General features: G+C 45.4%; 51 protein-coding genes, 1 pseudogene and 1 riboswitch (1 of these 53 running past the window's edge). Of the genes and pseudogenes, 15 read left to right on the forward strand and 37 right to left on the reverse strand.

All coding sequences use genetic code 11. The features are described from left to right. The first annotated feature begins 338 nt into the window (after window positions 1-338). A complete protein-coding gene (locus BBG47_RS11145) occupies window positions 339-788 on the forward strand; it encodes a MarR family winged helix-turn-helix transcriptional regulator (RefSeq protein WP_065291771.1) in 450 nt (149 codons plus the stop codon). Window positions 789-849: 61 nt separating this feature from the next. Next, entirely contained in the window at window positions 850-2,058 is a 1,209-nt protein-coding gene (locus BBG47_RS11150; protein ID WP_065291772.1) for an MFS transporter, read from the forward strand. A gap of 164 nt (window positions 2,059-2,222) precedes the next feature. Here the strand turns inward: BBG47_RS11150 and BBG47_RS11155 are convergent, their stop codons facing one another. Beyond that, the gene (locus tag BBG47_RS11155; protein ID WP_254659803.1) at window positions 2,223-3,404 is read right to left on the reverse strand and encodes a PQQ-like beta-propeller repeat protein; all 1,182 of its coding nucleotides are present in this window, start codon (window positions 3,402-3,404) and stop codon (window positions 2,223-2,225) included. A gap of 80 nt (window positions 3,405-3,484) precedes the next feature. After that, window positions 3,485-4,396: a helix-turn-helix transcriptional regulator gene (locus BBG47_RS11160; RefSeq protein WP_065291773.1), complete on the reverse strand. Its 912-nt coding sequence runs from the start codon at window positions 4,394-4,396 to the stop codon at window positions 3,485-3,487. A 133-nt stretch (window positions 4,397-4,529) separates the two neighbouring features. Here BBG47_RS11160 and BBG47_RS11165 point away from each other — a divergent pair, with 133 nt between their 5' ends. Beyond that, window positions 4,530-5,732 (forward strand): MFS transporter, encoded by a 1,203-nt coding sequence (locus tag BBG47_RS11165; protein WP_065291774.1) that lies wholly within the window; start codon window positions 4,530-4,532, stop codon window positions 5,730-5,732. A gap of 41 nt (window positions 5,733-5,773) precedes the next feature. Further along, the gene (locus tag BBG47_RS11170) at window positions 5,774-6,169 is read left to right on the forward strand and encodes a carboxymuconolactone decarboxylase family protein (RefSeq protein ID WP_065291775.1); all 396 of its coding nucleotides are present in this window, start codon (window positions 5,774-5,776) and stop codon (window positions 6,167-6,169) included. A gap of 80 nt (window positions 6,170-6,249) precedes the next feature. Here BBG47_RS11170 and BBG47_RS11175 read toward each other — a convergent pair whose 3' ends face one another. Together BBG47_RS11175 and BBG47_RS29885 are read right to left on the reverse strand one after the other, a co-directional pair. Then, complete coding sequence (locus tag BBG47_RS11175; protein ID WP_065291776.1) at window positions 6,250-7,701, reverse strand: 4-hydroxyphenylacetate 3-hydroxylase family protein; 1,452 nt, start codon at window positions 7,699-7,701, stop codon at window positions 6,250-6,252. 39 nt (window positions 7,702-7,740) lie between these two features. Continuing rightward, window positions 7,741-7,941 carry a hypothetical protein gene (locus BBG47_RS29885; protein ID WP_065291777.1) on the reverse strand — a complete coding sequence of 67 codons (201 nt, stop codon included), beginning with the start codon at window positions 7,939-7,941 and terminating at the stop codon, window positions 7,741-7,743. A gap of 210 nt (window positions 7,942-8,151) precedes the next feature. Between BBG47_RS29885 and BBG47_RS11185 the strand changes: the two genes are divergently transcribed. Next, on the forward strand, window positions 8,152-8,808 hold the full coding sequence (locus BBG47_RS11185; RefSeq protein ID WP_065291778.1) for a class I SAM-dependent methyltransferase: 657 nt from the start codon (window positions 8,152-8,154) through the stop codon (window positions 8,806-8,808). A gap of 203 nt (window positions 8,809-9,011) precedes the next feature. Continuing rightward, window positions 9,012-10,256: a glycoside hydrolase family 19 protein gene (locus tag BBG47_RS11190; protein WP_083189231.1), complete on the forward strand. Its 1,245-nt coding sequence runs from the start codon at window positions 9,012-9,014 to the stop codon at window positions 10,254-10,256. Window positions 10,257-10,389: 133 nt separating this feature from the next. On the opposite strand, the gene BBG47_RS11195 is transcribed toward BBG47_RS11190, so the two are convergent. From BBG47_RS11195 to BBG47_RS11205, 3 genes are all read right to left on the reverse strand, one after another. After that, window positions 10,390-11,946, reverse strand: a complete 1,557-nt coding sequence (locus BBG47_RS11195) for an ABC-F family ATP-binding cassette domain-containing protein (protein ID WP_028532775.1) — start codon at window positions 11,944-11,946, stop codon at window positions 10,390-10,392. Window positions 11,947-12,118: 172 nt separating this feature from the next. Next, window positions 12,119-14,608, reverse strand: a complete 2,490-nt coding sequence (locus tag BBG47_RS11200; protein ID WP_065291779.1) for a Hint domain-containing protein — start codon at window positions 14,606-14,608, stop codon at window positions 12,119-12,121. Between the two features lie 43 nt (window positions 14,609-14,651). After that, the gene (locus BBG47_RS11205; RefSeq protein WP_065291780.1) at window positions 14,652-18,467 is read right to left on the reverse strand and encodes a hypothetical protein; all 3,816 of its coding nucleotides are present in this window, start codon (window positions 18,465-18,467) and stop codon (window positions 14,652-14,654) included. A 267-nt stretch (window positions 18,468-18,734) separates the two neighbouring features. Here BBG47_RS11205 and BBG47_RS11215 point away from each other — a divergent pair, with 267 nt between their 5' ends. From BBG47_RS11215 to BBG47_RS11225, 3 genes are all read left to right on the forward strand, one after another. Then, window positions 18,735-19,316, forward strand: coding sequence for a TetR/AcrR family transcriptional regulator (locus tag BBG47_RS11215; RefSeq protein ID WP_065291826.1), 582 nt, complete (start codon window positions 18,735-18,737; stop codon window positions 19,314-19,316). Between the two features lie 66 nt (window positions 19,317-19,382). Further along, window positions 19,383-19,730 carry a DMT family transporter gene (locus tag BBG47_RS11220; protein ID WP_065291782.1) on the forward strand — a complete coding sequence of 116 codons (348 nt, stop codon included), beginning with the start codon at window positions 19,383-19,385 and terminating at the stop codon, window positions 19,728-19,730. A 2-nt stretch (window positions 19,731-19,732) separates the two neighbouring features. Further along, the gene (locus BBG47_RS11225; RefSeq protein WP_065291783.1) at window positions 19,733-20,047 is read left to right on the forward strand and encodes a DMT family transporter; all 315 of its coding nucleotides are present in this window, start codon (window positions 19,733-19,735) and stop codon (window positions 20,045-20,047) included. Between the two features lie 82 nt (window positions 20,048-20,129). Here the strand turns inward: BBG47_RS11225 and BBG47_RS11230 are convergent, their stop codons facing one another. The 7 genes from BBG47_RS11230 to BBG47_RS11260 all read right to left on the reverse strand — a co-directional run bounded on the left by BBG47_RS11230 (window position 20,130) and on the right by BBG47_RS11260 (window position 27,255). Then, on the reverse strand, window positions 20,130-21,584 hold the full coding sequence (locus tag BBG47_RS11230; RefSeq protein ID WP_065291784.1) for an Msr family ABC-F type ribosomal protection protein: 1,455 nt from the start codon (window positions 21,582-21,584) through the stop codon (window positions 20,130-20,132). Between the two features lie 206 nt (window positions 21,585-21,790). Beyond that, window positions 21,791-22,720: an aminoglycoside phosphotransferase family protein gene (locus BBG47_RS11235; RefSeq protein ID WP_065291785.1), complete on the reverse strand. Its 930-nt coding sequence runs from the start codon at window positions 22,718-22,720 to the stop codon at window positions 21,791-21,793. A 108-nt stretch (window positions 22,721-22,828) separates the two neighbouring features. Continuing rightward, entirely contained in the window at window positions 22,829-23,644 is an 816-nt protein-coding gene (gene yidC / locus BBG47_RS11240) for a membrane protein insertase YidC (RefSeq protein WP_065291786.1), read from the reverse strand. Then, window positions 23,599-23,949 (reverse strand): hypothetical protein, encoded by a 351-nt coding sequence (locus tag BBG47_RS11245; RefSeq protein WP_065291787.1) that lies wholly within the window; start codon window positions 23,947-23,949, stop codon window positions 23,599-23,601. The genes yidC and BBG47_RS11245 overlap by 46 nt, the downstream gene beginning before the upstream one ends. Before the next feature lie 290 nt (window positions 23,950-24,239). Next, a complete protein-coding gene (locus tag BBG47_RS11250; protein ID WP_065291788.1) occupies window positions 24,240-25,010 on the reverse strand; it encodes an ANT(4')-I family aminoglycoside nucleotidyltransferase in 771 nt (256 codons plus the stop codon). A gap of 205 nt (window positions 25,011-25,215) precedes the next feature. Further along, the gene (locus BBG47_RS11255) at window positions 25,216-26,190 is read right to left on the reverse strand and encodes a phosphotransferase enzyme family protein (RefSeq protein ID WP_065291789.1); all 975 of its coding nucleotides are present in this window, start codon (window positions 26,188-26,190) and stop codon (window positions 25,216-25,218) included. Window positions 26,191-26,517: 327 nt separating this feature from the next. Further along, on the reverse strand, window positions 26,518-27,255 hold the full coding sequence (locus BBG47_RS11260; RefSeq protein WP_065291790.1) for an RNA polymerase sigma factor: 738 nt from the start codon (window positions 27,253-27,255) through the stop codon (window positions 26,518-26,520). Between the two features lie 240 nt (window positions 27,256-27,495). Between BBG47_RS11260 and clpP the strand changes: the two genes are divergently transcribed. Together clpP and BBG47_RS11270 are read left to right on the forward strand one after the other, a co-directional pair. Further along, window positions 27,496-28,074 (forward strand): ATP-dependent Clp endopeptidase proteolytic subunit ClpP, encoded by a 579-nt coding sequence (gene clpP, locus BBG47_RS11265; protein ID WP_065291791.1) that lies wholly within the window; start codon window positions 27,496-27,498, stop codon window positions 28,072-28,074. Window positions 28,075-28,631: 557 nt separating this feature from the next. Further along, window positions 28,632-28,949: a magnetosome magnetite crystal formation protein family gene (locus tag BBG47_RS11270; protein WP_065291792.1), complete on the forward strand. Its 318-nt coding sequence runs from the start codon at window positions 28,632-28,634 to the stop codon at window positions 28,947-28,949. A 141-nt stretch (window positions 28,950-29,090) separates the two neighbouring features. On the opposite strand, the gene BBG47_RS11275 is transcribed toward BBG47_RS11270, so the two are convergent. Further along, window positions 29,091-29,708, reverse strand: coding sequence for a hypothetical protein (locus BBG47_RS11275; protein ID WP_251489356.1), 618 nt, complete (start codon window positions 29,706-29,708; stop codon window positions 29,091-29,093). 230 nt (window positions 29,709-29,938) lie between these two features. On the opposite strand from BBG47_RS11275, the gene BBG47_RS11280 reads away from it, so the two are divergent. The 3 genes from BBG47_RS11280 (at window position 29,939) to BBG47_RS11290 (ending at window position 33,322) form a co-directional block, all read left to right on the forward strand. After that, window positions 29,939-30,337, forward strand: a complete 399-nt coding sequence (locus BBG47_RS11280; RefSeq protein WP_065291793.1) for a hypothetical protein — start codon at window positions 29,939-29,941, stop codon at window positions 30,335-30,337. A 220-nt stretch (window positions 30,338-30,557) separates the two neighbouring features. After that, a riboswitch (purine riboswitch) is annotated at window positions 30,558-30,659 on the forward strand. Window positions 30,660-30,821: 162 nt separating this feature from the next. After that, window positions 30,822-32,573: an adenine deaminase gene (ade, locus tag BBG47_RS11285; RefSeq protein ID WP_065291794.1), complete on the forward strand. Its 1,752-nt coding sequence runs from the start codon at window positions 30,822-30,824 to the stop codon at window positions 32,571-32,573. 89 nt (window positions 32,574-32,662) lie between these two features. Further along, window positions 32,663-33,322 (forward strand): nucleoside/nucleotide kinase family protein, encoded by a 660-nt coding sequence (locus tag BBG47_RS11290; RefSeq protein WP_065291795.1) that lies wholly within the window; start codon window positions 32,663-32,665, stop codon window positions 33,320-33,322. Between the two features lie 47 nt (window positions 33,323-33,369). Here BBG47_RS11290 and BBG47_RS11295 read toward each other — a convergent pair whose 3' ends face one another. The 19 genes and pseudogenes from BBG47_RS11295 to BBG47_RS11380 all read right to left on the reverse strand — a co-directional run bounded on the left by BBG47_RS11295 (window position 33,370) and on the right by BBG47_RS11380 (window position 51,346). Then, window positions 33,370-34,158, reverse strand: coding sequence for a class I SAM-dependent methyltransferase (locus tag BBG47_RS11295; RefSeq protein ID WP_083189232.1), 789 nt, complete (start codon window positions 34,156-34,158; stop codon window positions 33,370-33,372). 3 nt (window positions 34,159-34,161) lie between these two features. After that, window positions 34,162-35,205: an AraC family transcriptional regulator gene (locus BBG47_RS11300; RefSeq protein ID WP_254659804.1), complete on the reverse strand. Its 1,044-nt coding sequence runs from the start codon at window positions 35,203-35,205 to the stop codon at window positions 34,162-34,164. 65 nt (window positions 35,206-35,270) lie between these two features. Beyond that, window positions 35,271-36,494, reverse strand: a complete 1,224-nt coding sequence (locus BBG47_RS11305; protein WP_065291796.1) for a cytochrome P450 family protein — start codon at window positions 36,492-36,494, stop codon at window positions 35,271-35,273. Window positions 36,495-36,537: 43 nt separating this feature from the next. Then, on the reverse strand, window positions 36,538-37,170 hold the full coding sequence (locus tag BBG47_RS11310; protein WP_065291797.1) for a TetR/AcrR family transcriptional regulator: 633 nt from the start codon (window positions 37,168-37,170) through the stop codon (window positions 36,538-36,540). Between the two features lie 479 nt (window positions 37,171-37,649). Next, the gene (locus BBG47_RS11315; protein ID WP_065291798.1) at window positions 37,650-38,177 is read right to left on the reverse strand and encodes a GNAT family N-acetyltransferase; all 528 of its coding nucleotides are present in this window, start codon (window positions 38,175-38,177) and stop codon (window positions 37,650-37,652) included. 20 nt (window positions 38,178-38,197) lie between these two features. After that, complete coding sequence (locus BBG47_RS11320) at window positions 38,198-39,364, reverse strand: bis-aminopropyl spermidine synthase family protein (RefSeq protein ID WP_065291799.1); 1,167 nt, start codon at window positions 39,362-39,364, stop codon at window positions 38,198-38,200. A gap of 409 nt (window positions 39,365-39,773) precedes the next feature. Next, the gene (locus tag BBG47_RS11325; protein ID WP_065291800.1) at window positions 39,774-41,255 is read right to left on the reverse strand and encodes a protein adenylyltransferase SelO; all 1,482 of its coding nucleotides are present in this window, start codon (window positions 41,253-41,255) and stop codon (window positions 39,774-39,776) included. A 175-nt stretch (window positions 41,256-41,430) separates the two neighbouring features. Continuing rightward, window positions 41,431-41,961, reverse strand: coding sequence for a hypothetical protein (locus tag BBG47_RS11330; RefSeq protein ID WP_065291801.1), 531 nt, complete (start codon window positions 41,959-41,961; stop codon window positions 41,431-41,433). 68 nt (window positions 41,962-42,029) lie between these two features. Beyond that, window positions 42,030-42,455: a hypothetical protein gene (locus BBG47_RS11335; protein ID WP_065291802.1), complete on the reverse strand. Its 426-nt coding sequence runs from the start codon at window positions 42,453-42,455 to the stop codon at window positions 42,030-42,032. A 53-nt stretch (window positions 42,456-42,508) separates the two neighbouring features. Continuing rightward, the gene (locus BBG47_RS11340; RefSeq protein ID WP_065291803.1) at window positions 42,509-43,006 is read right to left on the reverse strand and encodes a hypothetical protein; all 498 of its coding nucleotides are present in this window, start codon (window positions 43,004-43,006) and stop codon (window positions 42,509-42,511) included. 185 nt (window positions 43,007-43,191) lie between these two features. Beyond that, the gene (locus BBG47_RS11345; RefSeq protein WP_065291804.1) at window positions 43,192-46,383 is read right to left on the reverse strand and encodes a bifunctional cytochrome P450/NADPH--P450 reductase; all 3,192 of its coding nucleotides are present in this window, start codon (window positions 46,381-46,383) and stop codon (window positions 43,192-43,194) included. Window positions 46,384-46,536: 153 nt separating this feature from the next. Beyond that, window positions 46,537-47,103 (reverse strand): TetR/AcrR family transcriptional regulator, encoded by a 567-nt coding sequence (locus tag BBG47_RS11350; protein WP_065291805.1) that lies wholly within the window; start codon window positions 47,101-47,103, stop codon window positions 46,537-46,539. Between the two features lie 73 nt (window positions 47,104-47,176). Then, on the reverse strand, window positions 47,177-47,788 hold the full coding sequence (locus tag BBG47_RS11355) for a class I SAM-dependent methyltransferase (RefSeq protein ID WP_065291806.1): 612 nt from the start codon (window positions 47,786-47,788) through the stop codon (window positions 47,177-47,179). A gap of 49 nt (window positions 47,789-47,837) precedes the next feature. After that, window positions 47,838-48,755 (reverse strand): NAD(P)/FAD-dependent oxidoreductase, encoded by a 918-nt coding sequence (locus BBG47_RS11360; protein ID WP_065291807.1) that lies wholly within the window; start codon window positions 48,753-48,755, stop codon window positions 47,838-47,840. 202 nt (window positions 48,756-48,957) lie between these two features. Next, window positions 48,958-49,374, reverse strand: coding sequence for an SRPBCC family protein (locus BBG47_RS11365; RefSeq protein WP_021255962.1), 417 nt, complete (start codon window positions 49,372-49,374; stop codon window positions 48,958-48,960). Then, complete coding sequence (locus tag BBG47_RS11370; protein ID WP_065291808.1) at window positions 49,371-49,700, reverse strand: ArsR/SmtB family transcription factor; 330 nt, start codon at window positions 49,698-49,700, stop codon at window positions 49,371-49,373. Before BBG47_RS11370 ends, BBG47_RS11365 begins: the two co-directional genes overlap by 4 nt. A gap of 84 nt (window positions 49,701-49,784) precedes the next feature. Then, window positions 49,785-49,926, reverse strand: a pseudogene (locus BBG47_RS30685) (DoxX family protein); the annotation flags it as partial. Between the two features lie 241 nt (window positions 49,927-50,167). Next, window positions 50,168-50,761 (reverse strand): YdeI/OmpD-associated family protein, encoded by a 594-nt coding sequence (locus BBG47_RS11375; RefSeq protein WP_065291809.1) that lies wholly within the window; start codon window positions 50,759-50,761, stop codon window positions 50,168-50,170. A 177-nt stretch (window positions 50,762-50,938) separates the two neighbouring features. After that, window positions 50,939-51,346 carry an Rrf2 family transcriptional regulator gene (locus tag BBG47_RS11380; protein ID WP_065291810.1) on the reverse strand — a complete coding sequence of 136 codons (408 nt, stop codon included), beginning with the start codon at window positions 51,344-51,346 and terminating at the stop codon, window positions 50,939-50,941. 249 nt (window positions 51,347-51,595) lie between these two features. Between BBG47_RS11380 and BBG47_RS11385 the strand changes: the two genes are divergently transcribed. Continuing rightward, window positions 51,596-53,140, forward strand: a complete 1,545-nt coding sequence (locus tag BBG47_RS11385; protein WP_065291811.1) for an FAD-dependent oxidoreductase — start codon at window positions 51,596-51,598, stop codon at window positions 53,138-53,140. A 96-nt stretch (window positions 53,141-53,236) separates the two neighbouring features. Here the strand turns inward: BBG47_RS11385 and BBG47_RS11390 are convergent, their stop codons facing one another. The 3 genes from BBG47_RS11390 to BBG47_RS11400 all read right to left on the reverse strand — a co-directional run. Beyond that, window positions 53,237-55,279 (reverse strand): M56 family metallopeptidase, encoded by a 2,043-nt coding sequence (locus tag BBG47_RS11390; RefSeq protein WP_065291812.1) that lies wholly within the window; start codon window positions 55,277-55,279, stop codon window positions 53,237-53,239. Further along, entirely contained in the window at window positions 55,272-55,658 is a 387-nt protein-coding gene (locus BBG47_RS11395) for a BlaI/MecI/CopY family transcriptional regulator (protein WP_065291813.1), read from the reverse strand. The genes BBG47_RS11390 and BBG47_RS11395 overlap by 8 nt, the downstream gene beginning before the upstream one ends. Before the next feature lie 246 nt (window positions 55,659-55,904). Beyond that, window positions 55,905-57,671, reverse strand: the 3' portion of a protein-coding gene (locus BBG47_RS11400; RefSeq protein ID WP_065291814.1) for an ABC transporter ATP-binding protein. It continues 108 nt past the right edge of the window; the window shows 1,767 of its 1,875 coding nt (coding positions 109-1,875); the start codon falls outside the window, past its right edge; it ends in the stop codon at window positions 55,905-55,907.

Consider the following 57,671-nt stretch of genomic DNA (forward strand, 5'->3'; position numbering starts at 1 on the left):
CTCTATACAAACAACCGCCGTTGTTTATAGGTAAGACTTTGCATAGAGCGATGTCCCGAGCTTGTTTATCAACATGTTTCAGCCTCCTCATCTGTAGTAACGGATTCAGTATAGCATGAATCTATTTCCATAAAAACCCTCAATCTTATGCTGGTATCACCAGCTTACTCCATGAATCGACGTTTAACCTCATCAATTTCCCCATTAATGAATTGACAATAACGTGCTCCATCTATATAGTTAAGTAAACTTAACTAAACTAAAATGAACTTATTCAACGAAACTGAATTTGATTCTAGTTGAGGAAAGTGAATACTACCGCTATGGAGGGAATTGATATGATTGCGGAATACCGAAGAGTTATGAACGAGCTCAATGATGCTTTTCAAGATTATTTCACGGTTTATAACAAGGCAGCTAAACAAATAGATGAGTATCACTTAACGGTTCAACAAGAAAATACGCTGCTGTTTATTATGCGTAATGAGCGGACGACTGCTCATGAGATTGCATCAGCCTTTTCGATTTCCAAAAGCGCGGTTAGTCAGGTGCTGTCTAAATTGGAGGCTGGACACTTTATTATCCGTAAGAGCAATCCAGAAAATCTGCGCGAATCCTTTATTCTTCTTGGAGAGGAAGGAACAAAATATGCGGATCTCATCAACAAAGCTGATGAGTCTATTGTACAGAAGCTCTCATCTCATATTGGGCTTGAGGAATTGGAACAAATGCTTCATACGATGAGGAAGATCAACCGAGTTATAACGGGGTCTGATGAAGAACAATAACGGCTATCGAAACCTGATCACACTACGGGAAAGATAGAAAATTGAATAAGTGAGGAATAACATGAGTACAGTCACAAAAGAAAAAATGTCATTAGCACTCGTATTGTTTAATTTATTTATTGCTTACGTCGGTATTGGTCTTGCCGTCCCTGTCATGCCGTCCATTGCGAAGGAGATGCACTTAAGCGGACAAATGGTCGGCTATATGATTTCGGCTTTTGCTTTTGCACAGCTGCTCGCCTCCCCGTTTACAGGGGTTTGGGTGGAGACACTGGGAAGAAAGAAAATGATCGTATTTGGTTTATGTCTGTTTTCGTTTTCAGAGATCTTGTTCGGCATTGGAACGCAGGCTTGGGTTCTATTTGCATCGCGAATATTAGGCGGTATTAGTGATGCATTCATTATGCCAGCCGTTATTACGTACATTGCGGATCGAACGTCAATTGAGAATAGAGCCAAGGTATTGGGTTATCAAGCTGCTGCTATTAGTGCAGGTTTCATTATCGGGCCGGGACTAGGCGGTTTCATTGCCGAATTGGGCATACGTGCCCCCTTCTTCTTCGCTGCAGCCTTTGCATTCATCGCGGCGATCTTCTCCATCTTCCTGCTGCGAGAATCGCTATCTCAGGAGCAAATGGAGAATAACCGTGCACAACATATTCGCGTCAACTTCTTTGCTGAAATGAAAAAATCAGTGCAGTCCGTCTATTTTGTACCGTTTCTCATCGTGTTTGTGCTCGCGTTTGGATTGGCAGCATACGAAATGATGTTCAGCCTGTTCGTTGATGCGAAGTTTGGATTTACGGCCAAGGATATTGCATTCATTATTACGATCTGCTCAATTCTAGGAGTTGTTGCGCAAATTCTGTTCTTTGAGAAGATGGTGGCGAAATTTGGGGAGAAGAATATCATTCACGCTTCCCTCGTTGTAGCGGCATTATTCATTATGGCCACGGTATTCGTAAGCAGTTATTTAGCCATTATGGTTGTGACGAGCATTGTCTTCTTCGCTTGTGATATTCTTCGTCCAGCCGTCACTTCCTTACTCTCGAAAATGGCTGGAGAAAATCAAGGCTTCGTCGCAGGAATGAACTCCACCTACACAAGCTTAGGCATTATTGCTGGGCCGGCCATAGGCGGCTTCTTATTCGACCTGAACATTAATGCGCCATACATGTTCGCATCAGTAATCCTGCTTGCTGCACTTGTGATGTCAACCTTATGGAATCGCAAATCGCAACTGAAGCTTAATGGACAAAGCAATGATTAATTGGGACAGTCTCATAGGTCAATATTAAATTTGGAGCCTCCACATTGATAGGAGCATGCACGGAAAAAGACACTTCCATCCCACACATTCAGTGGTTTTGGAAGCGTCTTTGCACATCTTGTGGGACTGACTCATTTGATCCTATCCTTTTGAGACAACCCCATTCATTGTATACCTTTTTGCAATTTATATTGGGCTAGCTGATGTCCTTGGTTTAAGGAGTACAGATATCCATTGCCTGCATAATGATATTTTTGTCTGTCTTCGTCATTCGGATACTCATATATCGTTTGCAGGGTCTTGGCATTCAGCACCTTTTTCGCATTCTCTGTATGTATCTCGATTTGCTGATCTGGTGTTTCGAAAATGATGGCTATCGGGAGATCCACTTTCACTTCGGCTTTCGTGACAAGTCCTTTGGCATTGAACAAGCTCATTACCCCATCCGCGTACACAACATAGTTCTGTCCGATGGATTGAACCCGTGCATTTCCTGGAATGCTGCGTCCCCATAATGTTTTCCCTTTAGCGTTCATCGCGATTAACTTATTTCCGCTCTCAGGAATATTAACGCGCAGTAGAATATCACTGTTGTTAATGACCCAGGTTGCTTCATCTACATAGGTAGTTGCCCCACTCGGAAGATTATAGATAAATAGCTTGTTTAATTTCGAACCATACACCGCTAACTTGGAATTCCCGATCTCTCCTATTTGGGATACAACATATTGACCGCCAATTACGGAATACATTTGTCCCAGTGATAGTTCAGCAAGTTTTTTGCCGTTTGCACTATAGGCATATGCACGAGGTTTGCTTTTCGCTGAAGGTGTAACCTTTCTATCCGGGTCGATTAATAGAATCGTACCATCGTTCATCACATGCACGTCTTCGGCACTGGGAACAGGGATCGTCCAATTGCTTTTGCCGGAAGCATTCACGGAGAATAATTTCGTTCCTTGACCATCTTTTACAAGGGCATATACCGAGCCTAACTTACTATAAGCAATCTTCGTATTCCATGGATAAGGTGTTCCTTTCTGATAGAATGTGAAGGACCATTTCGGCTTACCGCTGCTCTCATCTACGGCGGTGACAACACCTGCTTCCCATACTTTCGTTTGAGAGGCGATATAAGTATTCGAAGCCAAATACACGGTCTTCGTGCTCGGAATATGAAATGGCGCCTCAATAAATTGATTTATCTCAGACAAGTCTTTTTGCCAACTCGGCTTCGGCAGCGGTTTGCTTGTACGACTAGCTGAGACACTAGTTACAGCACTCAAGCACAACACAACTGCCAATATAGCACTGCTCCATTTTTTGATCCTTTTGTTCGACAACATGATGTTTCACCACTCCTGTAATGTATGTAAATGCATGAATATATGAACATGTAATATTTTAACACGGACGCTTCAAATTTTCAGGAAAAATTAAGTCTGTCAGGTAAATGTTCAACTGCTATGGGTGTCAAGCTGTTTGTATCCTGATATTCCTCAAGCAGTTTGGCGAGTCTCACCACTGTGTTGTTGTCAGGAAGCGGCCGGTACAATGTCACCTTAAGATCCGGAGCATCATATACCTGGAATGTAATATGTTCCATCAACATTAGCCCTGCCTTTGGGTGGAGCAATGATTTGGTGCCAATTGGGGTTCCCATGATGTCATGGCGAGGCCACCATTGTTGGAACTCCTTACTATGTTCGATTAACTCTTGGACAAGCTCTTTGTACCAATCCTCCCCTACGTAACATGTGCTGGTAGATCGGAATGAAGCAAGCAGCCGCTTCGCATGACCCTCCCAATCGACCAGCAGCTCTCGGTAAGAAGCTGATCGAAAACAACGCCATACCGCATTGCGCTCTTTCCCATTCATGGCGGAAAAATCACCAAATACCGCACAAGCAGCGCGGTTCCAAGCCAACACATCCCATTTATGATCGGTTACGTATGCAGGACAATCCGCCCAATGCTCTAGAAAATGCTGCACAACGGCCTGAACATCCGCATGAATCATTTCCGGCTTGCTCGCTGCAGGAGGCTGCTGTAGAGCGAGTAGAAATAGATGATTCTTCTCTTCCGCGCTTAATCGCATAACCCGAGCTAAGCTCTCTAATACGTCTTGGGAGACATTAATTTCTCTTCCCTGCTCCAGCCATGTATACCACGATAGGCCGATGCCAGCTAATTGTGCTAACTCTTCCCTGCGAAGCCCCTTCACTTTGCGTCTCGTTCCGATCGGCAGACCATAATCGGCAGGCTGCAGGCGATTGCGCCGTGACTTCAGAAAGTCCCCTAATTCTTGGTGTCGCCCCTGTTCGCTCTTCTTATCCAAGCTATCTCAACTCCTATACCTATTACTCTCAATACTATGATTAACAGGAACCTATTTGGATCAGGAAAATACCCTTATTCTATCACTGCGGATAGAAGTAACTCAACTAAGAAGAACGGAGGTGATTGAAACAATGAATCGTACTTTACCAGATGTGTATCATCCACAGCTAACAAGAGGATTATTGTTCTTAATGGCATTAACATGCGGCTTTACGGTCGCCAATGTGTATGTGAGCCAAACCTTGCTTGCCAGTATGGCGCAGACGTTGGGAGGGACGATTACTCAAATTGGTTGGGTTGCAACCTTGGCGCAAGTAGGCTATGCACTGGGCAATCTGTTCTTAGTTCCGCTTGCTGATATGGTAGAGAGACGGCGTCTTATGCTTGTCCTTCTCGGGATCGTGAGTCTCTCCTTAGCGGCAGCTGCGGTATCCCCGAATATGAACTGGTTAATAAGCATTCATTTCATTATCGGAATGACCACTGTTATCCCACAAGTTGTCGTTCCGATGGCGGCTTCTCTGGTCGAAGCGGAACAGCGAGGGAGAGTGCTCGGAAATGTAGCAATCGGTTTAGTGTGCGGAATATTGGGTGCCAGGTTCATTAGCGGATGGATAGACGCTATTTATGGCTGGAGAGTCATGTACTGGATATCATTTGGCTGCATGATCGGCCTGATGATACTCGTTCGCAGCTTGTTCCCACGCAGTTATGGCCGAGCAGAGATGACATATCGAGCGTTAATCGCCTCTCTTCTTCCGTTGATTCGGAAGGAGCAAGTACTGCGCAAGACATGTATAAGTCAAGCATTCGTATTTGGAGCATTTAGTGTGTTTTGGACAACGTTAGCCTTGCTGCTTGACTCGCCTGCCTACTCCTTAGGTTCTGGTGCAGTAGGCATGGTCGGGCTGGTTGGGATTGGAGGCGCGTTCGCAACTCCCCTCGTCGGGAGAGTGATCGATCGCATGGGAGCTGTGTTTGCTGGAAGAGTATGTACGGCTGCTGCTCTGTTCTCTTACTTGCTGCTTCTGTTTTGGGGAGAAAGTCTGCTGGTACTCGTGTTCGCTGCTTTCTTGCTTACGGTTTGTACGCAAGCAAATCAAGTGGCTTGTCAGGCGCGTCTTTTCGAACAGTCTTCCGAAGCTCGCAATCGTCTGAATGGACTATATATGGTTGCAACGTTTTTGGGAGGGGCTCTAGGCTCTTACTTGGGTTTGCTTGCATGGAGCCATTGGCAATGGGGAGGAGTCTGTGTCACAGGACTCTCTATGCTCCTCATCTCTTCCATCGGTCTGATTGACAGAGGGAACTCATTTGGAACATCTAACGGTTGAGCAAATGGAAAGTTAATTTTTTACAAAGGGGAAATTTCATCATGTCACGCTGTGAAGACCACTATCAAAAAGGCTTGGACATCTTGGCACGTATCGACAAAGATCATGTTGAGGCCATTGTAAACAGTTTCAAGGATTCGCCTGCTCCGGACTTAGGACGACTTGCTGTAGAATTTAATTATGGACAGATTTTTTCGCGACCAGGGCTCGATTTGAAATCACGACTGCTTGCTTCGGTGGCAGGTTTGACTGCATTAGGCAACACTACGCAGCTCAAATTTTATATCAATGGAGCGCTCAACGTTGGATGGACAGAGGAAGAGATTGTTGAAGTAATTATGCAGATGATCATTTATGCCGGATTTCCACATGCCCTGAACACAATCTTCAAGGTAGCAGCGGAAGTCTTTGCAGAACGAAGAGCAGCTGCTAGGTAGGAATTCAATACGAAGTCTATATTTCCCTGGGTTCTTGGTCGGTGTGTCAAGGTACTCAGGGATCATTCACATTCAAGGAATTATGTCAAAAAGCGGTTGACCCGATCTGCATACTTCGCCCGACTATCTTGGTATTCGGCATACATCCGGTTATTTACAACTGTGCTGTTGCCGAAGAAGAAGCGCTCATAGACAGACTGCCTCCCGCCGAATGAGCTGACGCACAGCTCCCATGCCAATCGCGCCAACTGCACGCTCTTCTTGGCATCCAGATCGATACCCTTCATGTAACGATCTAGCTGATCGCGAATATCGGTGTTGAAGTCCCTCTCTTGTGGAATCATAATTAAATTGCTGGCGCCGATCAATTGGATGATTTCAATAATACGAGGATACATCTTCTGATAATATACATTGGCGGCAATAAGCGGCTTGCGATTAGGAAGCATACTGTCCCATCTATCTACAGCTGCCCCCTTTTCGGCAGCAAGTTGGAAAGCCTTGAGCGTCTCCACGGCTACAATAACTTCTGCAACCTTTTCAATAATATGTTCATGGTTATTAATCCCTGTGGCTTCAACCAGCATTTCGATCGTACCGAGCATGAACTCCGTTTTTGCAATATTTTTGCAAATAATTTGAGTGCCGGCATAAACGTGGAAATTACTTTCCGTCATGAGCCGAGACGCCATCCTCTCGTCCCCGCATACAAATACCCGATCCCATGGGACAGTAACATCATCGAACACGACAAGCGTATCCATCTCTTCAAATCGGGAACTAAGCGGGTAATCATAGGAAGAATCGCCAGCTGAGAAGCTTTCTCTACATATAAAACGGATGCCCTCTAGGTTACTAGGAACCGCAAATACGAATGAATAAGGATTGTCTTCCGCTTCAGTCCAAGAGAAAGGAGTTGGATATACGAGTATTTCATCGGAGGTTGCTCCCTGTGTGTCTAATAAAAACGCCCCGCGAACTACAATCCCATCCTTATTTTTGTCCATGATTCGGGCGGCTTCCGGTTCTTTGAAGGTTCGGAGAAAAGTAGCTATTCTAGCTGTCTTGGGCTGAATGAATACATGAGAGAGCGTGATATCGTTCTCGCGGCAATACTCGTAATACCCCTTCAAGTTGGATGCATACGCGGGATATTCTTCTTCAAGTACCCCGGCAGCTGATGCATACGCCATAATGGCAGTATTCATATAATCAGGCGCACGACCAAGAAATCCATGATGGACATTCGCCCATGTCTCCATCATAGTTCTTCGCTGTACGAGATCCTTCATCGTCTTCGGCTGCATATAGGACAGACCTACTGGATCGCCTGTTAAGGGCGAAGAATACACGAGGCGTGCCTTCACTTTCCCGGCAACCTGCATGTCATACATGTTCGCTTGTGTAGCCATAAGTCCCTTGAAGGCTTCGTGTTCGGAAATTTCCCCTCTTATCTTTCCCCCTGCGATTCTAACATCGGGGAGATTGCTGTTAATCCGTTCTATATATTCCTTGCCGCTCTTCACTGGCATTGAATCAGCCTCCATCGCCGCTGCGTTGTTATGGATACATTATTCCATACAGGCCAAATTGGAAATGGGCGAACACCCGAAGCGCAAGCCATACTGGTAAGTATTCAATAACAATCTCAATTCATATACCACTCCTTCGTCTGTCTTGGATCGGTATATATACATGTTGCCGTTGTCACCGATCATGAAGCGCGGCTTCTCTTCAGATGCGATCTGCACGACGAATTCAAATTTCTCCATGGAATCAGGACACTGGATATAAGCGGGATAATCGCGTCGTACCGGGTCATGTAAATGAACTTTTCACTGGAAGGAAATATAATCGATCTGACATAATTGCCTTAATATGTTAATATAGTACGGAGAATAAGAATTACATATGATGAATCCCACATTACACATCTTACATACTTCTGCATTCGAACTTAGGAGTAAAGGGGCTGTGCATTCATGACACATAAAGGGTATATTCCGGCTATGAAGTTCCATTGGTTGACCCCTGTATATGATCCGTTGTTAAAATGGGGGATGAAAGAGAACAAGTTCAAGACCCATTTGGTTCAACAAGGGAATTTGAAGCCAGGTCAACGTATTCTCGATTTGGCTTGTGGAACGGGCACATTGACGTTAATGTTGAAGCAAGCACAGGGGGAAGCTGAAATTGTAGGGCTTGATGCTGATCCAGAAATATTGGCGATTGCGAAGAATAAGGCAGTACAGAATAAGGTGGATATTGATTTTCAGCAAGGAATGTCCACGGATCTCCCTTTTCCAGATGCCCATTTGGATCACGTTTTTTCAAGTCTCTTTTTCCACCATCTGACCCTCGATATGAAGCGCCGCACGGTAGAAGAGCTGCATCGTGCCTTGCGTCCTGGCGGGACGATTAACATCATTGATTTTGATAAACCGCAAAACAGTTGGATGCGTCTTGCCTTTTACCCGATTCAATGGCTGGATGGCTTCACAACGACCCGGGATCATGTCCACGGTATTCTTCCTGAATTGCACCAGGAATGTGGATTTGAGAATGTGGAGCAAACCGGTCAGTTTGCGACCATATTCGGCACGTTGCGCTCTTATCGTGCACAGAAGCCGTCAGTATAATGGCCTCCTTATTTCCACAACATGTATGGAAATTGTTCTAATCTGCTCTATTGAAAAGAACCATTCATTCTATTATCTGTACAGTAGGAACTCATCTTGCAAAGAGCTTAGAACTGATGGAGGTGAGATTATCTCAAGTGAGGAGTGATATTACTTGATTGTCTGTTTCTATTTCTTCTTACTTTAATATAAGGAGGCTTTCTATGAAAAAGATGATCGATAAGAGAGTATTCATGCTAGCAATTGTGATAGTAACCGTTCTTGTATCTCCTCTTACTGCTTTTGCTGCTCTAACTGCCCCATCGTTAGCGGTTACTGCGTCGAATGCAGCATGTAGCTTGAGTTGGAATGCGATTAGCGGAGCATCAGGTTATGATATATATCGCAACGGCAATTGGTATAAATGGACAAATACGTTGTCCTACGCTGATACGGGATTGACCAACGGATCAACCTATACGTATACCGTTGCCGCGCAAAATGACAAGACTAGTCCTGTAGAGACATCCCCGCATAGCGCCAGCAAAGCTTGCACGCCAACCGCCTCAGGCGGCAGCACATTGCCAGCCCCTACTTTATCGGTAAGTGCATCGAATGGAACCTGTAGCTTAAGCTGGAATGCTATCAATGGAGCAACAGGTTATGATATCTATCGCAACGGCGATTGGTATAAATGGATCAGCGCTTTGTCCTTTTCCGATACGGGATTGACGAACGGAACAAACTATACGTATACCGTTGCCGCACAGAATGACAAGACTACTCCTGTTACTACTTCGCCGCAAAGCTCCAGTAAAACTTGCAAACCTGTTTCTGGCGGTACTGGTGGCGGCTTTGTCGTTACCGAGGCTCAATTCAATCAAATGTTCCCTAACCGCAATCCATTCTATACTTATTCCGGTTTAGTATCCGCTCTGTCCTCCTACCCTGCCTTTGCCAATACAGGAAGCGACACGATCAAAAAACAAGAGGCAGCAGCTTTTCTAGGAAATGTAGCCCAAGAAACGGGACATTTAAAATACATCGTTGAGTTGGATACGGCAAATTATCCGTTTTATTGCAATAACAATAATGTTCAGTATCCATGTGCTCCTGGAAAGCAGTACTATGGAAGAGGCCCGCTCCAAATAAGCTGGAACTACAACTATGGTGCTGCTGGCGCTGCATTGGGACTTCCGCTTCTGACCAATCCAGACTTGGTCGCGCAGGATTCTTCAGTAGCATGGAAAACGGCCTTGTGGTTCTGGAACACACAGAACGGAGCAGGAACGATGACTCCGCATAATGCAATTGTCAACGGAGCAGGCTACGGGGAGACCATTCGTTCCATTAACGGGACACAGGAATGTAACGGCTCAAATCCAGCGGCGGTTGAAAATCGAGTCAACTTCTTTACGATCTTCGCCAATTTGCTTGGCATTTCTACAGGAAGCAATCTCAGATGTTAGTTTTGCATTGCTTTGCATAACAAACTTTTCTTCGAGCAGGTACGGAATGGCCATATTAAATGAACTTAGTCAGTTTGTGTTCATGTACAAAAAAACGACTCCGTGGCAACGGAGTCGTTTTTTACATATCCAATTAAAATACTTTTGTCGTCCAAGATTCACAGTTCCATGTCTCTGTCACGATATCGCGATAGAATTCAGGTTCGTGAGAAATAAGCAGGACGCTGCCTTTGTACGCTTTAAGGGCACGCTTCAGTTCTTCCTTCGCATCAACATCCAAGTGGTTCGTCGGCTCATCGAGTACGAGCAAGTTTGTCTCCACGTTAATGAGCTTGCACAAGCGAACTTTCGCCTTTTCCCCACCACTTAGCACTGCAATTTTACTTTCGATATGCTTCGTTGTCAGTCCGCATTTCGCCAGTGCTGCACGAACTTCGAATTGTGTAAAGGAAGGGAACTCTTTCCAGATCTCTTCAATACATGTATTGTAATTCGCGTCTTTGACTTCCTGTTCGAAGTACCCGATGTCCAGGTTGTCACCCTTCTCTACAGAGCCCGAGATTGCAGGGATTTCGCCCAAGATGCTGCGAAGCAATGTCGTCTTACCGATACCGTTCGCGCCGACGAAGGCGATCTTCTGGCCGCGCTCCATACGGAGGTTCAATGGACGGGACAATGGCTCATTGTAACCAATAACCAAGTCTTTTGTCTCGAATACAAGCTTGCTGGAAGCCCGGGAATCCTTGAAGTTGAACTGAGGCTTCGGCTTCTCCTTCGCTAGTTCGATCACTTCCATCTTGTCAAGCTTCTTCTGACGGGACATCGCCATGTTGCGTGTCGCGACGCTCGCTTTGTTGCGTGCAACGAAGTCTTTCAGGTCAGCAATTTCCTGCTGTTGGCGCTTATAGGCAGATTCCAGCTGCTGCTTCTTCATTTCATAGACTTCCTGGAACTTGTCGTAGTCGCCCACGTAGCGGTTAAGCTCCTGGTTCTCCATATGGTAGATCAGGTTAATAACGCTATTCAAGAACGGAATATCGTGCGAGATAAGGATGAACGCATTCTCGTACGCTTGCAGATAACGCTTCAGCCATTCGATATGCTGTTCATCCAAATAGTTCGTAGGCTCGTCCAAGAGCAGGATGTCTGGCTTCTCAAGCAATAGCTTTGCGAGCAGCACCTTCGTACGCTGACCGCCACTCAAGTCGTGTACGTCTTTGTCCAGGCCAATATCAACCAAGCCAAGCCCTCGAGCAGTCTCCTCGACCTTCGCATCGATCAAGTAGAAGTCTTGATTCGTAAGCGTATCTTGAATCGTACCGACTTCCTCTAGAAGCTTCTCCAGTTCCTCTGGCGTTACATCACCCATTTTGCCATACATGTCGTTCATTTCTTGTTCCATATCAAATAAATATTGGAACGCGCTTCTCAATACATCACGAATTGTCAAGCCTTTGCTAAGTACGGCATGCTGATCGAGGTAGCCAACGCGCACGCGCTTGGACCATTCAACTTTGCCTTCATCCGGCTGTAGTTTGCCAGTAATAATATTCATAAAAGTGGACTTGCCTTCTCCATTGGCGCCAATTAGTCCAATGTGCTCGCCCTTGAGCAGGCGGAAGGATACGTCCTTGAAGATCGCACGGTCTCCAAAGCCGTGGCTGAGTCGTTCTACGTTTAATATGCTCATTCATGACACCTTTTCTTATAGTCTTTGTACTCGATATATTATAAACGTTATCGAGCTTAAAAGTAAGCGTAAAATCGAACTTGGAATGAATAAAGCAGCATCAGGGTGTCATAAATGAGTTGACTCTTTTATATCATTAGCTCGAACTTATGGAAAACGAATTGCTCCTCACTTATTTCACGTTACCTTCATCAAGTTCAGACAGCAGCTTCGGCAGTGTTTGACTTAATACGCTTCCCATCTGCGCGCCAAACTGGAACGCAAACTGAGCTTCTCGCTCCTTCGACCAAGTTTGCTTGGCAACTGTCTGAAGACGAACGTCCTCTGGGGTAATCAAGCGCAAATCAAAATAAAGAAAACCGCAGTCCACCCCATTGACATTGAGGAGTAACGCATTTCGATGTGCATAATCGTTCGAGAGAGGCCACTCAATAAGATTGCAAGCCGAGAATATCATCTGTTTTGTATCTGCATCTACAATGGTGAATTGAACTTGCATTTGCATTTGTTCCGTCTCAATCGGAAACTCAGCAAAATATAATTCATCGTAAAACGTTCGACAGAAAAGGCTTGGCTTATCTTGCACTGCAGCGTCTCGTTCTTTCGTCCAACTAACGGTGGAATAAAGATGTTTATTCACCTGAACAGCTGCCGTTATCTCGAACGTAAGATTACGATGAATCATGGCCTCCTCTGCGTCTAAGCATAGACTGTGAACACTGAGGGCAAGGATTCGATTCGTTGGAAGGAAATGCAGGCTGCGAGACGAACCCGGCTTTCCCGTTCTCTCTCCTACTTCTGCATCGGCCACATACTCGGAACCAGTGGCGCCTATCGAGAACCGTCTCCATCCCATAGATACAGCCCCTTGTAGCTGTTCCGCATGCTTAGAGAGCAGCAGTGTAGCCCATCTCCCGTTGCTGCGATGATAATGCGCGTCTTCTGGATGTGCGCCGCGATAGTAAGATAGATGATTCGCCATAAGTTCTGGTAATGGATGCGATTGGAATAGGCTAATGATTTCCCGTGTGTTGACTGCAACATGTACATCTTGTATAACGGCTAATGCCTGTACAATTGAGTCATTTATGCACTGAGAAAGAAGATGCTGAGCAACAAAACTGTTTATTGACTCTACGTTAATACCAGTATCTCCGATGTTTTCATACATGGTGTGCAGCATCATCAGCATGGTCGCCGTCAGGAGAGGAGCATGCATAAACGCTGGAAATTCGGACATCGCAAGAAACTGAATAGAATCATCGCCGATGTAATACTCCGAGGTTCCAAGTTCATTTGGCTCAAGAATCAAATCGTATACAAGCTGCTCTCCATTGACGTTTGCCTGCGGCTCATGCTCCAGCACCTGTCGGATTGTGGATTTCGTGGGTTCTGCTTTGTATTCAGTGGTTTGATAGGCATGCAGAACGGTATCTTCATTCAACGGCATGATTCCGAGCGCGCTCATTGTTGGCATATTGAACCCTAGATGTCTTGGCTCGATAGCAGCGAGCTGCGGCTCATGCTCCTCGCCAGCTCTAACGAACGGGTGAAGTGCCGTGAACTTGGCTGTACAATCATTCAGTGAATATAAGTAACGACCAGCCAAGTCTTCGTTAACCAACAGCATCACGCTTCGAGGTCCATTCGGTGTAAGAACTTGATCGCCTGCTTGTATGTGCTCTATTGCCCGCAGTGTTCTATCCGCCATTCTGACCATCGACCCTGCAGCGAAACAACTGCTCGGTTCATTCTTATATATGTTGCCGGGATCATCAAAGAAAGATTGTGCATAAAACTCAGGAACTTTGACATACACATCCCCTGACTCCAGATACGCATATTTAACAATACGCGAATCCGCTTCTTTAAATTGCTCATAGCTAATCGAACGAGCCGGCATCCACGTTTGGTAACTACGCCAAGCTTCCTTACGCACTGAAGAAGGGAGAGTCCCATTTGTACCACGAACGATCTCGTCAATAAGGTTATCCAAGTCTCGAACACCCAAGCACACGAGCTTAATCCAGGTATGATAGAAAAACCATTCAGGGTCAGGGAAATTCCCTGAAATCAACATTTGTGTGACCATCTCCAGCCATTGCGAAGACTGAAGCATTCCTTCATATTTGAGCAGCGCTTGTTCAGGGCCCCCTAATTCTGTAACGAGACTGGCGTATTCAGGCATCTCATGCATAAATACTTGAGCATACCAGATCCACAATCGGTTATTGATTAAGGAATTTGCATTTTGAATTTGCCGATCGATGGCTTCCTTCCGCATTTCTTTTTTTATTGAAGCGGATATCTTATATATATCCTGGCACAGCAGTGCAACGGCAAAGTCGGACCACTGTGCCTGCTCCAGATGATCATATGGGCCATTATACAAGATCGATTCATAAGGATCGGGGGTATAACTTGGGAAGAACAAAGCCCGGTACGAACCGGTTTCATACAGCATCTTGCTAAACAATCGTTCCTTCAGTTCTCCTGGCAACGCCCCTTTCAAATGTGCAACAATCGCCCGGAACAAAGCATCCGCAACCGGATTCCTGGTCATGGTAGGCTGCAGCACGACAAACTTGCTAAGCGCTGTAAGGGAATCAATCTCGTCTGCAAAATCGCGCTCCATCCGTTTTTCAAAATCTTGCAAACTCATATCGATACCGATGAAACGGCACCTCCTTTCCCGAATCCATCCGTTATAGCTCAGCTATGTCGTCGTCGGGAGTGTTCGCGACGAAAATATGAAATTCATTTGATTCTAAGGTCTCAAGTGAACCGGAGTCGAGTGCAATCTGATAAGGACCGAATTCACCTTGCTCAGGTGCGATGCCTTGCTTCTGAACAAGTACGCCTTGATCAGCATCAAAAGTCATAAAGGACGGAACGTCTCCGCCTCGCAAAGCCCACTTTCTCGATTCGCTTCCCGGGAAAGCGAGATTGGCATAGAACTGCATATCCCGATCTTCGGTATATAGCTTCACGTCATTCATTGACAGACTAGAAGCCTTCGTTGACTCCAAACGCAGCCATAGCGGCTGCTGCGGATTGTCGTACAGGATGAAGGAGGTTCCGTTATAACCGAGATAAGATCTTGTTCCGCTTTTTTCTGTATACAGTTGGAATAACCCTTTGACAAGCTGCAGTTCTTTATTATCATCTTTATCCTTATCTTCATCTTTATCTTTGCCGGGATTCGTAGTTTCGGCATTGCCGATTAACTCAGCATGCCACAACTGCTGCACTGCTTCTTCGCCGATCATGCGTTTATTCTGGAACGAAAGACTGCGAGATTCAGAGGCCGTAAGGTAATGAACTTCAATCGATTGATCCTTTTGGATAGCTGCTGAATAAATGACAGCTCTCCCCTCCCCGTCAGTGGTTATGCCGAAGCATGTTGTCTGATCTCGTGTTAATGCTCCTGCACCTGCTTGACCGCCTGTTTGTGCAATGAGATACACGCCATTTGAATCTGAAATGGTGACTCCTTCCTTGAGCAGCTTTCCACTCTTATCATAGATGGGTAACATATAGTCAATATCCGTTTCCTTCGGCATGTCTAAATGAGCCTGCCGCGCTTCGTTCTCGACAAATTCATCCACTGGTGAGATTTGCGCTTTAATTGCAAGGTAAATCATGATTCCAACCCCCGCCAATGCCACCAGGATGGCAAATCCGGCAAAGACGCCTGCGATCACTCCCAGAACGCTTGACGCCGTACCGACTGTCAACACGGAAGCGAGTTCAAACCCTAGACCGATCAGCTCCAGAATCGATGAGGAAATCGCCAAAGCGACTACTGCCGACTCCAAAGGCGTGCGCGCCTTCGCAAGCGATATCGCGGACAGTACGATATTGATCGCAGCCATTATCGCAGATATGGCAATCATCGCAATACGTGTCAAGTTTTGCAGGCAGCGAATCGCAAATTTTGCCGCGCTGCCTTTCCAGCCCGAGAGGTTCGCCCATTGAGCTAGTTGAATCCGTCCTCCGGACAGCCTCTGCAGGACATGATTAGCGGCGTCCGCGAACATTCTTTCCATTTGCTCTACGGTATGGCTTTGCAGCCCGACAGCCCACTTCAACGCGCCGCGGAATGAGCCAGTGCCGCGGTACACTGTATAGAAATCCATGCCCGCCTTCAAGATGCTAAGGGCGAAGTTCGCCAGCATGCCCACCCCTACCATGATCATGCCTGTTTTCGTTGCGGGGTCCATGTTGTCCCAATCGAGCACCATCATAAAAATCATGGCGCTTATCGTAATACCGCCTATGCCAAGCCACAGCACCTTGGAAGCAACCGTCTTGGCGACCAGCCCGTACTTCTCGATTTGAGCTCTAAGCGCCGGATTTTGAATGATTTTTTCGGTAATCCGCTCCAGCAGCGGGTTTAACTTCGCCGTCAATTTTGCAACAACTTGAGCAATCGATTGGGCCCGTCCGACCTGCTCGAACCAGACATAAATAATCGACATAATTTCTGTCCACAGATTTTTCTGCCCTTTGGCTGCATCTTCTTCGGCTTTCTTAATCGCTTCTGCTACCAGCTTTGTGAGCGCATCCGTAGAGTCGTTATGTTGTTTCGCAAACTCCTTGGCGATTTCTTCGGTAATATCACGCAGCGTCTTCTGATCCTCGCGCAGGCTCGCGTTTTGAGCAAGAATGTTATACAGTTGGAAGATTCTCATCGTGTCTGCGAACTTCTTCGCGAAGTACTGGCTGTCATCGAGAACAGACAAAACGGTAGAGACGCGTTGAATATTGCGAACGGTTGCTTTTGCTCCATCTGGGGAGGCGAACAACTGCATTTTCAACATATTTAAGAAGTCGTCCCCAGTAAAATGCGTGAATACCCGATGCGCCCAGAACTTCCCTTCTAATGCCTTCTGCTGCATCTCGTCAAGTTCCTCCAGAAGTAGATCATACTGTTTCCGAACATCATCAGTTTCGGCTTGATCTCTAAGCGCTGTATATTCTTTTTTCTTCGCGTCGGTGTAGAATTTGATTTTTTTGGCCTTGTCCTCTAGATTCAAACGCTCATCGTCGAAATAATCCTTAATTGCCGGGAACTTTTCGACAAAATGATATTTATAGAGCATAGGCGCATGCTGTTGGTAAATTGCACTGCCGGACAACTTCTCTTCAAACTGTTTTCGTGCTCTGCGCGCATTTACCTTTGGCGTCTGACCTTTCAGAATGATTGATAACAAGGGAGTGGTCAAGCTTCGGTAGAACGCTTTAGGATCGAGTGACCGTTGTCCCCCAGCGTCATCGGGATCAACTACTATTGTCTCCGCTATTGCACGGATATTTTCGTCAATATCAATAGGAGAAGCGGAGATGAACTTTCTTCTCTGCTCAGATGGCATATAGTATTGGATGATTTCGATTAAGCTCGCTTCGGCATAATGTTGAACCGCGTCTCTGACTACCTTTTCAGTCTTCTCGCCGATTTGAATGAACTCATAAGGGTCTAAGTTATACAGGTAATATGGCTGCAGATCCTGACCGGCGGCAGTAGAGGTGATTTCTGCTTCCTTAGGCGGTGATACAGCCGCAGAGCTTTGTTTTAGAGCCATCCCTGCATGCATCAAATGCAGTACTTCATACGGATGAGCGCTGACTCCTTTCAAACCGTAAATTATCGTATCATTACGTTCTGTTTTAACCTCGATTACGCCACTCACAGCCGTTACATCCGGCATCATTTTCAGATGAATTTCTATTGGGAACAAGGTAGAAAACTTCGATTCTCTTGGAATCGTCAATTCTTTGTCATCGTTCTCGGAGGAAAAAGGAGAGCTAGAAATATACTTGTAGTGATATTGATAGTTCTCATCGATTTGAGCAGAGAAGGATCCAACCTGCGGCGTCCACTCTTCGTTGGTTTGGATGTCTTGAAACCGCAATCTCGGACGATAACCGCGCGTGCCGTATTCATCAACATACTCTTCAACCCAGAAGCTCCATCTTAATGCTTCATTTGACCATAATGATTCAGTATTCCAAAGCTCATTCTCCACCCATTTCAATTGTCCGTCTGCGCGGTATGCGACTTGATCGTTATGAATAAGTCGGCAATTGTATTCAGCTGGTCTCACATTAGCCGCTGCGGAATAGTGAATCTGATTGAACATAACGGAACCTACGGCTCTGCTCTGGTACTGATTAAAGGCCAGTTCGCCTGCTACGTAATCATTGCCGCTGCCTTGATTCCAGCGCAGCGTTACGCCGTCGACGCACCAGCGCCAGTTGCCGGGGGTGATCTCTTGTTCGTTAATAAACAGACGATCTTGACTGCGATCTTGCGGATCTGGTTTCATCAGCACGATTCGATGCCCATCATGGCTGCTCCAGGCATCGTCGTTCAGCGATTCCTCTGTGTGTGCAAGACTAAGATCATACACGGCAAGTAGAGAAGAGCTAGAAGTGGGTGATAGAGAGGTTGTCAGAGTTGGCGTCATGTCCTCATCGTTCTTAGGAGCTGCAAAACTTAGTGCTGTAATGAATTGCATGATCATTCTCCTTCGATTCAGTGTACTCACAGGCTGGTCGTACGAAATCGAAGGGATCCTTCTCGTCGAGATGGATAATCATGCAGCTTGGATTCATCGATTCCTTACGGAACCTGAAGTCGTTTCCTGGATATTACATATAGATATCCAAAGACATTATACAAGCTACATTTCATGTTGAATATCCCCCAATTGACAGTTCATTGATCACAAAGTAAAATGAATGATAGTCAGTCATTTGTGATCGAGTTAGAGGAGGTCATACTCATCGAAGACAAAAAGGAACGTATTGTTCGTGCGGCTATAGAAGTATTGTGCAGCAAAGGCATCGAGAAGACGAAGGTATCTGATATCGTGAAGGGAGCCGGGATTGCACAGGGCACATTTTATCTTTACTTCCCTTCTAAGCTGGCTGTCATGCCTTCTATTGCAGAAGTCATGGTGCAGAAGATTATAGAAGCACTCCAGAGCTCAGTAGATCAGAACGCCCCATTTCAGGATCAGATCAAGTCCTTTATTGCAACGGTGTTCCAGCTTCACCATGATAGCCGAGAGCAGTTAGCGCTTTTGTATGCAGGATTAGCTTCCAGTGAGCATTTAAAGGAATGGGAATCCATTTATAAACCTTACTATGATTGGGTTTCTGAACTATTGGAAAAAGCTCAAGCCAATGGCTCAATTCGGAAATCGCTGAACACCGTTAGAACGGCGCGAATTGTGATTGGAGCTATTGAATCCGCAGCTGAGCAAGTGTATCTGTTCGATCAAGCGGATGAATCAGAAGTACAAGCGCAAGCGGAAGAAGTATACGCCTTCGTCAGTCACGCACTAGGGATTCAGGTCCTGTAGTTCAAGGGCCTATCTTTTTGTCTATAAAATGACTGAATGTCATTCACATTAGGAGAGATGTAAAACATGAATCGTTCTTGGATGTATGTCATACTCACTTGTCTGTTCGAGCTGCTGTGGGTATTTGGCTTTAATATGGCCTCATCGTGGTGGCATTGGGCCATTATTCTCGGAATCATTGCTGTTGATTTTCATTTCTTGGCTAAGGCTTGTGAGAAGCTTCCTACCGGTACTGTATATGCGATCTTCGCAGGTGCAGGGACAGTCGGTACGGCACTGATGGATGTATTGTTTTTCGGCGGGAGTCTTAGCATAGGCAAAATTGGTTTTATGATCGTGCTTGTTGCAGGCGTTATCGGACTTAAATTGGCAGATCAAGCTGCCACGGATCATAAACAGAAAGGAGTTGTGTAACGATGGGATGGCTGTTTGTTTTCCTAGCGGCAATGTGTGAAATGGTCGGTGTAGTCGGACTTAAAAAGTATTCCCAGCATAAAACGCTGCAAAATGGAGTGATCTTCTTAGGTGGATTCGGTGCTTCCTTCGCCCTACTCTATACTTCATTCCTATATCTTCAGGTTAGTGTCAGCTATGCAGTATGGGTCGGCATTGGTACTGCAGGAGCCGTTCTTATTAATATGATTTTCTTCGGTGAAAGCAAAAGCCCAGCGCGGATCGTGAGCCTCATCGCAATTATCATTGGGGTTACGGGTTTGAAAGCATTGTCTTGATGAGATTCTGTGGACATAACTGAATAGATAACAATAAGCCGCCACATCGAACTTGGCGGCTTATTTAAATGATTAACTACCTTTACATTAAATGCAATTTGCGATCCGAGAGATGGAAGTGTACATCTGCGGCATGCTCCACGAACTTCTTGTCATGAGACACGAAGATGATCGTTCCCTCATATGCGGCAATGAACCGCTCCAATGCCTCTATAGCATGAATATCTAAAAAGTTGGTCGGCTCGTCCAACAATAGTATGTTATATTCCCCTAGGAATAGCTGGCACAGCTGGAGACGAATCGCTTCCCCACTGCTTAAGGATCGGACACTCTTCTGAATGTCAGTCCCGACGAACTGCATAGCATGCAGCACACCTCGCAAAAAACCTTCCTCATAGTCGGAGCGATTTTTGATGAATTGCAGCACGGACTCATTGCTTGTATATTGATAACTCATTTGACGGAACCAGCCTATTTTCGCTTTTGGGGAAATGGTTAAGCCTGCCCCCGCATTTGCTATATGTGCTAACAGCGAGCTTTTTCCGCTTCCATTTGCACCCGTAATCGCTATTTTCTTCCCCAGAGGAAGCTGGAAATTTACATCTTTAAGTAATACATTGTCACCCAATTGGAGCGTGAGTCTGTCTGCCATAATAGGAAACTTATTGTGCAATTCTACTGTTTTCGCTTGGCGGAACACAATCTGTCTCTCTTCCTGCACGGCCTCTACTTCTTGAAGCTTTTCCATACGATGTTCAATAGCGCGAGCGGCACGATGGACTGCTTTTTGGCTGGTGCCTTTCGATTTGGTTTCGAACATGCGGTTTGCCAATGCCTTCGACTCTTTCTTAGACATACTGCCTGCTTGCGCAATCTTTTCGGCTTTCTTCATTTTCTCTTGTGCAGCTTTTTCTAGGCGGGTTTTCTCCTTGATAAACTGCTCATGTGCTTGCATCTGCTGTTCGCGCTCCAGACGCTTCGCCTCGACGTAATCGCTGTAGTTCCCTGAATACACATGCACCTTGCCTTCATGCACTTCCCAAATCGTCGTGACGAGCTCATCCAGTACGGCACGATCATGACTGATCAGGACAAGCGCTCCGTAGTAATAGCGAAGCTCATCGAGCAGGAACACAATGCCCGCTTGATCTAAATGGGTTGTTGGCTCATCGATGAGCAGTGCTTCATAATAATGAGTCAGCATGTGCGCAAGCTTCAGCCTTGTCTGCTCCCCGCCGCTTAAACCCTCAGTACGATTCGGAACCGCCAATCTGCCTAGTAACGCTGGATCTGCTTCAGCATCTGCAGGCGCCTCCATTTGCTCAAACAAGCCATATTCGACATGCCGTTTCACGTTCCCGCTCGTGGGTTGAACAATACCTGCAAGCAACCTCAGAAGCGTGCTCTTCCCTGCCCCGTTCTTGCCAACGATGCCAATCCGGTCAAACTGATGTACAGCTAACCGGTCAATCTTGAATATCTCTTTATCTAAATACGTCACTTCGACGTTTTCGAGTTCAAAACAAATATGTTCCATCTATTTGCTACCTCCGAAATTTCATCATTTCGTATCGATAGCCATAGGAATGGTTTCGATACGAGCTACTATCTGGTTAAGAAGAAGCCCGTATTAATAGAACAATAAAAACTGCACGTATCTTCCCTCCTCCCTATCGTAATAGCATAGGAGCCAATCTGACTCCATTCAAACTTATAGTATTTAGTTAGCTGCGTCAACCAGCCTTACCAAGTACCTTGCTCGTTCATGATTGCCTCGGCAAAGGCTACCTTTTGGACAAGGGCAGTATATTCCTCAGGTGTCGAACCGTCTTCTACACACCAACACATTCCCATCGCCGTTTCTACATATAGGCATTTCCTTATGACATCATTCGGAATCGCAAGCTTCTTCGTGAGAACACCTATGATTTCTTCTATTTTCTCATATAAGTTCTCCGTAATGCTTTCATCGAACTCATTTAATATAAATCGAGGAATATCAAATACAGGATCGCCGATTACACCCTTCGGGTCGATGATCACGTATTCCCCATTGCTGCCGAGCAGCATATTATCATGATGAAGATCACCGTGCAGCAGCAGATTTTGCGAATACGTTGAAGCTATGGACAAGCAAATATCTCTTGCACGCTGCATGTGTCTAGTTAATTCAGGGCAATCGTGACGCTGTCTCATGTAATCTGTTATCCGTTCGACCCAACCGATATAGGTTGGGAATTGTTCTGCCTCAACAGCCGCGATATGTAAATTCGAATATAAGGAACAGAATACATCCAATCGTTGCTGTAGAGAACTCTCGTCCCGCAAGGTAGTACCCGGCTGCAAACGTTCTAATAGGATAACGCCATTTTCTATATCCGCCTCATATACCTTGCAGAATCGCTGCCCCTGATATTGACGCAATGTCGAAACTTCCGTCCAAATCGTTTCCGATGGTTGTCCTATTTTAAGTATCGCATGGCCAAATTGTTCGGAGTAGCAAGTGAACACTACGTTTGCTGAGAAGGAAGGAATCAGCTGCAATGAGGACAACGACCACTTCTCGGCATAATCATCGAGATGGCGCAGCATCTGTTCAAAAAATGTATTTCCAAATCGCTTCACGATAGTTTCGATTTGCTCCTGCGTAAATATGCTAGATTGGCACTCCATACCCATTCCCTCCAATGTCTAAATACCTCTTTATCCATTTTCAAGTAGATAAAAAGCTGCCCCACTAATTCATTCAGGACAGCTTTGATTGCTTTGTTGTTACGCTTTTTAATTGTTGCTAACGGTTGCGGCTGGTTCTATCTTCGTCCGATACATCTTCTTCGCAAGCAGTGTTTGCAGAATAACGAACACGCCGCCTACACACCAATACATCGGTATGACTGCGGGAGTGGTCAGGGAAAACACGGTCATCATGATTGGAGACAAGTATCCCATAAATGCAAACTGCTTGCTCTGCATCGGATCCATACCGATTTGCGTAGCCTTATATTGAAAGAAGTAGATGATCCCAACGAGCAGTGGAAGCACAATGTCCGGTTTTCCGAGCTGGAACCATAGGAACGAGTGTGCAGCTACTTCCGGTGTGAACTTAATGGCATAATACAATCCGGACAAGATAGGCAGCTGGATAAGCAGCGGCAAGCAGCCCATTGCCAGCGGATTCACCTGATGCTTCTGATACAATTGCATCATCTCTTGCTGCATCTTTGCTTTTGATTCCGCATCCTTCTTATCCTTATATGCGTCTTGAAGAAGCTTCAACTCAGGCTGCAAAACGTCCATCTTCTGTTTCATCTTCTGCTGATTGCGATACTGTCTCATCATGAGCGGCATCAGCGCTAACCGTACGAGCAGCGTGAGCATAATCAATGCCAGTCCGTAGCTTCCACCGAAAAATGCCGCAAAATGTTGAATCAGATACACAAACGGATATACAATGTAATGGTTAAAAAAGCCTGGCGTATTTGCATCAACGGTGGCATTAGGCCCGCTTACCCCGCATCCGCTTAATAGCACTAGGAGCACCAATGCCCCGATTAGAATGAACTTTCGCTTGTAGGTGAATACATTGAACTGCTCCATAATAATCCTCCTTGATTGGGTAACGTTCTAATTCCAATCAAGGAATGGCAGTCTCCTGAATCTCCATCCGGCGCTTCTTTTCGCTTCACGCTTCTGGTTAGCCAGTGATGTATCTCTGTCCGACCGACGATCCGTTCCTGATGAGGAACAATCGCGACTCGGCCTCTGTATGCAGGCACTAAGTAGTGATCGACTGCGACATACAGATGTGCTACGTAAGCATACGTCAGTGAGCATATTAGACCGATCGAAATCAAATACGGAATCAAATCAGTAGACATCAGATCCTGGAGTTCCAACAGCAATGCATTCACCTCCCATTTTTGCAGATAACAATAGTATCACATATCTCAAATGGTGAGACAAGTTTCATTTCTAGGAAAAATCAAACAGTTGGATTCAAACCCGAAAAACAAGTATGGATCTCGAAAATAGGAAGAATCATTTTCTATCTATTGAAAGAACCATCGGCTCATTGGCCGCCACCAGTTGAAAAATAAAAAAGCCCTGCTTAGAGCAGAGCTTGTGTACATGAAGTCCATATTGTGATTTGATGATCAGGTCATCAATCGCCATTTAACGCAGCCGGGATTTCTTAGAATGGAATACGTTCCGAATGAATCTTGTAGTCATGTTCGGCAGCCCATGAGACGAGTCCATTCCAGAACTGTTCGCACGCATCAATAATTCGATCCGGTTCAGACAACTGACCGGACATGACCATATTGGCGACCATGTCATACCCAGCCGGGCGCTCTGGAAACTGCAACGATTCAGGAAGAACTCTTGCTCCTGTCGAGTACAGCTTCCGATTGTGAAGTCCGATCAACATGGCGCCGTATTTGGCAAATTGCATAGCTAAATAGGGCAGATACATTTGCGTGCCGGTTCGACTCGCATTCCGGAGCTTTCCAATGAACTCATACATTTCTCCCACGAGCACTTCGTTAATTGCATTTGAGAAATCAACACTTGAGGGTGATTGTGCCGCTTCCTTCAGCTTAGAAAAAAATCCATCCGGATCATACAGACTTAGCGGTGAGAAGAATGGCCCGTGTGTTAATGGCCAGTCCCCTTCCACAGCGGCTGCGTCGTTCAGAACCACACTAGCGCTTCGTACATTCACTTCAGCCTTCCAAGGCCCCGATGACCATTCGTAACTGAAGTCTACCTCTTCGTCTGCGTCTTTCAGCACACAGAACATCTCAATGTCCGAATAAGGGCCGTCCGTGCCTCGGGATACGGAGCCATACACCCCGATTGCAATAATTTGCTCACCATAAACCTTCTGCAAGCGGTCGGCAAGTTCACAACAGGTTGCCATTCTTTCTTGTCTTGAAATTTCAACAGGTCCATTCATGTTCATTCGCGTATCTCTCCCTTGGTCTGTGTATTTGGAATGAGTGGATACAGTTTCATGAATGGCGGGCCACGGGCTTAACGAGGAACTTTCTTCGCGTGCATAGGAACCCCTCCTTTTAATCCTCCCGATTGTCCACGGAATATATGTTCTTCCCCTATCTTATCAATCATCTTGGAAAAATATAAGGACTCGACGTGACATAATTACCCTATACCTGATAAAATATTCGCTCTCCTGCTAGGAATGGCACACAATGATCAGCACAAAGCTTCGGCATTTTCTCCCGCATCCAATTACGTACGGACTCGTTCCCCATTTGAAACGCGTAATATCCGATAATCGAAATCAGCATCATGCCTTCGATTAGAACAAGCTCGTCCACAGCAATGTTCGCAGTTCCGTAATATCCCTCTAGGAATATGTCTCTGTGTGCTGCGGGAGCCATCATCGCCCCCATGGCGATGTCTGTCCAATCGTATCCCGGGCCAAAGAATCCGAAGTCAATAAAGCTTAATTGACCTTCAGGAGAGATAATCATATTACCAAAACCTAAATCACCGTGAATAAGTCCCCATCTATCCTCGGTTCCGAATTGCTCAAGTTTATCGTTGATAAGATGAATGCATTTCTCGATGATCGCGACATCTGAAGGCACAAATAAACCGAGTTCCAACCCTGTATGTATTGTTGAAATCAAGCCAACATTATATGCAATCCCTTGCTCTGGTCGATTCTTTACCCGATCGCGCGGATACTGACGGTAAAATTCATGGAGTTCAGCAACTTGAGATCCGAGCAGCTTGACCAATTCTGGCTTCTGAACGTCCTCCTTCTGAAGATCCCTACCGTCCAGCCACGTTAGTACCGAACAGTTCAATCGCTGCCCTTCATGTTCGATGACGGTAATCAATTCCCCATCTTGATTGCGCAGCGGCGACTGTACCAGCAGGCTGCTCTCCTTCGCCAAGGCTTCCAGCATGAGCAGTTCACCCAGCAAGCCTTCATAAGTATGTTGCAAGCCTGTCATACTTTCTTTAAACGGCTGATGAACACGCAGGACATAAGTGCTGCCGTCAGCGTCGCTCACTTTATATGTCCGATTCTCATTATGCCTCAGGAAAGTGATTTCAGGCTTATGGAAGCGAAAACAGTGTAAAATGTGATGTAATTGTACATCTGTCATCTTCAATTTCCTCTCATCGATGAATATGTAGACATGTCCAAAATACTATATAGCCAGTCTACTTCCTAATGTTGGGATTGTCTACAACGCTATGAATATCCAAAGATGTTTATAGCACGGTTATCATTATTATTGCTCGCTTAAACTAGATAAATTGCTCCCCTTCTCACCTTTTCATAAAGGAGGATCGGGCAAGCGCCCTCAGCTCCATGTTACGTGTCACATGCTGAAGACGTTTGCCCATATCGACGTGTATGCATGAGGCGGGCTAAGCGATTCACAGATTATCCAGAAACAGCATGCTGCATTGCTCCATACGAGCATACTTTATGCAGCTAGTAAGGCTTCAAAATGGTGGAACATCTGCTTATAATCCCGCTGCTTCTGTTTATAACGCATCTGATTCGACCTAGAGTACATATTCAATACAGGAACGAGATCCTGTTCTCCCTGCACAAGTCGCAATACCTCGTTGACTTCTCCATTGACAAATGCAATAGCGAGTGCCCGTATGTGGCTTTGAGCTTCCACATTGTCAGGCAGGGCCGCTTCTTCCATGTATTCATCTTCCTTCACATCAAGCAGCACCTTCCGTGCTCGATGATATGCAGCCTTCACCGCCCCTTCCGTTGTCTTCAGCTTATTTGCAGTGTCAGCAACAGAATACCCGAGTACGCTGCGCATAAGGAGGACGGTTCTTTGCAGAGGAGACAAGTGTGTCATCATATATTGGAAGGCGGCTTCGATGTCAATTGTACTATTCTCTTGTATAGGATCATTGTGTTCTTGAGATTGAAGCTGCTGCTTTACCAGAATTTGATCCAATCGATGTCTTCGGCGTACTTGGTCAATCCAAGCGTTCTTGGCTGTACGCAGCAGCAGCGCTTCAGGGTTGTTGTGTTCTAACTCCTTGTTACGGGCTAGAATCTTGACCCACGTATCCTGTACGAGATCCTCAGAATCCCATTTGGAATGTGTGAGAGAGAGGCAATATCTGTTCAGTACGTCGTTCAACTGCTTCAGATTAGGTTGTTCGACGCTCTGCACTTGATCTAGATTGGTCATCCTTCACAGTCAACTCCTTCATTCGCTCGTTCTCGCTTTCACTTCATCAGCCTTCTTCATGCCTAACATGAATCATTCATGGCGGCAATTATGGTGTATCTTCTTATCAGTAAACGAATGAAGCATGCATTGCGTTACGCAACCTTGTGAAAAAAACTTTTGTCCTCTGAACCGTATCTTCTGCTGCGATCCATTCGTTTTCTGGATATTCCACAGTGGAAAAACAGAGGAGGTATTACCATGTCCAACTATATCCCATATGTTGTTGAGCAAACGAGTCGAGGCGAACGCTCCTACGACATCTATTCCCGATTGCTGAAGGATCGAATTGTTTTTGTCGGTTCTGAAATTAATGATAGTCTGGCCAATAGTGTTGTTGCGCAGCTCCTTCTTCTTGCAGCGGAGGATTCAGACAAAGACATTTATATGTACATCAATAGTCCAGGAGGCTCGGTCACTGCAGGATTTGGCATCTATGACACAATGCAATACATTAAGCCGCAGGTTCATACCATCTGTACAGGATTAGCCGCCTCCTATGGATCGATTCTGCTGTTAGCAGGAGCCAAGGGCAAGCGCTTTGCACTACCCAATAGCGAAATCATGATTCATCAACCCCATGGAGGCGCTCAAGGACAGGCAAGCGACATTGCCATCAGCGCCAAACGCATTCTCAAGATGCGCGAGAGACTTGTGCAATTAATGGCTGGCCATACTGGTCAGCCCGCCGAACGAATTGAGAAAGACATGGATCGCGACTACTTTATGACTGCAGAAGAAGCGCTTGAATATGGGATTATTGACAAGATACTCAAGTAGTACGTGACATGAGCGATCAAGCTGCTATCCAAGTGCATTAGTCAGCTTGATCGCTTATGATCTGCTTTCTTTATTAAATCTAGCCAATCGACATGCTTGTAATTCCTCCAATTGCACTTTATCAATAATTTCCTTAGCAGCGAGTCAGCTGATAAGCGAAGCTAATATGATGGCGGAAAGCATGACGGCAAGATACAGCCCCTTCAATGATTCGTGATACCCGACCGACAATCGGATACCCATCCCCGGGCAGCCTGATGCCAACCTGGATGCTTCTCAGATGAAGCTCTTCCCCACCTTTTATCGTATGGCGATGCGTCTCATAAGCGCGATGGACAAGTTTCGTTGGAAATGAACTCCCTTGAACTTATTATAGGAATCATAAATGTAAGCAGTCAACGGATGGACTACGAGGCGAATCGAATGATGAAACTTGCCCTAGGCTTACAAATTCGTAATGATATTGAAAGCTTGATCGATAGGTAGAGCCAAAGTCTTATTGTATGATCTATGTATCAGAACAAGATAAGAACAATAACTACTAGAGGTGAACATAAATGAAAGAAAATAAAGTAATATCGGCATTTTCGTACTGGAGCGTTCTCTTTGCGCCTATCTTATTCCCTGTTTTAGCCTGGATTGTTGGAGATTCGGTAACAAGAAGCCATGCCAAACGTGCGCTATGGACTCACCTTATTCCAAGTATCGCGGTCATTATTGCGGTAATGTTGTTTGGCTTAATTGGGGTTAGTGTACGCGACATTGGCGTCGCATGGGGAATCGGTGCAATTATCGCATTTTGTGTATGCGGAGTGATAAGCGTGTACTACTTTGTATGGAATATTATCAAAGGGATTCAGGTTATCAATTCTTAATTCATTTCGAATCAGATTCTTCTTCCCTGCATGACTTGAAATTATATACGCCACACAAAGGTACCTCTTTCGAAATGGGATAGAGGTACTTTTTGTGGCGTATCCTATTTATATTCAAATGACAGCATTCCCCTTAATTCTCTACAGATTTCCCCGACATTCATATTGGAACGAAGGCTCAGTCTGTATAAAATAACCATTTCTGACCCTAGCGACCCAGTTCTGGAACAACTCTTTCCATTCTACGGTTCCGAAGAAATCATTGAGCGGCTTCGTCGAATCCCATTCGATAATAAAATAAGGTTGAACTAAGGGATTCCAGATTCCGATACTGTTTACTCCCTTTTCCTTAATCAACAGCATAGGCAATCCGTATAGATACGCCATAGAAGGTTCAATTTGCAAGAACGGTGCTCCCTCCCAAGACGGCGCTGGTGGTTGTGAGCCAGTATTGGTCTGCGTATACATTGCGAACACCTGCTGCAAATTAGTGGCTATGAAACCGTAGCTGGATAGGATCATACGGCGTACACTCGTTAAGGTTTTCTCCGGGTACTGTTCTGTATCGGGCAGCGTACGAGGAAAGAGAAGCGCGTTCTGAATCTCTGTAATTAAGCGACTTAAAAATCTCAACTGTGTATTATTTAGTGTACTAGGATGGCTGAGAAATACAGGAACACGGAATGCCATATCAGCAGTACTTTGCAATATTTCCATCGAGCTGTTGCAGTTGTCATCTTCAAACCCATGATTGCACAAAATTAACACCCCCCTATCATTACAATTATATGAAATGATAAGGAAGGATGACGCGGTCAAGCAGCTAGAAATAGAATTGAAATACGCCCGTTTTGCATGTGCTGTCCAGGTTCAAGACATAACTTCATTATTCTTTTTTTCAAAAATATTAAGCGATAAGCAGTTATTTTCCGATAGATAACATGAAAGCAAATTACTAATAACATGCAAAATGATGGAGGGTTACATAGATGCGTATTGAATCTTATTATCGAATCCCGCCTGCCGCGAAGCGATCCAAAGCACAATCTGAGCCGTTATTTGCGGACACAATGAAGGAAATACAAAAGCAGGAATCAGATGAAAAAGAGAATAAAAAGGGCAAACTCGTAACGACCCGCGAAGACGGCTATATTCGGCAATATCTCGTCAGACCAGACGGCAGCAAAGTATTGTTAGGCGAAACAAAACAGACTTTTGGTGAATTCATTGGCAATGCTGAGTCGTCCGTAGCTCAACAGCCGGTTAACAATCTATCCAGCAATTCCAGTCAAAGTACGCAAGATATGATGGCATTATTGAATTTCTATGCTGGAGCAGTAATTACGTCACCAGTGAATCAACAGCAGCTATATGCTTTGAAGGATTAGAAGTGAATTCACAAACGAACAGAGGGATACTCACTCCCTCTGTTCAACTACTTCCCCATTTTCCGTATGGACCTACAATTATGGTTTCATCACTCATTTCCACTTTACCCTATATTGCATCCCATTCCTGTGTTTTCTCTTCCTCTTATTACAAACAATTGATCTGCTAGGAACAAGCTCCCGGGTTGACGGGAATAATGGCGCCCTATACAATGTAGAGAATTACAACCGTATACTTCTTCGTATAACTTTGGAAATATGGTCCAATCGTCTCTACCGAGCTGCCGTAAACAGTTTGACTACGAGGAAAAGAATGCTTGCTATGTGGGATCGGATTGAGCGCTAACTCTTCTATCTATCATGGACAGGCTGTTCTTGCTCCTTACCGTCAAACTTTAGTTATCAGAACTAAAGTTTTTTTGTATTTATATGGGTGCTTTATCCCCACACTATTCATACAACGAGAAAAGGAATGTGATTTCGAATGAATTGGAGCAAGCAGCATTGGAACAATCGAATTGCCGCAGCGGGCAGAATGAAGTCTGCTGATCTTGTCATCACGAACGGAAAGATCGTTGACGTCTTCAATCTAGAAATTATGGAAGGTGATGTCGCGATTGTAGATGGCATTATCGTAGGAATTTGCGGCAGCTATGAAGGAGATCGCGTCATCGATGCGAAAGGCCGCTATATTGCACCCTCTTTCATCGATACGCACGTTCACATTGAATCTGCTATGGTTACGCCATCCGAATTCGCTCGTGTTGTACTTCCGCATGGAGTTACGACGGTCATTACAGATCCCCACGAGATTGCAAATGTTGCGGGAGCGGATGGCATTCAATATATGCTCGATGCCTCTGAAAATCTGCCGCTGGACGTCTTTGTCATGCTCCCATCGTGTGTCCCTTGTACGCCATTCGAGCATGCCGGAGCGAAGCTGGATGCTGCCAGTCTGGAACCCTTCTACACTCACCCACGCGTCCTAGGATTGGCGGAAGTGATGGATTACCCTTCTGTACGCCGTGGTGATGCGGATATGGTGGACAAGTTGTTATCATCGCATCGGCACGGCAAACTGATTGACGGCCATGGTGCTGGATTAGATGAAGAAGCTATCAATGTGTACCGATCTGTAGGCATTCGCAATGACCATGAATGTGTGACAGCTGAGGAAGCAAAGGCAAGACTGCGCAGAGGTATGTATGTCATGCTGCGCGAGGGATCGGTTGCGAAGGATGTTGAGGCGCTCATCCCGGCTGTTACAGCGAGCAATGCCCGCCGCTGTGTGTTCTGTACCGACGATAAGCACTTGGATGAGCTGCTCCATGAGGGCAGCGTTGATCATAATGCACGCCTTGCTATTCGATACGGTCTTGACCCGCTGCAAGCGATTCAGATGGCTTCTCTGAATGCAGCTGAATGCTTCGGCTTGCATGCGAAGGGTGCGATTGCCCCAGGGTACGAGGCAGATCTGTTATTGTTGGATGACCTGCAGGAACTGACGATTGCTCAGGTGTACAAAGGCGGAAGCTTAGTCGGCGAGAATGGCCAGTATACAGGGCCGAAGATCCAAGCAACTGATATCCCTGCCCCTTTATTGAAGACCGTACATCTGTCTGAGATTACGGAGCATGATCTGCAAATTGAACTGGGTGAAACAGAACGACACTGCCACATTATCGGCATTAATCCGAATAGTCTAATCACGACACATCTTATTGAGGAAGTAGACGTAGCGAATGGGTACTTCTGCCCTTCTACCAAGAAGGATCAATTGAAGATCGCCGTGTTCGAGCGACATCACCATACTGGCTGTGTTGGACTAGGCATTGTGAAGGGATTTGGCATACAATCCGGAGCGATTGCCTCTACCGTAGCACATGATTCGCACAATTTAGTTGTAGCCGGAAGCAACGATCAGGATATGCTGACAGCTGTTCAGGCGCTGCGTGACTTAAAGGGCGGCTTGGTTGTAGTAAGCCAGGGCGAAGTCCTCGCTTCGATCGAGCTTCCGCTGGCAGGATTGATGGCGAAGGGTGAATATACGGAGGTACTTGATCGTATGGAACGTCTCAATGATGCATTGGCACACATTGGCGCTTCACAGGAGTTCAATCCTTTTGTCACCTTGTCATTCCTCTGCTTGCCGGTTATTCCGGAACTGAAGCTGACCGATATGGGCTTGTTCGATTTTGCTAGCTTTACGCATATTCCAGTGTCCGCTCATTCATAAATCAATCTGATATTACCATCCCATTCCCACACGTTTTCGACCTGCAAATAAGAGAATGGATGCTGCTCTATCACATAAGGAGGAGCAATATGTTGCGAAGAAAGTTGATCGCTGAAATCGCGGATCGAATCGTAGATTTGAGATTAGACCATCCGATTCGTGTGGGGATTAGTGGAATCACTGCATCTGGGAAGACAACACTTGCAAATGAGCTAGCTGAGGAACTTCAATGTAGGCAAAGTCGCGTGATTAGAGCTAGTATTGATCACTTTCATCATCCAAGGCAAATTCGCTACAGACAAGGCAAGGATTCTGCAACCGGATATTACGAGGATGCTCATGATTATGAGTCATTCAAACAAAAGCTTCTCGTTCCCCTCGGGCCCAATGGTAGCCTGTATTACCAGACGATCTCATTGGATCTAGCTCAGGATGTATATGTGAATCCAGAATTGCAATTAGCAGCCAAGGATTTGATTGTAATCATCGATGGAACCTTCTTACTGAAAAAGGAGCTGCGGACGCTCTTCGATTTCAAAGTGTTTGTAGATACGGATTATGCAATTGCTAGAAATAGAGGGGCACTGCGGGAGGCACTTGCTTTCGGAAGTTATGAGAAGGCGGAAGCTGTGTTTGTGAATCGATATCATGCAGCATCCCAGCTGTATATTGAGGAACACGCTCCACAACTGTGCGCAGATGTCATTGTGAACAATAACGATACTTGCAATCCATACATTGTTGCATGAACGATGAGGGCGGCCTTCCTGCTGCAGGATTAGCCGCCCTTGACGTTTTATGTATGAAGTTCGTAATAGATCTCTTCTGCCTGCTGGAAATCAACATTATTTTTATCTAAATCGGCAAATTTATGAGCGATCACGAACCCGCATTGCTCAACGATGCTGTCGAATTCATTCGGTTGATACAGTCTCAAATGAAAATCCTCGTATTCGGTACGTACAGATCTATTATCGATATACAACTCATAGGAAATCATCGAGTATAAAATTTGTTGGTCCGTATCGTAAGCATTCTTGCTTCGCAGTGCTACTTCTACGGAGTCCTTCCCTACCCTCCTGCCTTCCTCGAACGCTGCCAAATCGAATTGCTGTTGATTAATGCTAGTTTGTCCAATTCCACGATAAGGAAGGTCGGATTCAACACTTAACACGATGCGACCTGTCGGAGTTAGACAATTCTTCATAACTTGGAGAGCCTTGATTACCTCGTCCCGATCCGTTAATAAGGAAAATGATCCAGCTGCAATAAAGATTAAATCATACTTCGCAATCGACGTATCAAAGTTGTTGAAATCACATATATCAATATGTGTACTGAAGCCTAATGATGTGAGCTTCTCTATACATCTATGTATCATATCCGCAGACAAATCGAATCCATCGATCTGATAACCTTGTTCAAGAAATGGGACTAGAAACCGACCTGATCCGCACATAGGCTCTAATATTCTCATTGTCTTATCGGCATAAGACATCCAGAAGTCCATTTGTTCCTTCGGTGCCTCTGGCTTATCCAAATCGTAAAATAAGGAGCATAACTCTCCATAATATTGCTTCTCCATACTCTATTCCCCCTGAGCAATTGATTTTTGGACTGGGACATAAATATCCATGACGACATTGCTCTGTCCGTGGCAGCGTTCATCATAAAATTCAAAATCGAGCTTGGATTCATCGTATACATATTCACTGTTCGGGAACCATTCCTCGAAAATGTAGGTCCAGGTTGCTTGAACGGCCGCAGCTAGCGGATCTGCATCATAAGCTGCATCGCTTCCGAAATAATCGACTGGCGGTTTTGTGAAGACGGCATAATGTGCCTCAGGAACTTCGACAGTTATCATGTCGGGAGTAACCTTGCTATAATCTTTAACGATAACGCCAAATAAATAGACAATATTCCCTTCATCTGATGCGGGGATACAGATTCCTACCTCGCCGTGCTCCGGCGGAGTTAATTGCTCATACATCTTACTTTCCAAATTGTCTCCGATATACGTATCCCAATAGGCTGCGATGTCTTTCGTATACCCGTTCGCCAGATTCGTGTAAATGCCATAGCCAGCTACTTTGAATTCGGATTTTGTTACAAAAATAGGGTGCATTCTGTCTCCCTCCAAATGAATGTATAGATTGCTTGAATGCCATGCTTTGAACTTAGTAAGATAGACGGTCGGACTGTAGCCAAATTCTTTGCGGAAGGACTTGGAAAAACCGCTTGCTGTTTCGAACCCGTAATCTAGGGCAATATCAATAATTTTACGGTTCGTGAGCAGCGATCTCCTTGCCTGAATCAATCTTTTCTTACGCACAAAATCCATCAGAGGTATACCTTGGTGGACGCTGAATACTCTGCAAAAATGATATACCGAGTATCCGATATGCTCTGCAATTTCAATGGCAGTAAACTCTCTGGTTAGATTTGTTTCGATATACTCGATACTGCGCTGAATATCGTCCTTGTAATCCAATGCAAAATCTGTCCTTTCCTCTAGCAGTGGTTCGTTGTTACCTTTATTGTATCTGTTCTGTGGGATAGATGCTGTTCCAATCTTGCTAAAGGCTTGTATGTTTGCAAAAAAAGAAATGTCCTCAAGCTTGCGTATCATTGATACGACAAAACCTGAAGACATGTGAACGTCGAATTACAGTCAAGCGAACCGTGATGAAGAGCCTAAAACAATACAGGCAAGCTCGCAAGTGAACGCATTGAGTCCTTGTTATAGGTCAGATGCTCGGGATCAATTGCCAGGCGCAGATTAGGCAGTCGTCGCAGCAGTGTGCGGAAAGCAACCTGACCTTCCAATCGGGCCAATGGGGCGCCTAAGCAGTGATGAATTCCCTTGCCAAAGGTTAAGTGCTCATTCTCTTCACGCGTAATGTTCAGAGTACCGGGATTCGCAAACTTATGCGGATCAAAGTTGGCTCCGTTCAGCGTGATCACAATCATTTCGCCCTTACGAATCGTCTGACCGTGAAGCACTATATCTTCGCCCGCAATGCGGCTGCCAAGCAAGACTGGACCAGCGAAGCGCAATAATTCCTCCACTGCGGAAGGCACCAAAGAGGAATCGTTCTGGAGCAGACGCATCTGATCTGGGTGCTGAAGCAGAGCCAGCGTGCCGTTGGCGATCAGATTGAATGTCGTTTCATGTCCGGCGGAGATAAGCAGCCATATGGTCGATAGGAGCTCATTCTCGCTTAAATGATCACCTTCGTCATAGGCCTGAACGAGACTGCTGATTACATCGTTTCCAGGATTTTTGCGTTTCTCGGTTAGAAGTAATTGAATATATTGAATAAATTCATTCAGTGTGGCAACAACCGCCTCACTTTCCTTCGGATCCAGTGAGGCTTGCCCAAGTGTACGCGTCCATTCTCGGAATTGGCTTCGCTCAGCGACGGGAATGCCAAGCATTTCCGAAATGACGGTGATAGGAAGCGGATAGGCAAAATCCGATACAAGATCCATCTTTCCCTGCTCCTGCACAGCATCCAGCAATTCATCGGCAATCTGCTGAATACGGGGATGTAGCTCCTCAATCATGTTGGGGGTGAAGGCTCTGGATACCAGCCTGCGCAGCCTGGTATGATCGGGCGGATCAACAGTGAGCATATTCGGCATGTTGATCACCCATTCCATCAAGGCATTCACGGATGCGTTCTCCTCTATGGGTTGTTCCCTTGGTGTCAGCTTGCGGATGTCCTTGATAAAGCGCGGGTCTTTCAATATTGCAACAACATCATCGTGGCGAAATGCGAGCCATGCTTCCCCCATGCCAAAAAAATTATCAAGGCGGTACAGCGGTTCCTGCTGCTCATAAAATTTCGCATAAAATGAGACGACATCGTGCATTGGTTCCGTAGAGATAAAGTCGTCACTCGTTAATCTCTTCATATTTTCGCTCCTTTTCACATTCGCCGTTTCCATAATCATTGGGTCATGCATTCGTGTCAGTCGTGTCCGATGCAATTCCATGACGGATCATGCAGCAGAAGCTTTTCATCTCATCAAGCAAGACATCAAGGCATTCTTCCTCAATGTTATCAATATCCTTGAGCTCCTCAATAAACTTCCTTTGGAAATGCTCCAGCGTAATCTTGATTAGCTCAAAAGCTTGCTTGCGCTGAACGCCTTCTCGCAGCTGAACTTTTTCAAATAATCGTTCCCACTCTTGATACCTGAGGGCAATTGCGTGCCCATACTTCAGCTCAATGTCTTCTTTCAGTTCATCAGGCATCAAATAGAAAGCCTCGTACACCAATTTGTATTCATTCGCGTGTTTACGAAAGTAATTGAGTTTTAAGCGGCTGATCGTATCTATAGCCTCAAAAAAATCCTCGTTATCGAGTATGTAGTCCGCTCGAATTTTGCTTGATAACTTTTCAATGCAATGATTCAATAAGCTGAAATAAAGCTTCTTCTTGCTGGTGAAATGATGAAATATTAAAGCCTTCGATGTGCCGGCTGCTTCAGCCAGCATCCCGGTCGAAGTGTTTTTATAACCATTGCTCGCGAATACGGATATGCAGGCCCTCAACACTTTTTCTCTTTCGTAGAGCCTTACAGGCAAAGCTTCTCCTCCTTCACTTTTTACTAACCTTTCGGTCAGTATCGATCATATGATGAAACGATCCAAATATGCCGCCCTCATCCTTTTTCATTATGAAATTAATCTCAAGACAAAAAGAGTTCAAGCCAATCCCCTCTAGGGAGACTGGCTTGAACATCTAAACATAAAATACGAATATAAAACACCCGATTACTTCGTTATTATTTTAGCAGAAATAGTATTACATGATTGTATCTCGATATCGATATAAAAGCTTAACCCGATTGATCATTTTTTAGTTCTAGATGCAGCAATGGAAAAGGTCGACCTGTTCCGTCGAGAGCTGAACGCCCTATCTGTGCGTACGAAGCCATATGTCTACTAATCGTTCATGGTATTTCGCATCATACGCGACAATTGGGTACCTCATTATCGACTCTCCCATGTATGGCTCGCTACCTGGCCTGATCATCTGCATACCGGCCAGAACGACCATTTATTCAAAAAAATTCACTTGGATACTGCACAACCCCGGAAGCGTGATCCAGAGCGTGCTCTTGCAGCTCCAATGCCATAAACACCTCGTCAGGCACTTCAAAAGGTGGTTGTATCCCCCATATTGAGGCTTTCTTGAAGCCGAACTTTGGATAATACTGAGGATGACCCAATACGATCACAGAACTGTATCCCAACTGTACAGCTAGCTGCAGTGCTTCACGGATCAGCTTCTTTCCAATTCCGAGAGCTTGGTATTCCGGTAACACGGATACGGGAGCCAAGGCGAGTGAATCTACGGTGTGCTGATCTCCACGAATTGTTATTCGAGATAACAGGATGTGACCGACGATACGATCACTGAGAACAGCGACTAAGGATAACTCCGGAATGAATGCGTCGGATTGCCGGACACGGGATACTAATTCATGTTCCTTTTGATCACTGAATTCCAATGCGTCGAATGCCTGTTTCACAACGGATTCAGTCACTTGGTAGTCTGCTTGTGTTTCTTTTCGAATGATGATGTTCATGTTTTCTCCTTCTTGATATATCATAATGTTTTCTTATTCATGAAATCAAACGTATCGTTGCCGCATGAGTCGCAGCCTCGGTGCTTGAGCTGCTCTATCGTTGCGATCTCACATTGGCTGCCAACCGGGATCTTGTTCCCACACTGTTTACATTTGTACGTACGCATCGTCTGCCTCACTTCACCTGTGTATAATGCATCCTCAAATGTCCCTGAGCAATCCGGTATGGTACGTTCGGTCGTCTTGAGAATGATCATCTGGCTTCGATTCGCGATAATTTCTGCTCCTTCGTATTCATTGAATCGCGGCAATGTTGCACTCATCGTCAGCCCCATTCTCAGGAACTCACGCTGCATCGTGAACATGTAATCAGGTGACTTGTGTGCGAAGGATAAGAAAATCGGCAAGCCTTTTCTCTTCCGCAGTGCGCTAATACCTCGAGATACGAAGAGGCTCATCCCCTGCAGCGTATACGGGGGATCTGTGAAGAAACAATCGAACTTCCCATGCAAGTTTGCCGGCAGTGGTTCTCTCAAATCGTGATAGATGCATTGAATCGGCAATCGTTTTTGCTGTGCCACATCATGAATGTAATGTAAAAATCGCTCATCCATGTCAACGACATGCACTGCTGTTTTAGAATGTCTCCCATTAGGGAATAGAGCTTGAAGCAGCAGTCCGATTGACACGCTAACCAAATCGTCGTCTCCTACACACATAATCTGTTTTCCAATTAAGAATTGCTGCCTCAAACAAAGCACTGCTCTGCGTAAGCTAGTCTCCGGTGTACATTTGGATTGATCGATTCGAGTATCGGCCTGTGGACGATGGTTCATGATTTCCCGCAAATCGGCTAATACATGATCCAGATCGGGATGAATCCCATTTTCGAGAGACATCAGCTCTTGATATAGGTTTCTTTGGATTCCACGATACCCCCATTGTTCCTCAACCCATGCTTTCCCTTTCACGGTACAGCGTGCTCCTTTATCCTGAACAATGACCCCGACCTTGATAAGTTCCCGTTTAACGGCAGCAGCAGTTGGTATCGGAATAAGAGCTTTCCGGGCCAATTCTTTGGTAGAGATTCCAGGGTTCAAATAACATTCCATCAAGAGCTGCTCGATGACAGTAATCCCTTCTTCCAAGCGTACGCCTTCATTTGCGATGTCGATAAAATTGTGCATTGCGTTAATCCTCCTTTGTGGTGGAATGACGCTCATTCATGGCACACAAAAAAGGCGCAGAATGAACAAACGTCATTCTACGCCCTTCTTGATTGATACCTAAATAAGCCCCCAAATAAAGCAAAAATCCGTGCTTCAAGAAGCACGGATGCGGGTTCAATAAATAGGCATACTTATGACCTAAGGCAAGTATGATATCCGTTGTTCTTAACTAATTCCGAGGGTACGCAAAGCCACAGCAAATAAATACTGCTAAGCAGCAACACTTCTCACTGGCATTACATATTCCTCACTATGGAATTTGATTAGTTAAGAACGACCGCCAACATCAACATCTCTCCCTAGAAAATTATGCAATCATCGTACCATCATGTGAATGCGCATGTCAAGTTACTGCTTATACTGTCTATTACGTGCCGCAATAAGTTCGGTAAGGACGGGAAGGCGTAGGCGGCAATTCGCAGTATTCTTCCTGATCAGCAGCGTATGCGAATGGATTCGCGAGAACATCCAGCAGACGCTTCATCACACTGTAATCCCCTTCTTGCGACGCTGCATCCAATGCTTCTTCAACTCGATGATTGCGCGGAATGACGGCAGGATTGCTGCTGCGCATAAGCTGAAGTGACTGTTCCTTGGATTGCGGTTGTTTGGCTAGTCTTGCTTGCCATTGCTCATGCCATTGTCCATACTCGGTGCTAGCGAATAAAGATGACTCTCTCTCGCCCGTATTGAGGGTCAATGCACGGAACGTATTGGTATAATCAGCATGATGCTTCTGCATCAGATTCAGCAGGTCGTTAATCAAGGCTTCATCTTGCTCTTCTTCATTGAAAATGCCTAACTTTGCTCTCATTCCAGCCAGCCAGTGACTATGATACAGCTCAAAGTATTCATTCAGGGCATCCTCGGCCAATTCCACGGCCTTCAACTCGTTGTCATGCAGCAGCGGCAAGATAGATTCCGCGAACCGGGCAAGGTTCCACCCGCCAATATTCGGCTGATTGCCATATGCATAGCGTCCTTCTCGATCAATGGAACTAAAGACGGTATCTGGATTGTACGCATCCATGAAGGCGCAAGGGCCATAATCAATCGTTTCACCGCTAATAGCCATATTGTCCGTATTCATGACTCCGTGAATGAATCCGACAAGCTGCCATTTAGCGATAAGCGATGCCTGACGCTTTATAACCTCTTTGAGCAGGATCAAATATCGGTTGTCACTGTTGTCTGCTGCTCCTGGGAAGTGCCTGTTCAGCGTGTAATCAGCCAAAGTATGCAAATCCTCGGCACCGCACCAATTGGATACGTATTGGAATGTCCCGACTCGTATATGACTCGCAGCGATACGAGTGAGTATCGCGCCCGGCAGCTCTGATTCACGTATGACTCCTTGACCGGTGGATACTACCGCTAAGCTGCGTGTCGTTGGAATGCCTAGACCGTACATCGCTTCGCTAATGATGTATTCTCGCAGCATCGGCCCGAGGGCAGCTCGACCATCGCCGCCTCGTGAATATGGGGTTCTGCCGGGGCCTTTAAGCTGAATGTCGAATCGTTCATCCGTAGGCGTAATATGTTCGCCAAGCAGAATTGCTCTTCCGTCCCCAAGCATATTGAAATACCCGAATTGATGTCCAGCATAAGCCTGAGCGAGCGGCAACGCCCCTTCTGGAATCGTATTGCCAGCAAGCGTTGCTACGCCATACTCGCTTCTTAATGCTTCTGCACTCAATCCTAGGGAGGCTGCGAGCGATTCATTCAAAACACGAAGTTCCGGCGCTCGTACAGGAGTTGGATTCAGCTTGGAAAAAAATGAATGTGGAAGACGGGAGTAACTGTTGTCGAAGTTCCATCCTGCGTCTAAATTAGAAGGTTTCTCGTCCATTGTATCTCCTTTTCATTCCTGCTATTTCGTATGTATCGTGCTGTTAGGGTTTGCTAACGTATATTTATTATACCTGTTCAGGTAAGCATGCGGCCAAGGTAAAGATAGATAAATCATCTAAATTACGCATTACCCTTCTCTATTCTTCTATTGACGGTGATAAGTTCTGTATAAATTAGCTTGCGAATAACTGAAGAATCTCATCAATAGTGGGAGCAAGCTGGCGATTGCCATTCTTGATTGCAGTGAAAGTAGGCACTGCCTGCTTCAATAAGTCATAGCTATAGTAATAATAACTAAAGAACGGTATTGGATCATATCCAGGCGGCTCCCCTTCCTCCCACTGTTCCTCATCCTCTTCCTCGCTCTCCGGCCATAAGTACTTTTCTTCTAGTAAGTCTTCCATCTTGTCAACCGCTTGCCCCGCCTCCATGTCTTGAAAGGCTAATGCGGAGGCAACAGCCGCGTAAGGCCTCATTTCGTTTTCCGTAATTTGTTCTGGTTGGCGAGCTCGATCCGCCAGCTTCTGCAGCAACACAAGCAGTACCCATGGCGTTACCTGCCACAATGTCCCCTGATGCTCGATTAAATTAGCCAATTCATGATATTTTCCTTCTTCAATCAGATGAGGTATATCCGTTCCCCTTCCATAGGCGGTTGTCATTCGGTGCCATGGAATGCTGTCTAATGAGGCGAGTCTATTCATTGCATAATCTCCTATCAAGTGCATGTATTTCCCTCGATATCCCCTTGGTTCACCTTCTCCACGGTGCTTCACTTCTCTTGGTTGTGCAAGTATTCTCGATATAACCATAGCGCTTCATCCAATTGATCTTCGCCTTCTAATAATACCATCACTGCATACGAGATCATGTCTACCCATTCGTCCATTTTTCGAACCTGTTCTTGGGAAAGCAGGCCATTGCTCTGCAGCATACCGTCAGGATATAAAGCCCATGCTCGGGATAGCTGGCAGATGCTCCAGAAGCACGATATCAAGATTCTGTTTACTTGCGGCTTCGCGAACTCATCGGCCAGAACTTCAATGATCTTCATCAGCTCGTGGAAATTATCTTCAATTAATTCACCGCGAAAAGGTCTCAGCATGCCCAAAAATCCATTCGACATTTTTTCGTGTTCGAAATCGTCATAATGGAAAGCATGGCATTTAAGAAGAAATAGCGCCTCGTCTTTCGTCATCTCATCTCCTCCTTTCTGAAAAAAGTTAGGTTCAATAGAAGCACTGTTACTACCTACAAAGAGTTTTCTCCCGTTATCTTACAGTTCTCGATAACCAGCCATAAATTGATCTCGTCGTAGTCTACGACGAACCCTTCTATACAGTAGCTTGGATATAAATATTGTGCAGGCGTTTGTTCTCTTAGTTTATTATAATCTGTTACGGCATAAGCATTATCGCTAAATCGAATAATTGCTCCTTGCGGATAAAACATCGCAATTTCCCCGCTTACCGGACTCCCCGGGGGATACTGCTTCTTCGTTATCTTCCATGCCGCTAGGTTAGGCTCAATCGCTTGCTGCCACTCGATTTCAAATTGTTCCTTCGTAATGATACGATCACCCGCCTCAATAACTACTTCTTGATCGCACAACACAAAATCGGGCGCAGTGGAGACCTCGCTATGTAAATTACCATGTTTGCTTATTTGTCGATAAGCTGTTCCGTTCTCGTCAATCTCAAAATAGTACATTTCGTCTTCCTCGACCCCGGCAGCTTCAATATATATCATCGATATCCCCCCTGCTAGTCTGCGATACTGGAATGTCTTCCGTACTTTCCACCTCCAATCAAGTATATAAAGCCTGTTCTTGCAACACAATCACACGAATGACCTAGTTGAACTGTCCAAATGGTAAAGGACGCCCATCTAGGGCGCCCTTGTCCTGCAACTCGTTTACAACTTGTTTTGGTTCATTAGGCTTTCCTTCCTGCCCATACATCCTTCACATATCTTCCGTCGGCCCCTAGCTGCTCCAGCCATCTATTTGCTTTCGTCTCGCTAACACCATGAACGTCTTGATACATCTGCTTAAGTGTTGCCTCCACATCTGGTGACATAGCGCTCCCGTCTCCGCACACATAGAACTGTCCCCCTTGATCAAGGAGACCGATTACTTCTTGCTGACGCTGCTTGATCAGGTGCTGGACATAGGTTTTTGGTTGACCCTCGATACGAGAGAATGCGGTGTGTACCGTAACAATCCCCTCTTGTTGATAATGCTCCAGTTCTTCTTCATAGATGTGATCCGTCGCATCTCGACAGCCGAAATAAAGATATGCGCTGCCGAGCGGAATCCCTTGCTCCTTCATGGCTTGCCGAGCTTGAAGAAATCCACGGAATGGCGCAATTCCTACCCCCGGGCCTACCATAATAATAGGTGTGCTTGGATCCTCTGGCAGCCGGAAATTGGACTGCGGTGGCTGAATAAACATCCTGATGGATTCGCCTGGTTGTCTGTCGGCAAGATAGTTAGAAGCAACTCCTCGATATTCATGTCGTCCATCCCAAGCCGGACTCTGTACGACCCCTACCGTGAGACTAATCTGATTCGGCTGTACATGTGGAGAGCTGGATATCGAATAGTATCGTATTTTTAGTGGCGGGAGCAGCCCTAGAAAGCGCTCGAATGTCATTGAGCAAGCTTCATATTTCTCTAGTAAATCTAACATTGATACGCGCTTCTCAAGGATGTTCCGTCTAAAGGCCTCTGCCTCAAGCAGCGCTTCTAATTCAATTCGATGCGGAGGACATACCGTCAATGCGGCAAGCTCGCGAATTTGCGCTCGGCTGGCAGGCTCCTGAAGTTCGACGCTCCGGCTTAGAAGATCATGTATCAACACAGGTCGATGTAACGGCAAATGGGAAGAACGGTTCTCTATTGTTCGCAACACCACGTGATCGCTTCCATTTAAGTCAAATCTGTTTATTACCCGTTCGACTAGATTATCCGAATTGATAGGGAACACACCTAAATGATCCCCTTCAAGATAAGACACTCCTTCAGGTAGTTCAATCTCGATATGACGTGTACTACGCCCGTTTCCGCCCCTTTGCAGCTCGTGATTGTCTATGACCGTTGCACAATGGACATGGTATGATTCGGCAAACGGTGATTCAACCGATATGTTTACAACCTCTACAGTTAACGAAGAAGCTGTCGATTCCTCTGTTCCATCAATTCCATCAAATTCTAATTCCAGTGAACGCATAACTGCTGGCCACAGCATAGCGCGCCACTCCTCCACTTCGGTGTCGAAGTCACCGCTGGCATCGCCATGGCCGACAGGCAGCAGTCGAGTTGCTCCTTTAGCCGCGAGTTGTTCATCCATGAACATGGGAATGCTCTGATAGGTACTAGGCCAGTTATGATCGCCGCAACCGAAGACGCAATAGCGAATTCCTGTCAATGCTTCCGGCCCCACTTCCTTCAGCCACTTCATGAAGCGTCGTGCATTGCTGGGCGGTTGACCGTTATATGATGCTGTTATGATATAGGTGATGCCTTCCTTGGGAAGACCATCTGCATAATCGTTAAGGGGTGCGACTTTACTTAGGAAGCCTAATTGATTGCCCTTCTCCGCCAGTTCGCGGGCAATGCCCTCTGCTGTGCCAAGATTGGAGCCGTATAATACGAGGAGCGGCGTATGGTGAAGGGATCGTTGTTGAAGCTCTCGGCTTAAGGCTGCTCCTTCATTAGACGGGTCACGATTTTCAATGTGAATGGCTGCGGCTCCGATTTTAGTGCGTCGCGGACGGACTTGCATGGTAAACCCTTCGGGCTTGATGGTCAGCGACTCCATAAGCTTCAATTGATAATTGGTGTGATCGATGAGTTCGAAATGTTTCAAGATTAAACCAAGCATTAGTGTCGCCTCTTGAAGAGCAAATTGCTGACCGATACAAGCGCGTTGACCGATTCCGAAAGGCTTATAAGCATCATGAGGGATTTGGCTTGGATCCTCGAATCGCTCTGGACGAAATTCGTTCGCATCAGATCCCCATACTGCAGCATCTCGGTGCAATTGAGGAAGCAGTAGGAGCAAGCGATCTCCCTTCTTCATCTCATATCGATCCGCCAGCAGCGTATCTTGCTTCACAAGCAAGTTGAACGCGGGTGCTGTCGGCCATAATCGCAGCGATTCATCGAGAATCATGCGAATGTATTTCAAATCCTTGATCTGTGTGTAGGTGGGAACGGGATCTTTCAATACACGATCTACTTCCTCATAGCCTTTTTGCAGCTTGTCGCGATTGTTCAGCAGAAAATACAGGGCGAATGACAATAATCCGCTTGTTGTCTCATGTCCGGCTACTAAGAACGTAATAATTTGATACCGAATGTTGGCGTCGTCCAGAGCTTCACCTGTGTCGGGATCCTTGCCTTGCAGCATGTAAGCTAACAAGTCATCTGCCTCATCGTGTCCGTGCGCTTTGCGTTCAGCGATAATCTTATCAACTAATGTGAACATGACATCAATGTCCTGCTGGAATTGCCGCCGGGTTTTGACCATAAGCTTATCCTGAATGCCAAGTCGCTGCGCTTGATTCAAGGATTCATCCAATGCCCGAACCATACTTGTTACAAATGGGTGGGGTTGATCACGGTAGAAGCTGTTAAAGCGGTAATTAAAGCCGCATAGCCCGATCGTATCCATCGCCAGTCTTGTCATATCCTCCGGCACCTCGATATGATCATCCGGATTTAGGCGCGACCACTTCTGGATTAACTGCATGGCGAGATCCAGCATCTTGTCAAAATAGCCCCGCATTGCTGTGCGGCTGAAGCTCGGGAGCAAAATATTATGGGCCTTCTTCCAGTTCGGCTCCTCCGTCTCAGAAGTAAATAAACCATCCCCTGCAAATGCTCGCACATTGTGTAATACGGTTTTATCTACGATTTTGCCGAAGCGAGCAGTGTCGCTAAATTCCTTGGCCAACTCGTAGCCAGAGACGACATGAAGCGTTCCAAATGGCAGCTTCATGCGGTAGATTTCACCGTATTCATCAGCAAGATTCATGAAAGACAAGATGGGGGTATTCGGATTCAGTTGAGGAATGTTGCCGAGAGGGCCGTAGGTTTTGGGTTGTGGAATCGCAATAGACATATGATATTGCCTCCTCTATATGGAATACAGATTCGTTCGTAAGAGGTAGCTCATGGATGTCAGTGTTACATTGCAGCAATAAACGATTGAAGTCAACAGTCGACAGGTAGGAATGAATATTCATTCCGTGTTGCAGAAGGGAACACAATCGAGTTAATGAGCTCGGATTGCATTCCAGCAGCATTCCTCCACTCCTACGAGGAGTTCGTGCGTTTCTTCGAGCACTTCTGCCCGGATTGTTTCGAACAATTTGACAAGCGCCCCGTAGAAGATAGAGATTAACGCATTTGGCGGCAATGGAGAGATAACGTTCTGCTGCTGGCCGTTGAATAAGAAGTGGCGAATAAAATCCATGCCTATTTCAAATGTTTTGAGGCTTTTCTCGTCCAATAATCGAGGATTCAAGTGAGAGTCAATGAACGAGAAGGCTTCCCTGTTCTCTTTCGCGAAATGGATGGTCTGAACAAAAATGTGATGAAATTGTTCGCGGACGGTTGCAGAATCAGGAAAGCCTTGTTTAACGGCACGGAAGAACTGCTCGGTGCATTCTTGAAACAAAGAATTCAGCAGCTCCTCCTTGTTCTCAAAGTAACGATAGATGGTGCCTGCGCCAACCTTGGCTCGTTCAGCGATCATCGGTACGGTAGTCGCGTCGAAACCGCGGTCAGTAAATAAATGCAATGCTGCGAGTAAAATATCGTCTCTTTTGTTCGTGGTCACTAGCTATCACCCTTTTCGCGGAATGAACGTTCATTCCCTTACATAATATCCCACCAAAAAGGGCGGTTCAAGATCAAATTGTGGCGGATCGGTGTCTAGCGATCACTTGAATCACATGAGCTAATCCGGTATGGCCCTTTCCTTCCACTCGGTTCTGTTCCCCATAATAGAAGTGCAGAACCTCAAGCTCCTTGCACCAAGCTAGCATCTCAGCGGGGTCATATAGCATGTCAATATCCGGAGGGCCGCCTGTTCCATAACGCAGCTGCGACTTCGAATATACTTCAAGCATAATGATGCCCCCTGGCTTCACGGCCTGCTTCAGCTTATTCACAATTAAGCCTTGATCACGTTGGTGAAAGTGGCCGAAAACCATAATTGCAGCATCGTATTCTTGTTTCGCTACATTATCAGTAAGGAGATTCGCCTGCTTGGTTTGCACTCGTACATTGTACTTGTGAGCCAGCTTCTCCGTTTTGTTGAGACCGTTCTCGGAGTAATCAATCGCTGTCACTTGATGTCCAGCACGAGCTAAATAGACGGCATTTCTGCCCTCCCCCTCCGCAAAAGCAATGATAGTCCGGCAATTGTCCAGTCGGTGTGCTTGTTCTCGGATAAATGCATTCGGCTCTTCCCCGTAGTAATATTCTGCTGAACCGTAACGCTCATTCCATGCAATATTCATGTGTTACTCCTCCAATAAAGGTTTGAATGACTACCAAAGTGATATCGTCCTAACTCGTCTCCCCCTGTTCGAATTCCTCCTCAGTCAATTCTCGATTAATATGCATTGCGATTCGACTGCCGTCTGCTGCAGCGAATACAACTTGGGAGGGAGAAAAGGAAGCCGCATCCCCTGCTGCGTAGACACCCGCTCTCGTAGTTCTCCCTGAATCATCTGTCTTAATCCCACAAGCAGCGGTCAATTCACAGCCCAACTGCTCAGCAAAAGGTGCACTTTGCCCAAACTTGGGAGTGACGAAGCCTCCTGATCTCGCAAGCTCTGTTCCATCAGTGAATCGGACTTGTTGGAGCATGCCATTATGTCCGATAAAAGCGGCTATCGGTTGTTCCATGACCTTTACCCTTTTGGATTGAAGCTGCATCTTCTGCTCGTGTGTAAGGGTTGAGTGCCCGTTCGTACATACGACCAAATCATTGCTCCATTGATAGAGCAACTTGGCGGTGTGAAATCCAGCAGCATGTTCAGACACGACCACAAGTGGTTGATCACGCAATTCCCAGCCATCGCAGTATACGCAGTTGAACAAGCTTTTTCCGTATAGCGGAGTGAATCCTTCTATTTCCGGGAATATCTCCTTGACCCCTGTCGCAAGTATCAATTTCTTCGCTTGAATGCACTGCCCCAATGTATCGTGTACGTGAAAGACACCATCCACTTTGGCAACTGTCGTAACTTCAACATGCATCAGACGAATGGATGGATAGCGCCCCAGCTCTTCGTGCGCGATGCGCCGGAATTCTGGAATCGTAACCCCGTCCCTCGTAATAAAACCATGAGATGCATATGTCACCGCATTTCTAGGGCGATTGTGGTCGAACAAGACAATGCTTCTTCTTGCTCTTCCTAGGACGAGAGCAGCATTCAATCCTGCGGGTCCTCCCCCAATGATGGCGCAATCGTAAATCATAATACTCATCTCCTTATTAAATAGGATATTACAGACTGATAATATCTATGATAACATATTCTTCACCGATTTATGAAGCAAGTATTACTCGCGTTATCGTAAAAAATACAGAAAGAACCCTCCTGACTTGGAGAGTTCTTCTTATAAGTGGTACCTGTGCTCATTATGCCTGATTGCTGCATTAACGTGTACTTGTTTATAACTAAGCGAATACCTTCTCAAGCTCACTGCACCACTTTGTCCAGCCATACTTAGCGCCTGCGAGTGCTTGTTCATTGGAGATTCCGGTTTGTTCGAGATGAAGGTTAACGCTTCCGTTCCCTAAGTCTTGCAGTGTCCACGTGATCGTGTGCTTCTCCCCGCTTTCCCATGTATAGGACAGCTTGTTGGGTTCGTCTACAATCAGTACTTCTCCATCAATAATTCCATTCCACCATTCGTTCGGCTGCGTGCGGAACTGAAAATGGTGTCCAACGACGGCTTTAAAATCATTTTCCATTGCCTCACCAGTGTGGATGTTGTGAACCCACTTGGCAAGCTTGCTGGAATCGGTTAATGCGGACCACAACTTCTCAATTGTAGTCTTGTATTGAAAATCCAGTGTTAATGTTACACTCATTCTTCTTCCTCCTCTAATAAATGTTGCAAGCGCAACATATTCAAACCCCAGAACTTGCTGTAGAAAGCCACCCAGTCTTGGACTTCTCTCAGTGGTACGGCATTCAGCCTAAATCGTGTCTCTCGGCCGACTTTGCGGTCATATACCAGTCCGGCTTCTTTAAGAATTGTCAAATGCTTGGATACCGCTGTACGTCCCATTTGAAATTGTGCCGTTAATTCATGAAGCGGTATCTCCTCTTTCTCTGCTAACAAACGAATGAGTCTCCGCCTAGTTGGATCTGCAATCGCGTCAAACACATCCCGCAACTGATTATTCTCACCCACAACAACCTCTCCAATATCTTACATTCTTTAGTAGAAATCTGTTGGTGATATGAGGGATCAGCTATGACTACTTCTATCACCTCCTTAGAGTTTACGGCTATTTTGACACAGTGTCCATGAGGCGATGTTCAGTGCTGCATAGGAAAGCGGGAGGATCGCATAAAAACCGTAATCACCATAATCATTAGCAAACGCATGAGAGAGCTGCACCAGTCAAGACAAAGAATAATTCAGGTGAAACATAATCAGGTTTGCAAATTTCGCTATGACTGTCTTTAAAAGAGACACCTTTTGGTGTCGGTTTGATTATAAGACACCAAAAGGTGTCCTGTCAACGATTGATTTTCATGCGTCCAATCCAACCCCTATTGTTTGTAATGCCATGCATATAAATAAAAAAACCCGCGCAATGCGCGGATCTCACATGAAGGTATGTTCTTGTCCACCTACGATTATCGTCAAATAATCTAATCTTTTAATCCCTTTCCATCAAGAATTTGCTGTGTATATTTCTCTACCCTTGATGTTCGCGTTTTGGATTGTTTGGGTTCTGAGAAATAATACAGGTATTGTCGTTGACGCCCTGGCGTTAATGCCTCGAATGCTTCTTTCAAGGCAGGGCTTTCATCGAGTTTAACTTGAAATTCTTCAGGAACTGTGTACTCTGCCGTTTGCTTAAAGTTCACTTCCAACCCCGCTTTTTCAACTTCAATGGCCTCCTTGATATAGGCCTTCAAGATGTCTTCCATCTCAACGATTTCTTGAACATTGGTGAACCGAATCTGACGTGCTGCCTGTACATTCTCTGTCTGTTGGATGAGGATCCCGTTTGGATCTTTTAACAGGGCCCCTTTATGAAACAGAAGTGCGCAGTACTCTTTAAACCCATGTATTAAAACGATGTTTTTGTTCTCATAGGTGTAGCATGGGTGCATCCACTTATAATCTTCGGTCAGCTCGCAGTCAAGAACGATATGTCTAAGCTTCTCATATTCTTCTTTCCACGTTTTCGCTTTCCGTATAAATTCATCGACCTTCGGATTCAATTGACGATTTGACATCAGGACATACCCCTCTTCACTTTACTTTCAGCGGACAGTTCAACTTCATTGAGATTTCTTCTGTCCCCCTGCATGAACACTTCATATTTATTTGTAGTTTGGAACATTCGACATTTCGAGATACACATATTAACAACAACATTAGGTACTAGACGAAATGATCTCCATTTCAGTAGATTACGAATGCGATTTCTTATGGAGTTGTTGAGCGATATCGATTAATTTCTTATTCTTCAGATGATTCTCCATCTTCTCTTCCGCTTCCTTCATCACCGCTTGAATCAGACATTCTTCGCCGTGGACGAAATTACATTCGAATAACGAGGTCGAGCCTTCGATAGCATGGATAATATCCAGAAATGTAATATCATCTCGATGACGAGTCAGGCGATATCCCCCATTGGCTCCCGAGATCGATTCAATCATGCCGGCCTTCACAAGTCTCGTTAATATTTTGGACAAGTACGTTGGGGACACGCCCTGGGATTCTGCCAACTGTTGTACGCCAACTGGCTTAACGGTAGATGCCTCAATCAGCATGAGCATAGTATGGAGCGCATAATTCGTTGCTTTTGTAAATTTCATGGACAACCCTTCTTAATCATAGATTTATGATATCGATAATATCCGCGAATGGCTAGCATGTCAATTAGGCTGCAAGGCATCGAACGATTCGGATTATACCCTAGAAGCGCTGATATTTCCTTTCTTCGTCATAAAGATCGATGTTTGTATTCCCTAGTCTGTATGTATGATTTCAATCACACACTGATTAAACACGGATTCCCAAGGAAATGAATAGACAAAGACAATCTATATAGGAGGTTCGCTACTATGCACAATGATTCCTCGTCCATTCAAGATCTCCCCCAATTTCCTGAATCATATTGGCGGGACTCCGCAACGATTCCCTCCTTCCCGAAACTTGCTAAACATACGGAAGCAGAAGTTGTAGTAGTTGGAGGCGGAATTTCCGGCATAACAACGGCCTACCTCTTGGCACGGGAAGGACTCCGCGTCGTGCTTGTTGAAGCAGGTCAGCTGCTGAATGGCACGACTGGTCATACGACGGCCAAAATAACAGCGCAGCATGACCTTATTTACGACGAGTTCATTCAGCATTTCGGTCAAGAACAGGCAAAGCTGTACTATCAAGCGAATATCGAGGCAAAGCAATTTATTAAGCATATGGTTCAGGAACATAAGATTCCATGCGATTATGAGGAACGGGACGCTTATATCTATACAAATTCGGATGAGTACCTGCCGAAGCTTCAAACGGAACTCGCTGCCTATGAGAAGCTCGGGATTGACGGTGAATTGGTCACTCAAATCGATCTGCCTATGCCGATCAAGGCGGCCCTCGTCATGCAGAATCAAGCCCAATTTCACCCGGTTAAGTATTTGGACAAGTTAGTTCAGCTGTTTGTGGAATTAGGCGGGCAGATCTATGAACATACCACTGTAGAAACCATCGATAAGGGTACGCTGCCGACCGTAATTACGCAAGATGGCTTCAAGTTAACCTGCAAGCATGCCGTTTCATGCTCCCACTTTCCTTGTTATGACGGGATGGGATTTTATTTTGCAAGAATGCATGCTGAACGCTCCTATGTTGTGGGCATCCCCAATAAGAATGTTCAGTTGTCAGGCATGTATATTAGCGCAGAGAACCCAAAACGCTCGATCCGTACAGCGGCATTGGATTCCGGTGAAAGCTTGTTACTCATTGGCGGCGAAGGTCATAAGACCGGACAGGGCATTTGCACCATTAAGCACTATGAAGCACTGCAAGCATACGCGAATGATGTATTTGGAGCAGCAGAAATATTGTATCGGTGGTCGGCTCAGGATTTAGTTACTTTGGATAAAATGCCGTATATCGGACAAATATCTTCTTCAGTACCGAATATTTACGTTGCAACCGGATACCGGAAATGGGGCATGACCAATGGCACGGCTGCTGCGCTCCTGTTGAGGGATATGATTATGGGCAGAGAGAATGCCTATCAGGAACTATATACACCGTCGCGCTTTCATATCGATCCTGATGTGAAAACATTTTTCGCTCAGAACGCGGATGTAGCCAAGCATCTCATTAGCGGCAAATTGGAGCGTGTTCACAACAAACCTGAGAATCTAACGAATGATGAAGGCGCTGTTGTATCGATTGACGGTAGAAGAGCTGGAGCTTATCGAGATGATCAGGGCATGCTTCATATCGTTGATACCACTTGTACACACATGGGTTGTGAGCTGGAATGGAATCACGGCGAACGAAGCTGGGATTGTCCTTGCCATGGGTCAAGGTTCTCCTATGAAGGCGATGTATTAGAGGGCCCGGCAGCCAAACCATTGACCAAAATACAAGAGTCCTGAATCTTGATGATTCAGGACTCCTGTCATGAATTTATATAATACTTGTTATGCACGACTATGTCTGAGGTCGTCGTTATTTTGTTATGAATGTCTGCTTTAATTCGTGTAGTCGTTGATCATCCATATATCACCATTCTCGTTAAACTCTATCGCAAATATACGCTCTCCATCTTTAACAAATTGAGCACTGCCGGGAGCCTTTGGATTTCTCTGCATTTCATATTCATGTAGATTATATCCGAGCAATTCAGCAACAAGAGGGAAAGCAGCTGTTTGTAATTGTTCATCCGTGATTTCAAGCTTTTTCTGCTTTTGGCTCGCGCTTGTTTTAGGATTGCTCGAATAGGTAGATAATGAAGAATCATAAATTTGACGAATCTTATAGGTTTTCGGATCGAAGCTGACACCGCCGTCAGAACCATAAGACAAATACACGGTATTGTAGCTGTCAGAGAAAAGTTTGGATGCAGCGGTAAGCTGATCAGCTTTTTTGCCGCGCAGTACAGCAAGCATGTATTGACCTTTTTTATTTTCATCATCCGAAATTTGGTCAGGACCTACATCATAGGACGTAGTGATTGTGTCATTCGAAAATCGCACTTCAACTCGATGATCGTTCTGATTATCTATCAATTTCGTTTGAACCGTATATTCATTCGTGTTTGGATCATTGAAAATGGTACGACTGATTTTAAAATATGGATTCCCTTTGTATCCACTGTCTTGCAGCGCTTGTGCAGCCTTCTTCAACAATTCAGAGCCGGCTGCTTCTGGCGTCAGATCCAACCCTAGTTGTACTCTCGATAGCTTGCCGGTGTCAGCGTTTACCCATATGTAACGCTGACCGGGGCCGTCATTTGGAGAGCTTTTGAATACAAGGAACAGATCCTTCGTGTCTTCTGTGGGCATGATCTCTTGGAGCGGAAGCGGCTTGCCCAACTGCTGCATGACATCACTAACCGTTTGCTTAACCGTATTGCGGATTTTTTCATTAACCTGATTAAATAATGGTTCATTTGCATACAGCTCAAGGATTTCGGATTTCTTCGGCTCTGGTTTATCCGCTGCCGCGTTCGTTAGGGCAATGCAGAAAAAAATGGAAATGATCGCGATTCCGAGAATGGTCCATTTATACGAACCTCGTTTGAACAAAGCAATCATGTTGATTCTCCTTTTAATGAGGGATTTGTCGGTTGAGAAGCTTGTCGCACTGACAGAACGAAAGCCGGTTGTCATATTCGCTTCCACCAGCTTGACAATGGTGTATCCATACTGTTTGACCTCATCTTCTTCCAAACAAGAAATGACGCGATCGTCACAAGACAGCTCCTGGTCTTCCCTCATTTTCCTGGATGCGTACCATAGTATCGGATTGAACCAGTTCAGGATAAGCAGGATGGTGAATAACCAGTTTGTCACAATATCCTTGCGTATGTAATGAACAAATTCATGAAGCAGAATATGTCTTAGTTCTTCATTGCGAAACTGCGCAAAATACTTGCCAGGCAGCAATATCTTCGGTCGTAATACCCCATACAGTGTAGGACTGCTCACTCCATTCGATATCAGCAGCGGCAGTGTTCTCTTTATCTTCAAATCCTCGCGACATTGCTGAAGTACACGCAAGCTGTCTTCATCTGATACGACATAGGATTCTCTCATCATCCTTCGCGAAAATTTACGGTTCGATACAAGCACATAGGCTGTCATTGCCAATACGCCAAGTAACCAGCTAAGTGACAATGCGGAGTGAATGAATGCAGGACTATCGTTAATCGTGACATCTGACCGCTCAGCGCCAGATATGCTCTTGTCCAGATTACGGCTGGATTCGTTTATTGCTGATGCACGTTCCGCCGATAATCTGCTCACTTTATCATCCATTGCCGAGAAAGAAAGAGTAACTGGTTTATCTGCAAATGAAAATAGATTATATAAGCTGAACGAGCTTTCAGGTACCCAAGGCAGCAGCATCCTGGCAAGCAGAACGAACCAGAGCATGTACTGCCATTTGATCGGGAGACGATCCTTCAATGCGGCCCTCACAAGCAAGATAAGGACAACAATGATTGATGCCATTAAGGAAGTCTTTGCAACCCAATCAAAAATAATAGTTAACCATGTTAATAAATTATTCATCTCTACGCTGCCCCTCGTCGAGTATTTTCTTCAGCTCCTCTACTTCTTCTGTGGATAGCTTCTCTTGCTTCAGGAAATTAACGAACATCGGCTTTAAGGCGCCTCCATATAGACGCTGCAAGAAGGAATTGCTCTCTGCCCTGACGCACTCTTCTTCACTGACTACAGGATAATATAGATAGGTTTTCCCTTCCTGTTCATAGCCGAGCGCATTTTTGTTGAGCAATCGATTAATTAACGATTTAATCGTAGCTGGCTTCCAGTCACTATTCTCACTTAACTTCTCGATTACATCGTTCGCTGACAGCTTATGGTTTGTCCCCCAGAATACCTTCATGACTTCCCATTCAGCATCCGAGATTCGCGGAATATCTGGCATATTTTCAACCTTCTTTCTATTGATTACATATGTAATTAACATCCTGAGGTATAGATTACACTCGTAATCGGTAATTGTCAAATTTTATTTATAACTGTGCCTCGTATTTTACTCTGTAATAGAGATCTTGCGATTAAATCATAGTAACGTAATATATATTATGTAAACCAATTGCTAGTTTCATTTGCAAATAAAAAGCCCAAGTATGCTGATCCATCATGGAACGACATACTTAGGCTATAAATATTAAATTGCTTCTGGCGTTGATTCTTCGAATTGACTATTATATAGATCCGCGTAGAAGCCTTTTTGTTCGATCAGTTGGTCGTGTGATCCTTGTTCAATTACGGTACCTTTGTTCATCACAAGGATCAGATCAGCATTGCGTATAGTCGATAAGCGATGGGCAATGACGAAGCTCGTTCTTCCCTTCATCAATTCGTTCATCGCGCGCTGGATATGAACCTCGGTACGTGTATCGACACTGCTCGTTGCTTCATCCAAGATAAGAATGGATGGATTCGCAAGAATCGCGCGCGCGATCGTAAGGAGCTGCTTCTGGCCTTGTGAAATGTTGGAGGCCTCTTCATTCAGAACCGTATCATATCCCTTCGGAAGCGTACGGATAAAATGATCAGCGTGCGCTGCCTTCGCTGCGCGTACAATCTCCGCTTCCGAAGCTCCTTCCCGGCCATACGCGATATTTTCACGAATGGTACCATTGAAGAGCCATGTATCCTGAAGCACCATACCGAACATCGACCGCAGACTGCTGCGTTCCATGTCGGTTATATCCACGCCATCGATCTTGATGGCGCCGCCATTAATTTCATAGAAGCGCATCAGCAGGTTAATAAGCGTCGTCTTCCCTGCTCCAGTAGGGCCTACAATCGCGATCATTTGTCCTGGTTTTACGTGGATGTTCATATCTGTAATGAGCAACTCGTCTTCCTTATATCCGAATTGTACATGCTCGAATTCCACTTGACCGACTGGATGTGCGATTTCAATTGGCTTCGCTGCTTCTGGAACCTCTTCTACCTCATCAAGCACCTCGAACACCCGCTCTGCCGATGCAATCGTTGATTGAATGACGTTCGCAATGTTGGCTGTCTGTGCAATTGGCTGCGTGAATTGACGAGCGTATTGAATGAATGCTTGAATATCACCGATCTCGATCGATTTCTTCGTTACGAGCAATCCGCCTACCACGCAGATAAGAACATATCCGATATTGCCGATGAAGTTCATTAGCGGCATAATCATGCCGGAAATAAATTGTGCCTTCCAACCCGATTCGTACAAGCGTTCATTAACCTCATTAAATTCTTCGAGTGATTTTTCCTCATGGCCGAACGCTTTGACGATATTATGCCCCGTATACATTTCTTCTACATGACCGTTTAGCTCACCAAGTGATTTTTGCTGTCCCATAAAGTGTTTTTGTGACCGAGATGCCACCATCTTAATGACGATCGCACTAAGCGGCAATGTCAGCATACAGATGAGGGTTAACAGCGGGCTGATGGTCAGCATCATCACGATGACGCCAATAATCGTAATGATCGATGTAATTAACTGCGTTAAGCTTTGTTGTAACGTTGTACTTATGTTATCTACATCGTTCGTAACTCTGCTTAGAATCTCGCCATGCGTGCGTCCGTCAAAGTACTTAAGTGGCAGACGATTCAGCTTATCATTGACCTGCTGGCGCATGTCATACACAATTTTTTGCGCTACACCTGCCATCAAATATTGCTGTATATAACTGAAAAACGCACTGAACAGGTATAAGCCAACAAGCAGCAGTAGGATATTAGTAATAAAGTCAAAGTCCATGGCAGCTGGGAGTCCGTTGAACTTCGCCATTGTAAATTCAAACAGCTTGGTTGTTGCTTTACCCATAATTTTAGGACTGACGATTGAAAATATGGTACTGAGTATAGCCATCAAAAAGATGATGAAGAGCTTGGTTCGGCTCGGTTTCAAATAACCGAGAAGCCTGCGTAAGGA

Source organism: Paenibacillus sp. KS1 (assembly GCF_001680695.1).
GTDB classification, from domain to species: Bacteria; Bacillota; Bacilli; order Paenibacillales; family Paenibacillaceae; genus Paenibacillus_B; species Paenibacillus_B suaedae.

Excerpts from the sequence above, each read along its gene's own strand:
- BBG47_RS11145 (WP_065291771.1), top strand. The coding sequence starts at position 339 with ATGATTGCGGAATACCGAAGAGTTATGAACGAGCTCAATGATGCTTTT.
- BBG47_RS11150 (WP_065291772.1), top strand. The coding sequence starts at position 850 with ATGAGTACAGTCACAAAAGAAAAAATGTCATTAGCACTCGTATTGTTT.
- BBG47_RS11155 (WP_254659803.1), bottom strand. The coding sequence starts at position 3,404 with ATGTTGTCGAACAAAAGGATCAAAAAATGGAGCAGTGCTATATTGGCA.
- BBG47_RS11165 (WP_065291774.1), top strand. The coding sequence starts at position 4,530 with ATGAATCGTACTTTACCAGATGTGTATCATCCACAGCTAACAAGAGGA.
- BBG47_RS11170 (WP_065291775.1), top strand. The coding sequence starts at position 5,774 with ATGTCACGCTGTGAAGACCACTATCAAAAAGGCTTGGACATCTTGGCA.
- BBG47_RS11175 (WP_065291776.1), bottom strand. The coding sequence starts at position 7,701 with ATGCCAGTGAAGAGCGGCAAGGAATATATAGAACGGATTAACAGCAAT.
- BBG47_RS29885 (WP_065291777.1), bottom strand. The coding sequence starts at position 7,941 with ATGGAGAAATTTGAATTCGTCGTGCAGATCGCATCTGAAGAGAAGCCG.
- BBG47_RS11185 (WP_065291778.1), top strand. The coding sequence starts at position 8,152 with ATGACACATAAAGGGTATATTCCGGCTATGAAGTTCCATTGGTTGACC.
- BBG47_RS11190 (WP_083189231.1), top strand. The coding sequence starts at position 9,012 with ATGAAAAAGATGATCGATAAGAGAGTATTCATGCTAGCAATTGTGATA.
- BBG47_RS11195 (WP_028532775.1), bottom strand. The coding sequence starts at position 11,946 with ATGAGCATATTAAACGTAGAACGACTCAGCCACGGCTTTGGAGACCGT.
- BBG47_RS11200 (WP_065291779.1), bottom strand. The coding sequence starts at position 14,608 with ATGAGTTTGCAAGATTTTGAAAAACGGATGGAGCGCGATTTTGCAGAC.
- BBG47_RS11205 (WP_065291780.1), bottom strand. The coding sequence starts at position 18,467 with ATGCAATTCATTACAGCACTAAGTTTTGCAGCTCCTAAGAACGATGAG.
- BBG47_RS11220 (WP_065291782.1), top strand. The coding sequence starts at position 19,383 with ATGAATCGTTCTTGGATGTATGTCATACTCACTTGTCTGTTCGAGCTG.
- BBG47_RS11225 (WP_065291783.1), top strand. The coding sequence starts at position 19,733 with ATGGGATGGCTGTTTGTTTTCCTAGCGGCAATGTGTGAAATGGTCGGT.
- BBG47_RS11230 (WP_065291784.1), bottom strand. The coding sequence starts at position 21,584 with ATGGAACATATTTGTTTTGAACTCGAAAACGTCGAAGTGACGTATTTA.
- BBG47_RS11235 (WP_065291785.1), bottom strand. The coding sequence starts at position 22,720 with ATGGAGTGCCAATCTAGCATATTTACGCAGGAGCAAATCGAAACTATC.
- yidC (WP_065291786.1), bottom strand. The coding sequence starts at position 23,644 with ATGGAGCAGTTCAATGTATTCACCTACAAGCGAAAGTTCATTCTAATC.
- BBG47_RS11250 (WP_065291788.1), bottom strand. The coding sequence starts at position 25,010 with ATGAACATGAATGGACCTGTTGAAATTTCAAGACAAGAAAGAATGGCA.
- BBG47_RS11255 (WP_065291789.1), bottom strand. The coding sequence starts at position 26,190 with ATGACAGATGTACAATTACATCACATTTTACACTGTTTTCGCTTCCAT.
- BBG47_RS11260 (WP_065291790.1), bottom strand. The coding sequence starts at position 27,255 with ATGACCAATCTAGATCAAGTGCAGAGCGTCGAACAACCTAATCTGAAG.
- clpP (WP_065291791.1), top strand. The coding sequence starts at position 27,496 with ATGTCCAACTATATCCCATATGTTGTTGAGCAAACGAGTCGAGGCGAA.
- BBG47_RS11270 (WP_065291792.1), top strand. The coding sequence starts at position 28,632 with ATGAAAGAAAATAAAGTAATATCGGCATTTTCGTACTGGAGCGTTCTC.
- BBG47_RS11280 (WP_065291793.1), top strand. The coding sequence starts at position 29,939 with ATGCGTATTGAATCTTATTATCGAATCCCGCCTGCCGCGAAGCGATCC.
- ade (WP_065291794.1), top strand. The coding sequence starts at position 30,822 with ATGAATTGGAGCAAGCAGCATTGGAACAATCGAATTGCCGCAGCGGGC.
- BBG47_RS11290 (WP_065291795.1), top strand. The coding sequence starts at position 32,663 with ATGTTGCGAAGAAAGTTGATCGCTGAAATCGCGGATCGAATCGTAGAT.
- BBG47_RS11295 (WP_083189232.1), bottom strand. The coding sequence starts at position 34,158 with ATGGAGAAGCAATATTATGGAGAGTTATGCTCCTTATTTTACGATTTG.
- BBG47_RS11300 (WP_254659804.1), bottom strand. The coding sequence starts at position 35,205 with ATGATACGCAAGCTTGAGGACATTTCTTTTTTTGCAAACATACAAGCC.
- BBG47_RS11305 (WP_065291796.1), bottom strand. The coding sequence starts at position 36,494 with ATGAAGAGATTAACGAGTGACGACTTTATCTCTACGGAACCAATGCAC.
- BBG47_RS11315 (WP_065291798.1), bottom strand. The coding sequence starts at position 38,177 with ATGAACATCATCATTCGAAAAGAAACACAAGCAGACTACCAAGTGACT.
- BBG47_RS11320 (WP_065291799.1), bottom strand. The coding sequence starts at position 39,364 with ATGCACAATTTTATCGACATCGCAAATGAAGGCGTACGCTTGGAAGAA.
- BBG47_RS11325 (WP_065291800.1), bottom strand. The coding sequence starts at position 41,255 with ATGGACGAGAAACCTTCTAATTTAGACGCAGGATGGAACTTCGACAAC.
- BBG47_RS11330 (WP_065291801.1), bottom strand. The coding sequence starts at position 41,961 with ATGAATAGACTCGCCTCATTAGACAGCATTCCATGGCACCGAATGACA.
- BBG47_RS11335 (WP_065291802.1), bottom strand. The coding sequence starts at position 42,455 with ATGACGAAAGACGAGGCGCTATTTCTTCTTAAATGCCATGCTTTCCAT.
- BBG47_RS11340 (WP_065291803.1), bottom strand. The coding sequence starts at position 43,006 with ATGATATATATTGAAGCTGCCGGGGTCGAGGAAGACGAAATGTACTAT.
- BBG47_RS11345 (WP_065291804.1), bottom strand. The coding sequence starts at position 46,383 with ATGTCTATTGCGATTCCACAACCCAAAACCTACGGCCCTCTCGGCAAC.
- BBG47_RS11355 (WP_065291806.1), bottom strand. The coding sequence starts at position 47,788 with ATGAATATTGCATGGAATGAGCGTTACGGTTCAGCAGAATATTACTAC.
- BBG47_RS11360 (WP_065291807.1), bottom strand. The coding sequence starts at position 48,755 with ATGATTTACGATTGCGCCATCATTGGGGGAGGACCCGCAGGATTGAAT.
- BBG47_RS11365 (WP_021255962.1), bottom strand. The coding sequence starts at position 49,374 with ATGAGTGTAACATTAACACTGGATTTTCAATACAAGACTACAATTGAG.
- BBG47_RS11375 (WP_065291809.1), bottom strand. The coding sequence starts at position 50,761 with ATGTCAAATCGTCAATTGAATCCGAAGGTCGATGAATTTATACGGAAA.
- BBG47_RS11380 (WP_065291810.1), bottom strand. The coding sequence starts at position 51,346 with ATGAAATTTACAAAAGCAACGAATTATGCGCTCCATACTATGCTCATG.
- BBG47_RS11385 (WP_065291811.1), top strand. The coding sequence starts at position 51,596 with ATGCACAATGATTCCTCGTCCATTCAAGATCTCCCCCAATTTCCTGAA.
- BBG47_RS11390 (WP_065291812.1), bottom strand. The coding sequence starts at position 55,279 with ATGAATAATTTATTAACATGGTTAACTATTATTTTTGATTGGGTTGCA.
- BBG47_RS11395 (WP_065291813.1), bottom strand. The coding sequence starts at position 55,658 with ATGCCAGATATTCCGCGAATCTCGGATGCTGAATGGGAAGTCATGAAG.